Source organism: Frateuria defendens, from assembly GCF_001182895.1.
GTDB classification, from domain to species: domain Bacteria; phylum Pseudomonadota; class Gammaproteobacteria; order Xanthomonadales; family Rhodanobacteraceae; genus Frateuria_B; species Frateuria_B defendens.
Genome location: NZ_LFQR01000042.1, coordinates 1 through 57,671 on the forward strand (window position 1 = coordinate 1; position 57,671 = coordinate 57,671).

At 66.8% G+C, this 57,671-nt stretch carries 47 protein-coding genes and 1 tRNA gene (1 of these 48 running past the window's edge); 24 read left to right on the top strand and 24 right to left on the bottom strand.

Translation table 11 applies throughout. The features are described from left to right. Nucleotides 1-334, top strand: a 334-nt coding sequence (locus ACH65_RS20765) for a hypothetical protein (protein ID WP_237561459.1), incomplete at its 5' end; no start/stop codon positions are given. Here ACH65_RS20765 and ACH65_RS06280 read toward each other — a convergent pair. The 9 genes from ACH65_RS06280 to grxD form a co-directional block, all read right to left on the bottom strand. Further along, nucleotides 298-1,401 (bottom strand): site-specific integrase, encoded by a 1,104-nt coding sequence (locus ACH65_RS06280; RefSeq protein WP_049621735.1) that lies wholly within the window; start codon nucleotides 1,399-1,401, stop codon nucleotides 298-300. The two genes, ACH65_RS20765 and ACH65_RS06280, sit on opposite strands and share 37 nt — an antisense overlap. A gap of 133 nt (nucleotides 1,402-1,534) precedes the next feature. Continuing rightward, nucleotides 1,535-1,611, bottom strand: a tRNA-Asn gene (locus ACH65_RS06285). Between the two features lie 39 nt (nucleotides 1,612-1,650). Then, on the bottom strand, nucleotides 1,651-3,060 hold the full coding sequence (gene ppnN / locus ACH65_RS06290) for a nucleotide 5'-monophosphate nucleosidase PpnN (RefSeq protein WP_049621736.1): 1,410 nt from the start codon (nucleotides 3,058-3,060) through the stop codon (nucleotides 1,651-1,653). A gap of 168 nt (nucleotides 3,061-3,228) precedes the next feature. Further along, a complete protein-coding gene (locus ACH65_RS06295) occupies nucleotides 3,229-6,495 on the bottom strand; it encodes a TonB-dependent receptor (RefSeq protein ID WP_049621737.1) in 3,267 nt (1,088 codons plus the stop codon). 357 nt (nucleotides 6,496-6,852) lie between these two features. Then, a complete protein-coding gene (locus ACH65_RS06300) occupies nucleotides 6,853-9,300 on the bottom strand; it encodes a TonB-dependent receptor (RefSeq protein WP_049621738.1) in 2,448 nt (815 codons plus the stop codon). 503 nt (nucleotides 9,301-9,803) lie between these two features. Beyond that, nucleotides 9,804-11,519 (bottom strand): bifunctional ornithine lipid synthase OlsF, encoded by a 1,716-nt coding sequence (gene olsF / locus ACH65_RS06305; protein ID WP_049621739.1) that lies wholly within the window; start codon nucleotides 11,517-11,519, stop codon nucleotides 9,804-9,806. Nucleotides 11,520-11,609: 90 nt separating this feature from the next. Beyond that, the gene (locus ACH65_RS06310) at nucleotides 11,610-12,206 is read right to left on the bottom strand and encodes a YhgN family NAAT transporter (protein ID WP_049621852.1); all 597 of its coding nucleotides are present in this window, start codon (nucleotides 12,204-12,206) and stop codon (nucleotides 11,610-11,612) included. Between the two features lie 57 nt (nucleotides 12,207-12,263). Then, nucleotides 12,264-13,031 (bottom strand): SDR family NAD(P)-dependent oxidoreductase, encoded by a 768-nt coding sequence (locus tag ACH65_RS06315; protein WP_049621740.1) that lies wholly within the window; start codon nucleotides 13,029-13,031, stop codon nucleotides 12,264-12,266. After that, the gene (gene grxD / locus ACH65_RS06320; RefSeq protein WP_049621741.1) at nucleotides 13,028-13,354 is read right to left on the bottom strand and encodes a Grx4 family monothiol glutaredoxin; all 327 of its coding nucleotides are present in this window, start codon (nucleotides 13,352-13,354) and stop codon (nucleotides 13,028-13,030) included. The genes ACH65_RS06315 and grxD overlap by 4 nt, the downstream gene beginning before the upstream one ends. 122 nt (nucleotides 13,355-13,476) lie before the next feature. Here grxD and sodB point away from each other — a divergent pair, with 122 nt between their 5' ends. Next, a complete protein-coding gene (gene sodB, locus ACH65_RS06325) occupies nucleotides 13,477-14,055 on the top strand; it encodes a superoxide dismutase [Fe] (protein ID WP_049621742.1) in 579 nt (192 codons plus the stop codon). An 88-nt stretch (nucleotides 14,056-14,143) separates the two neighbouring features. On the opposite strand, the gene ACH65_RS06330 is transcribed toward sodB, so the two are convergent. Then, nucleotides 14,144-15,301 carry a 5-(carboxyamino)imidazole ribonucleotide synthase gene (locus ACH65_RS06330; protein ID WP_082190172.1) on the bottom strand — a complete coding sequence of 386 codons (1,158 nt, stop codon included), beginning with the start codon at nucleotides 15,299-15,301 and terminating at the stop codon, nucleotides 14,144-14,146. After that, the gene (gene purE, locus ACH65_RS06335) at nucleotides 15,298-15,801 is read right to left on the bottom strand and encodes a 5-(carboxyamino)imidazole ribonucleotide mutase (protein WP_049621743.1); all 504 of its coding nucleotides are present in this window, start codon (nucleotides 15,799-15,801) and stop codon (nucleotides 15,298-15,300) included. The genes ACH65_RS06330 and purE overlap by 4 nt, the downstream gene beginning before the upstream one ends. A gap of 64 nt (nucleotides 15,802-15,865) precedes the next feature. Here purE and ACH65_RS06340 point away from each other — a divergent pair, with 64 nt between their 5' ends. From ACH65_RS06340 to ACH65_RS06355, 4 genes are all read left to right on the top strand, one after another. Then, nucleotides 15,866-16,135, top strand: coding sequence for a Trm112 family protein (locus ACH65_RS06340; RefSeq protein WP_049621744.1), 270 nt, complete (start codon nucleotides 15,866-15,868; stop codon nucleotides 16,133-16,135). Nucleotides 16,136-16,310: 175 nt separating this feature from the next. Then, complete coding sequence (locus ACH65_RS06345; protein WP_049621854.1) at nucleotides 16,311-18,581, top strand: DUF1631 domain-containing protein; 2,271 nt, start codon at nucleotides 16,311-16,313, stop codon at nucleotides 18,579-18,581. After that, nucleotides 18,578-19,438, top strand: a complete 861-nt coding sequence (gene nadC / locus ACH65_RS06350; protein ID WP_049621745.1) for a carboxylating nicotinate-nucleotide diphosphorylase — start codon at nucleotides 18,578-18,580, stop codon at nucleotides 19,436-19,438. Before ACH65_RS06345 ends, nadC begins: the two co-directional genes overlap by 4 nt. A 179-nt stretch (nucleotides 19,439-19,617) precedes the next feature. Continuing rightward, nucleotides 19,618-20,037 carry a DUF3301 domain-containing protein gene (locus ACH65_RS06355; RefSeq protein ID WP_049621746.1) on the top strand — a complete coding sequence of 140 codons (420 nt, stop codon included), beginning with the start codon at nucleotides 19,618-19,620 and terminating at the stop codon, nucleotides 20,035-20,037. 168 nt (nucleotides 20,038-20,205) lie between these two features. On the opposite strand, the gene ACH65_RS06360 is transcribed toward ACH65_RS06355, so the two are convergent. From ACH65_RS06360 to petA, 5 genes are all read right to left on the bottom strand, one after another. After that, nucleotides 20,206-20,628, bottom strand: a complete 423-nt coding sequence (locus ACH65_RS06360) for a ClpXP protease specificity-enhancing factor (protein WP_049621747.1) — start codon at nucleotides 20,626-20,628, stop codon at nucleotides 20,206-20,208. A 26-nt stretch (nucleotides 20,629-20,654) separates the two neighbouring features. After that, nucleotides 20,655-21,278, bottom strand: a complete 624-nt coding sequence (locus tag ACH65_RS06365; RefSeq protein WP_049621748.1) for a glutathione S-transferase N-terminal domain-containing protein — start codon at nucleotides 21,276-21,278, stop codon at nucleotides 20,655-20,657. Nucleotides 21,279-21,351: 73 nt separating this feature from the next. Then, on the bottom strand, nucleotides 21,352-22,083 hold the full coding sequence (locus ACH65_RS06370) for a cytochrome c1 (RefSeq protein WP_049621749.1): 732 nt from the start codon (nucleotides 22,081-22,083) through the stop codon (nucleotides 21,352-21,354). After that, complete coding sequence (locus tag ACH65_RS06375; RefSeq protein ID WP_049621750.1) at nucleotides 22,076-23,377, bottom strand: cytochrome b; 1,302 nt, start codon at nucleotides 23,375-23,377, stop codon at nucleotides 22,076-22,078. The genes ACH65_RS06370 and ACH65_RS06375 overlap by 8 nt, the downstream gene beginning before the upstream one ends. Then, the gene (petA, locus tag ACH65_RS06380) at nucleotides 23,377-23,982 is read right to left on the bottom strand and encodes a ubiquinol-cytochrome c reductase iron-sulfur subunit (protein WP_049621751.1); all 606 of its coding nucleotides are present in this window, start codon (nucleotides 23,980-23,982) and stop codon (nucleotides 23,377-23,379) included. The genes ACH65_RS06375 and petA overlap by 1 nt, the downstream gene beginning before the upstream one ends. A 214-nt stretch (nucleotides 23,983-24,196) precedes the next feature. Between petA and ACH65_RS06385 the strand changes: the two genes are divergently transcribed. Further along, a complete protein-coding gene (locus ACH65_RS06385) occupies nucleotides 24,197-25,378 on the top strand; it encodes a S1C family serine protease (RefSeq protein ID WP_049621752.1) in 1,182 nt (393 codons plus the stop codon). 16 nt (nucleotides 25,379-25,394) lie between these two features. On the opposite strand, the gene ACH65_RS06390 is transcribed toward ACH65_RS06385, so the two are convergent. Then, nucleotides 25,395-26,423 (bottom strand): lytic transglycosylase domain-containing protein, encoded by a 1,029-nt coding sequence (locus ACH65_RS06390; RefSeq protein ID WP_237561460.1) that lies wholly within the window; start codon nucleotides 26,421-26,423, stop codon nucleotides 25,395-25,397. Between the two features lie 354 nt (nucleotides 26,424-26,777). Between ACH65_RS06390 and miaB the strand changes: the two genes are divergently transcribed. From miaB to ACH65_RS06435, 9 genes are all read left to right on the top strand, one after another. Next, nucleotides 26,778-28,121, top strand: a complete 1,344-nt coding sequence (miaB, locus tag ACH65_RS06395) for a tRNA (N6-isopentenyl adenosine(37)-C2)-methylthiotransferase MiaB (protein ID WP_082190174.1) — start codon at nucleotides 26,778-26,780, stop codon at nucleotides 28,119-28,121. Nucleotides 28,122-28,141: 20 nt separating this feature from the next. After that, nucleotides 28,142-29,155: a PhoH family protein gene (locus ACH65_RS06400; protein ID WP_049621754.1), complete on the top strand. Its 1,014-nt coding sequence runs from the start codon at nucleotides 28,142-28,144 to the stop codon at nucleotides 29,153-29,155. A gap of 44 nt (nucleotides 29,156-29,199) precedes the next feature. Then, nucleotides 29,200-29,694 (top strand): rRNA maturation RNase YbeY, encoded by a 495-nt coding sequence (gene ybeY, locus ACH65_RS06405; RefSeq protein ID WP_049621755.1) that lies wholly within the window; start codon nucleotides 29,200-29,202, stop codon nucleotides 29,692-29,694. A 469-nt stretch (nucleotides 29,695-30,163) separates the two neighbouring features. Beyond that, nucleotides 30,164-31,429, top strand: coding sequence for an HlyD family secretion protein (locus ACH65_RS06410; RefSeq protein WP_049621756.1), 1,266 nt, complete (start codon nucleotides 30,164-30,166; stop codon nucleotides 31,427-31,429). Between the two features lie 22 nt (nucleotides 31,430-31,451). Next, the gene (locus tag ACH65_RS06415) at nucleotides 31,452-32,726 is read left to right on the top strand and encodes a hypothetical protein (protein WP_153242502.1); all 1,275 of its coding nucleotides are present in this window, start codon (nucleotides 31,452-31,454) and stop codon (nucleotides 32,724-32,726) included. Further along, nucleotides 32,723-34,696 carry a glycosyltransferase gene (locus ACH65_RS06420; protein ID WP_049621757.1) on the top strand — a complete coding sequence of 658 codons (1,974 nt, stop codon included), beginning with the start codon at nucleotides 32,723-32,725 and terminating at the stop codon, nucleotides 34,694-34,696. The genes ACH65_RS06415 and ACH65_RS06420 overlap by 4 nt, the downstream gene beginning before the upstream one ends. A 15-nt stretch (nucleotides 34,697-34,711) precedes the next feature. After that, complete coding sequence (locus ACH65_RS06425; RefSeq protein ID WP_049621758.1) at nucleotides 34,712-36,208, top strand: efflux transporter outer membrane subunit; 1,497 nt, start codon at nucleotides 34,712-34,714, stop codon at nucleotides 36,206-36,208. A gap of 56 nt (nucleotides 36,209-36,264) precedes the next feature. Continuing rightward, the gene (locus tag ACH65_RS06430; RefSeq protein WP_049621857.1) at nucleotides 36,265-37,113 is read left to right on the top strand and encodes a CorC family transporter; all 849 of its coding nucleotides are present in this window, start codon (nucleotides 36,265-36,267) and stop codon (nucleotides 37,111-37,113) included. A gap of 67 nt (nucleotides 37,114-37,180) precedes the next feature. Further along, a complete protein-coding gene (locus ACH65_RS06435) occupies nucleotides 37,181-38,440 on the top strand; it encodes a lipoprotein N-acyltransferase Lnb domain-containing protein (RefSeq protein ID WP_049621759.1) in 1,260 nt (419 codons plus the stop codon). Here ACH65_RS06435 and ACH65_RS06440 read toward each other — a convergent pair. Next, nucleotides 38,437-40,440 carry an acyltransferase family protein gene (locus tag ACH65_RS06440; protein WP_049621760.1) on the bottom strand — a complete coding sequence of 668 codons (2,004 nt, stop codon included), beginning with the start codon at nucleotides 40,438-40,440 and terminating at the stop codon, nucleotides 38,437-38,439. The genes ACH65_RS06435 and ACH65_RS06440 overlap by 4 nt on opposite strands. 116 nt (nucleotides 40,441-40,556) lie before the next feature. Between ACH65_RS06440 and ACH65_RS06445 the strand changes: the two genes are divergently transcribed. Continuing rightward, a complete protein-coding gene (locus ACH65_RS06445; RefSeq protein WP_049621761.1) occupies nucleotides 40,557-41,573 on the top strand; it encodes a magnesium and cobalt transport protein CorA in 1,017 nt (338 codons plus the stop codon). A 390-nt stretch (nucleotides 41,574-41,963) separates the two neighbouring features. Next, nucleotides 41,964-42,266 carry an REP-associated tyrosine transposase gene (locus tag ACH65_RS18840; protein WP_336884798.1) on the top strand — a complete coding sequence of 101 codons (303 nt, stop codon included), beginning with the start codon at nucleotides 41,964-41,966 and terminating at the stop codon, nucleotides 42,264-42,266. Nucleotides 42,267-42,446: 180 nt separating this feature from the next. On the opposite strand, the gene ACH65_RS06455 is transcribed toward ACH65_RS18840, so the two are convergent. Then, complete coding sequence (locus ACH65_RS06455; protein WP_049621763.1) at nucleotides 42,447-44,540, bottom strand: dipeptidyl-peptidase 5; 2,094 nt, start codon at nucleotides 44,538-44,540, stop codon at nucleotides 42,447-42,449. 407 nt (nucleotides 44,541-44,947) lie between these two features. On the opposite strand from ACH65_RS06455, the gene ACH65_RS06460 reads away from it, so the two are divergent. From ACH65_RS06460 to ACH65_RS06470, 3 genes are all read left to right on the top strand, one after another. After that, the gene (locus tag ACH65_RS06460; protein WP_049621764.1) at nucleotides 44,948-45,391 is read left to right on the top strand and encodes a pilin; all 444 of its coding nucleotides are present in this window, start codon (nucleotides 44,948-44,950) and stop codon (nucleotides 45,389-45,391) included. After that, the gene (locus ACH65_RS06465; RefSeq protein ID WP_153242504.1) at nucleotides 45,334-47,415 is read left to right on the top strand and encodes a hypothetical protein; all 2,082 of its coding nucleotides are present in this window, start codon (nucleotides 45,334-45,336) and stop codon (nucleotides 47,413-47,415) included. The genes ACH65_RS06460 and ACH65_RS06465 overlap by 58 nt, the downstream gene beginning before the upstream one ends. 69 nt (nucleotides 47,416-47,484) lie before the next feature. Next, nucleotides 47,485-49,476: a hypothetical protein gene (locus ACH65_RS06470; RefSeq protein ID WP_237561461.1), complete on the top strand. Its 1,992-nt coding sequence runs from the start codon at nucleotides 47,485-47,487 to the stop codon at nucleotides 49,474-49,476. Between the two features lie 79 nt (nucleotides 49,477-49,555). Here the strand turns inward: ACH65_RS06470 and ACH65_RS18845 are convergent, their stop codons facing one another. After that, nucleotides 49,556-50,656, bottom strand: a complete 1,101-nt coding sequence (locus tag ACH65_RS18845) for a glycosyltransferase family 4 protein (RefSeq protein WP_082190175.1) — start codon at nucleotides 50,654-50,656, stop codon at nucleotides 49,556-49,558. A 270-nt stretch (nucleotides 50,657-50,926) separates the two neighbouring features. Between ACH65_RS18845 and ACH65_RS18850 the strand changes: the two genes are divergently transcribed. From ACH65_RS18850 to ACH65_RS06480, 3 genes are read left to right on the top strand one after another with little or no spacing between them, the layout of a single operon-like run. After that, nucleotides 50,927-51,397 (top strand): helix-turn-helix domain-containing protein, encoded by a 471-nt coding sequence (locus ACH65_RS18850; protein ID WP_202594154.1) that lies wholly within the window; start codon nucleotides 50,927-50,929, stop codon nucleotides 51,395-51,397. Nucleotide 51,398: 1 nt separating this feature from the next. After that, nucleotides 51,399-52,298, top strand: coding sequence for an FkbM family methyltransferase (locus ACH65_RS06475; protein ID WP_161805594.1), 900 nt, complete (start codon nucleotides 51,399-51,401; stop codon nucleotides 52,296-52,298). Continuing rightward, entirely contained in the window at nucleotides 52,295-53,410 is a 1,116-nt protein-coding gene (locus tag ACH65_RS06480) for a glycosyltransferase (protein ID WP_161805595.1), read from the top strand. The genes ACH65_RS06475 and ACH65_RS06480 overlap by 4 nt, the downstream gene beginning before the upstream one ends. Nucleotides 53,411-53,440: 30 nt before the next feature. Here ACH65_RS06480 and ACH65_RS06485 read toward each other — a convergent pair whose 3' ends face one another. The 4 genes from ACH65_RS06485 to ACH65_RS06500 form a co-directional block, all read right to left on the bottom strand. Next, on the bottom strand, nucleotides 53,441-54,721 hold the full coding sequence (locus ACH65_RS06485) for an oligosaccharide flippase family protein (protein ID WP_064504826.1): 1,281 nt from the start codon (nucleotides 54,719-54,721) through the stop codon (nucleotides 53,441-53,443). 117 nt (nucleotides 54,722-54,838) lie between these two features. Beyond that, complete coding sequence (locus ACH65_RS06490) at nucleotides 54,839-56,068, bottom strand: glycosyltransferase (RefSeq protein ID WP_049621769.1); 1,230 nt, start codon at nucleotides 56,066-56,068, stop codon at nucleotides 54,839-54,841. Beyond that, a complete protein-coding gene (locus ACH65_RS06495; RefSeq protein WP_049621770.1) occupies nucleotides 56,061-56,915 on the bottom strand; it encodes a glycosyltransferase family 2 protein in 855 nt (284 codons plus the stop codon). Before ACH65_RS06495 ends, ACH65_RS06490 begins: the two co-directional genes overlap by 8 nt. A gap of 252 nt (nucleotides 56,916-57,167) precedes the next feature. Then, nucleotides 57,168-57,671, bottom strand: partial view of a DegT/DnrJ/EryC1/StrS family aminotransferase gene (locus ACH65_RS06500; protein WP_049621771.1) — the end only. 669 nt of this gene lie beyond the right edge of the window; the window shows 504 of its 1,173 coding nt (coding positions 670-1,173); its start codon lies off the right edge, out of view — the gene reads right to left on this strand; its stop codon occupies nucleotides 57,168-57,170.

Here is a 57,671-nt window from a genome sequence, read left to right on the forward strand (position 1 = left end):
GACTCGTGGGGAATCAGGAGTATTCTTCGGTAGTCATCTCTCGCGTGCCATTGATTACGCGGCGAGAAGACTGTGTTGCGGAAAGAAGCTACGTCAACAGCCGAAAAAACATAACACAACGAAAATTAGCGACCGCAAAAACCAAGGTTATATATGCTGGTTTTTGTCAAGCTTAGAAAGCCATGAATTACAACAAATTTGTCCAAACTTAATGCCACGTAACCACAACAGCACTGGCAGTGCTGTTGTGGTTACAGCGGAACGGCGCACAGGTAGTTTTACGCCACCAAACGTCACTCATGTTGTCGTAAATCGCTCACGCCTTACCACCTGATCCAGCTTTCCGACGAGGTCTTCGGCGCGCAGGTGCGTATAGCGCTTGAGCATCTGCATCGACTTGTGGCCACTGATTGCCGACACCTCCTGGTCGCTCAGGCCTGCCTCCACCAAGCGGCTGACCGCCTCATGGCGCAGGTCGTGGAAGTGCAAGTCGGCAAGGCCCAAGTCCTTCTTGATGCCGTTCCACACCTTCTTGTAGTTGTACGGGTGGCGTTGCCCATCGCGCCCCGGTTCGCCGAAGAACAACAGGCTGCAGTCGCGCGGCCGCAGCGAGTAGGCAAGAACCTCCTGGAAGACCTTCGTCGCAGCTCGGGTCAGCGGTACCGTGCGCGCGGAATCGTTCTTGGTGTCCGACAGCCGGACGATGCGGCGCTTGATGTCCACCTGGGCGCGATGCAGCCCAAGAATCTCGCCGGAACGCATGCCAGTCTCCACAGCGATGCGCACGATCCACTCCAGCATCGGGTTTGAGTGGGCGTCCACGGCAGCCATCAACGCGTGCTCCTCGGCCTCGCTCAAGCGCCTGTTGCGCCCTTCGGCCGGCTTGGGCTTGCGCACGAGCGCGACCGGGTTCTGCGCCAGGCCAAGCCGCCATTCCCGGATGGCCGTCGTGAACAGGTGGCCAAGCAAGGCAAGTTCAAGGCGTACGGTCGAAGCGGACAGTAGGCGGGGAGGCGCGCCCTTGGACTTGGCTGCCGGCTGCAGCGGCGTCACCAGCCGTTCGTCTCGATAGCGCGCAACCAGATCGGGCGTGATGGCCGCGAGGGAATACTTGCCGAAGAAGGCGCGTAGCGGCTTCGCCCGCTCTATCTCGGTCTGCTGGGTGGCTGGCTTCTTGGTCGGCGTGACTTCGGATAGGTAGCGCTCCAGCGCGACGGCCAGCGTCAGGCGCTCCGACGCGCCACGCTCGATGTACACGCCACGCACCATCTCGTCCTCGGTGCGGCGTGCCCAGTCCTTGGCGTCGCGCTGGGTGCGGAAAGTCTTGGCCGTGGTCGGCCATCCCTGCTTGCGGATGACGGCCTTCCACGTGTCCGAAGGTGTTCGCACAATCGTTGCCATGAGGTGCTCCAGTATCGGCGGTGTACCGAAACTGTACCTTTGGGCAAATCACAGAGTCGAATGCTGACGCGCTGAAATTTCTGCCGTCGCCAGAAAAGCAAAGGCCAGCAATGATTTGCTGGCCTTTGAAAGATGGCGCCCGATGTTGGACTCGAACCAACGACCCCCTGATTAACAGTCAAGTGCTCTAACCAGCTGAGCTAATCGGGCGGGGTGAGTTGCGTAGTTTGCTGAGTACGCCGCGGGCTGTCAAGCGGCCGAAACCTCGGTCCGCACGCGATAGCACGGCACGTAGGCCGTCCCGCCGGGCAGCTTCATGCGGTGCTGCACGACGAAGGCCTGCAGCAGGTCGTCGAGGGCGCGCATGATCTCGGGGTCGCCGTCGATGTCGAAGGGGCCGTGCTGCTCGATCGCGCGCACGCCCTCCTCCTTCACGTTGCCCGCCACGATGCCCGAGAAGGCGCGGCGCAGGTCCGCGGCGAGTTCGTGCCGCGGCCGGCCGGGGTGGATCGCCAGCGCGCTCATCGCGGCGTGGGTCGGGCGGAACGGCAGCTGGAAGGCGAACGGGATGTTCAAGGCCCAGTTGAAGAAGAACGCATCCTTGGTATCCAGGCGATGGTTGCGCACCTTCTCCACGCCGCGGACCATCGCCCGCGCCACCGCGGCCGGGTCCTCGATGATGATCTGGTAGTACTGCGCCACTTCCTCGCCCAGCGTGAGCCGCAGGAACCGGTCGATCTGCTCGAAATAGGCGGCCGACTGGCTGGGGCCGGTGAAGACCAGCGGGAACGGCACGCCCTCGTTGTCCGGATGCAGCAGGATGCCGAGCAGGTAGAGGATCTCCTCCGCCGTGCCCACGCCGCCCGGGAACACCACGATGCCGTGGCCGGTGCGCACGAAGGCCTCCAGGCGCTTCTCGATGTCCGGCATGATCACCAGCTGGTTGACGATCGGATTCGGCGACTCGGCCGCGATGATGCCCGGCTCGGTGATGCCGATGTAGCGGTTGTGCGGGTGGCGCTGCTTGGCATGGGCGATGGTCGCGCCCTTCATCGGGCCCTTCATCGCGCCCGGGCCGCAGCCGGTGCAGATGTCCATGCCGCGCAGGCCGAGCTGGTAGCCGACCTGCTTGGTGTATTCGTATTCGTCGCGCGAGATCGAGTGGCCACCCCAGCAGACGATCAGGTTGGGGTCGACCTGTGGCTTCAAGATGCGCGCGTTGCGCAGGATCTCGAACACGGCATGGGTGATGCCCACCGAGTCGGCCAGGTCGAAGCTGCCCTGCTCGAGCTGGGTGGCCACGTAGACGATGTCGCGCACCACCGCCACCAGCAGCTCGTTGATGCCGCGGATGATCTGCCCGTCCACGAAGGCCTGCGCGGGCGCGTGGGTCAGCTCGATCTTGATGCCGCGGTCCTGCTGCAGCACCTGGATGTCGAAATCCGGGTACAGCTCGAACATCGAGCGCGGGTCGTCGTTGATGCTGCCCGAGGTCAGCACCGCCAGCGCGCAGCGGCGCAGCAGGCCGTGCAGACCCGAGCCGCTGGCATCGCGCAGGCGCACCACCTCGTTGCGGGAAAGAATGTCCAGCCCGCCGGCGGGCGAGATGCGCGCGCTGGCGGTGCGGCCGCCGGCCTGTCCGGCGCCATGCTTGTTCATCGGGTCTCCTTGGACCGCCTCGCGCGGCCCGGGTCGTTCGTCATCGAATCAGTCGCCTAGCTTCCCGCGCCCTGCCCGAGGCGGTCAAGCACGCCCGCGCCGGGCCAAGAAAAAACCGGCGCCCTCGCGGACGCCGGTCGATTTCCTTCGCGAGCTGCCCGCAGGGGCTCAGAAGGTGTAGCGCAGGGTGAGCATCGCCGACCAGCGCGACACCACGTTGGTCTTGATGTCGCGGCCCGCGTCGTAGACCACCTTGGTGCCCGGCTGGTAGTTGCCGGCGGCATCGGTCGGCAGGCCGTAGATGTACTTGCCGGTCACCGGGTTCACGCCCTGGTAGGTCGCCAGGTTGCGGGTGTACGGGAACGGCACGTAGCTCTGCTGCCCCCAGTTCTTGTCCAGCATGTTGAGGAAGTTGTAGATGTCCAGGCGGATCTCGCCCTTGTTGCCCTTGAAGATGCCGGGCACTTCCTGGCTGAAGCTGAGGTCGAGCTGGTTGGTCCAGGCCGATTTGCCCTTGTTGCGCTTGGCCACCTGGCCCTGGTGGTGCTTCAGGTAGTCGTCGTGCTGGATGTAGTCGTAGAACTGGTCGATGGCCGTCTGCGACACGCCGCGCTGGAACTCGACGTCACCCGGGCGAGGGATGTAGACCAGGTCGCGGCTGTAGCTGTCGCCGTTGGCGTCGTTGCCGAACACCCAGCTGTACGGCTGGCCGGTCTGGCCGTTGTAGAACGCGCTGACAGTGGTGGCGTAGTTGCCGAAGAAGGCATGCGACCAGGCGATCGAGGCGTTCACGCGGCGCGTGGTGGCGTAGTTCGCCGTGCTCGACACGTTCTCGTTCGGGTTCACCCACACGCTGTTGCTGAAGTTGGACGTGGCCTGGCTCGAGGTGCCGGGGTTCACTTCCTTCGCGTTGGCGAAGGTCACGCCCAGGCTGGCCGCCCACTCGTCGGCGAAGGGCTTCTTCAGCGACAGGGTCAGCGCGTTCGAGCTGCCCTTCTTGGTGTTGGTCAGCAGTGTGGAGTTGACCGAGAAGCGTGGATCGGCATTGTTGCGCGGGTTGTTGCCGGTGACGCCGCCGAACGGGTTGCGGTAATAGCTGTAGCGGCCGTCGGGCAGCACGCCGGTCGGCGCGCCGATGTTGAGGTTCTGGTACCAGATCGCGTTGCGCACCTGGATGTGCTCGTATTCCACCGACCCGACGATGCCGAGCCACGGCAACTCGCGGTCGAAGGCCAGGCTCGACTTCCACACCGACGGCAGCTGGAAGTCGGGATCGATGGTGTCCACCGCCATCTGGGTAGTGCGCGGCGGCGGCACGTTCTGGCCGAACGGGTCGGGGCTGAAGGCCGGAAAGTTGGTGCCCGCACCGACCGGCGCATTGTTGAGGTTGCGCACCTGGTAGGTCGCCACCGTCAGGCCGTTGTTCTGGTACGGGTTGGTCATCCACACCGTCGGCGGGTTGGACTGGAACAGGCCCACGCCGCCGCGCAGCTGCATCGCGCGCTCGCTGTTGAAGGTGTAGTTGAACGACAGGCGCGGCTCGACCAGCGAGCTGCCGTTGACCGTGCTGTCGTTGCGGAAGCCGTAGGCCTGGTTGAAGGTCGCGTTGTAGACCGGCTTGTCGTTGGTGGAATAGCGGTTCACGCGGAAGCCGTACTGCAGCGAGAGCTGGTCGGTGACCTGCCAGGTGTCCTGCAGGAAGGCGCTGTAGCGGCGCAGCTTCCACTGGGCCGCCACGTCGTCCAGCGCGTAGCCGTTGCCCGGGCGGTACAGGTCGTACTGGTTGTAGACGCCCCGGGCGAAGTTGTCGATGCCCCAGAACGTGTAGGCGCCGAACTGCGTGCGGCCGAACAGGTTGTAGATCTTGTCCTGCTGGAAGTCGATGCCGCCCTTCACGGTGTGGTCGCCCAGGTACAGCGTGGCGGCCGAGAACAGGCTCCAGGTCTTGGTGGCGATCGCGTTGTAGTCGCTGAACTGGTCTTCGCCCAGGTCCACGAACGGGCCCGCGCCGTTGAGGCGGCCGGTGTTGTCTCGGCCCAGGTTGATGAACACCTGCGGCTGCTGCCACGGCACCGTGCGCACCTGCGAGAAGTCCTTGTAGCCGATCTTCGTCTCGGTGGAGAGCACGTCGTTCCAGTCGTCGAAGAACTGCAGCGAGTAGTTCTTGGTGTCGCTGTTCTTGGTGTACCAGTAGCTGGTCAGGCCGATGGCGTTGTTGCTGTTGCCCTGCACGACCGGCTGGGTTTCCTTCGTGCGCTGGTAGCTGAAGGTGGCGCGGTGGTTATCGGTGATGTTCCAGTCGAGCTTGGCCAGGTAGCGCTTGCTCTCCAGGTCCACGCCGCCGCCGCTGAAGTCGCCCGGATGCAGGCCGAGGTTGTTGGCCGCGGTGATGATCCGCTGCAGGTCGCTGGGCGAGATCTTGTTGCTGGTCGAGGCGCCGGTCAGCGACGAGTCGAGGCCGTTGGCCGAGTCGTTGCCCAGGCCAATGGTCTTCTCCTTCTCGTAGCTGACGAAGAAGAACAGCTTGTCCTTGACGATCGGACCGCCGACGGTGGCGCCGCCGGTCCAGTCGCGGGCATAGCCGCGGTACTCGCGGTTGCGGTCCAACCAGCCGGCGTCGCCGACCATCTTGCCGGCGTTGCGGTAGGCGTAATAGACCGAGCCGTGGAACTCGTTGGTGCCGCTCTTGGTGACCGCGTTGACGTCGGCGCCGACGGTGTCGGAGGTGGTGTCGAAGTTGGCGGTGGAGATGTTGTACTCGGCGATGGTGTCCACCGAGACAGGCGAGCCGATGTACGGCATGCCGTTGGAGTTCAGGCCGAAGGGATCGCCCACGCCCACGCCGTCCACGCTGATCTTGTTGTAGCGGCTGTTCTGGCCCATGGCGGAGATCGAGCCGTCGCCGCGATCGGTGATCACGATGCGCGGGTCGAGGCGCACGATGTCCTGGATCGAGCGGCCCGGCGACGGCGCCAGGCGCAGATCGCGGCCGGAGACGTTGGTGGCCAGGCCCTTGTTGTCGGAATTGAAGGTCTGCAGCTGGGCATTGCCGGTCACGGTGATGCTGCCCAGGTTGGTCGCCGCCTGCTGGGCAGCCGCGCCCATGGTGAGGTTGACCGCGGTGTCGGCGGCGAGCTGCAGGTAGACCTCGTGCTGCACGGCCTGGGTTTCACCGGCCTTGGTGGCGGTGACGTCGAACGGGCCGCCCACGCGCAGGCCCTGCGCGGAATAGCGGCCGCTGGCGTCGGTGGTGGTGATCTTGGTGGTGCCCGAGGGCTCATGCACGATCTGCACGGTGGCGCCGGCCACCGGCTTGCCGGCGGCGTCCAGCACGCGGCCGCTGATCGACGAGGAAGTGTCCTGTGCCAGCGCAGGCGTGGCCAACAGCGTGGCGATGGCCAGCGGCAGCAGTTTCGCGTGAATACGGTTCTTCATTGAACATCCACCCCTCAAGTTCGGAAATAAAAACGGCAACGAGCACCCGGCACCGGGCTCGACCAGGAACGCATGCAACTGATTCCCCTTGGTTTAGTGCGGGACGGAGGGCTTGGCCCTCGCAAATTGTCCGCGCAGCTTAGCGGCAGCTTATTACAAATTCGTAACTATTGGCGACAAGGTGTCGCAACTTTTTGCTGCGTCGCAGCTCACGGTCCGGGGAGGCCGTGCCGGGACATATCCGCGCGGCCGGACCCCTACCCGGCGGGATGCAGCCGGCCAAAAAAAGACCCCCGGCGACGGGCGCCGGGGGTCTCCCTGCCCGGGCGGGCAGGCGGTTGCGGGCTGGCTAGGTGCTTAGAAGAACGAAGCGCCGAAGGTGACCATGTAGGTGCGGTCCTGCAGCACCTGGTAGTACGGCGAGGCCGCGTACAGCTGGCTGCCGTTCGAGTCGTAGGTGGCGCCGCCCTCGGGCGACAGGAAGGTGCCCGTGCTGCCCACGAAGGTGAAGGCCTTGCGGTTGAGCAGGTTGGAGACGTTGAACTTCACGTAGGGCTTGGTCAGCGCGCCGAAGTCGTGGAACTTCCAGCCCGTGTTGAGGTTGAGCGTGGTGTAGCCGCCCACCTTCTCGGTGTTCGACCAGTCGCCCCACACCGGGCCGCGGTACTTGGCGTTCAAGCTCGCCCACAGCGGCCCGTGGTTGTACTGCACGCTGACGAAGCCCAGGTTGCGCGGCGTGTTGAACAGCGTCTTGCCGCGGGTGTTGTAGATGCCCGGCACCGTCACCTTCTTGCCGTTGACGATCTGCGTGCCTTCGCCCGCGACCTCCAGATTGGTCTGCAGGCGTGCCTGGACGTAGTTGTAGTTGGCGTAGACCTTCCAGTCGTCGGAGATCTGGTAGGCGCCCTCCAGGCTCACGCCGCGCATGTGCACCTTGGGCACCGCCTGGTACACGGTCAGGCCGGTGGCCTGGTCATAGCCGGACACCTGCTTGTTGTTGAAGTTGGAGCCATACACGTCCACGTTGGCCGACAGGCGCTCGCCGTAGAAGCGCCAGCCCAGGTCGGCGGTGATCGCGGACTCGGGCTTGGTCGCCGACTGGTTGCCGGCGCCGAGGATGCTGGTGTTGAGCGAGCCGTTGATCGGCGCGCGGAAGGTCTTGCCGCCGCCGAAGTAGAACTGGTTCTTCTCGTCCAGCTGGAACTTCACGCCCACCGTCGGCGTGACCTTGTGGTAGGTGGCCGAGACCTGGCTGCCGTACTGGCCGATCGAGCTCGGCGCCTCGATGATGTAGCCGCTGCGCTTCACCCACAGATAGGCCAGGCTTGCGGTGAAGGTCCACTTGTCGGTCGGCGTCCAGGTATCGGTGACGAAGCCCTTGCGCGTGTCGGTGGTGGTGTACTGGTCGTAGGACTTCTGGGTGCCGCCGTTGGGGTAGCGGATCACGTAGTCGCTGCCCCAGTTGTCGGCCGGCACGCTGCTGGAGGGGTCGATCGGCGAGTACGCCTGGCCCTGCTGCTGGCGGGGCTTCTCGTACCACACGCCGTATTCGAGGCTGTTGTTGTCGGTCAGGTCCTGGTTGAACTTGACCACCACGCCCGGGCGGTAAGTGTAGGAGTAGCTCAGCGCATAGACCGGCGCACAGCCGGACCGGGTACAGCCGACCACGCCGTCGCCGTTCAGATCCTGGTCCAGGTACTTGAACCTGTACTGGTCGGCCGGGTTGGCCGACTCGGTGAAAGTGGTGGTCGAACCGCCGCCGCCGCTGCCGTACTGGAAGTACGGCACCACCGACAGGTGCAGGCTGTCGCTCAGCGTGAACTCGCCGTCCAGGCTGGCCAGGTAGCTCTTGAACGGGTTGGTGTGCAGCTTCCAGTAGCTGGTGTTGATCGCGCCGGTCGCGGTGTGCGGGTTCGACGAGTAGCTCTGGAAGTAGTCGCGCGCCGCATCGGCCTTGCCCAGGCCGTAGTAGGAATTCTTGAACTCGCGGTTGTACTGGATGGAGGCCGAGATCGAGTTGCGGTCGTCGATGGTCCACACCGACTTGGCGTCGGCCTTGCTGATCTTCATGTGGCCCTGGCCTCGCCAGAAGTTGGCCTCGTTGTTCGAGTAGGAGAGCCAGGAGCGCACCGGCCCGGTGTCGCCGGTGTTCAGGCGCACGAAGGTTCGGTGGTAGCTGTTGCTGCCGAACGACTGCGTGGCATCCACGCCGGCCTTGTGCGACGGATCGATGGTGACCCAGGCGATGGAGCCGCCGGCCGCGCCCATCACCGGCATCGAGGAGTCGGGGTAGCCCTGGGTGACGGTGATGTCGCCCATGTTCTCGGTGTCGCCGTACTCCGAGGAATAGACCCTGTAGTTGCCGCTATCGTTGATCGGCGCGCCGTTGACCGTGGCGCCGATCTCGTCGCTGGTGTAGCCGCGGATGCTGTAGCTGCCGTCGTTCAGGCCGGTGACGTCGTCGGTCGCCGCGTTGACGCCCGGGATGCTCTCGATCGCCTGCACGAAGGTGGCGCCGGGCGCGCCCTGCTGGATCGCCTCGCGGGTCACCGTCGACACCGCCTTGGGCGCGTCCTGCACGGTCATGTAGCCGCCGCCGCGGTTGAGCGTATCGGCGCTCACGCTCATGCCCTGCAGCTGCTGCGCGCGGCGGGTGTCGTTGGAGCTGGTGGTGTTGGAGGTGCTGGACACGCTGGCACGGGGTGCCGCCTTCTGCGTCGCCCCCTGGTCGGCGGATTGCGCCACCGCTGCGCCACTGCCGCACAGCGCCAGAATGATCATGGCCGGCAAATAACTACGTTTCATTGGCATCCCCGTAAATTCTTGTCGTAAGAGATTTCGCTTTTCCCAAGCAAATACATGCCTTGCCGGCGAATTCGCCAGCGAAGGCATGTGCTGTCTTTTCCCCTGTGCGCGTTACGCGGTCGCCGGGGCGGCGAAGTTCGCTATCGATGCATGACCCGACGGTCACTCTAAACGCGACTTCATGACAAATCTAGCGCAAATTTCACATTCATTCCGCAGTGCGGAAAGTCACGGTTTGCGTTTCTGCCCGGCCTGGCAGGCCGGGATATGCATGTTCTTGCCGCACTGCCGAATGCCATCGAGAGGTGCCGCGCGGCAGGAAATCGCTGCACGGCGAGCGGCGCTGCGGCCGCCCAGGCGGTGCGCGCGGCCGCAGCGATCGCGCCATGCTGCGAGAGGGATCACGGATGACAACCCCACCGCCCACGAAGGCAAGGGCCGCACGCCGACCTTCATCGGGCAAAACGCAATGGGAGGCAGGCGGACACCCGCCTGCCCGAAACCTAGGCGGGCTTGCCGAGGTAGCGCGCCCGCTTGGCCGGCTTGAGCATGCCCAGGTCCAGCATCACCAGGCCGTCGACGCAGCCGGAAAAGCCGGGGTCCTCGCCGAAGTCGAGGAACTGCACGCCCTCGGGCTGCACCAGGTCCACGTACTGGCGATAGAGCACCGGCAGGCTCACGCCGAGCGCGTCGAGGTGATGCTTGAGCTTGCCCAGGCCCGCGGCCGGGTCGAGCCCGTCGAGCGACTGGCGCACCAGCTCCAGCACGTCGGCGGACACCACGAACGGCTGGCGCGCGGCGGCGAGGCCGGGGGCACCGAAATAATGCTGGTGGGCCGCGGCGATCCACTCCCGCGCCTCGCGCGGCAGGCTCACCGACATGCTGACCGGGCCGAACAGGTAGCGGATCTCCGGATGCCGCTGCAGGTACAGGCCGATGCCCTGCCACAGCTGGTCCAGCGCCCGCGAGCGCCAGTACGCCGGCGCGATGAAGCTGCGCCCCAGCTCCAGCCCCTGCGCCAGCCGCGATTCCAGCGCCGGCGAGTAGCTGAAGAGGCTGGAGGTGTAGAGCCCCGCCATGCCGCGCTCGGCGATCAGCCGTCCGCCATGGCCGAAGCGGTAGGCACCGACGATGCGCTGCGGCTGCGGGTCCCACAGCAGCAGGTGCTCGTAATGCGGATCGTAGGCGTCCAGGTCGCGGCGCGTGTTGGTGCCCTCGCCCACCTTGCGGAAGGTGAGCTCGCGCAGGCGCCCGATCTCGCGCAGCACCGGGCCGTCGGCCGCGCCCTTGTACAGGATGGCCTGCTTGCCGTCGTTGAGGTCCGCGAGCTTCTCGCCCCGCCCCAGCAGTTCCGCGGCGACGAGTTCGGGCGGCTCGGGATGGGCCAGCGGCGTCTGCCCGCCGAAGATCAGGCCGCGCCGGCGACCGACGCGGTAGACGTGCCGGCGCATCAGCTTCGCCGCCTGCTCGGCGGAGCCGCCGCTGCGCTGAGCCAGCTCTTCCGCGCCGATCAGCGCGCCCACCGAGAAGCCGATCCGCCGCGTCGCCGGCGTCGCCGCCTCGCGTGGCAGCATGGCCGTGCTGAGCGGCTTGGCCAGCATCGACAGGCCGTAGAACATCGCCGAGTTGCGCGCCGCGATATGCACCGGCAGCACCGGCACCTTGCCGCGCAGCGCGAGCCGGGCGAAGCCGTCGGACCAGCCCCCGTCGCGTACCCCGCCGGGCCGCATGCGCGAGACCTCGCCCGCCGGGAAGACCACCAGCGCCTCGCCGTTGTCCAGCGCGCGGTAGAGGTTGCGCATGCGCGAGGCCGCGCCCTTGCCGAACACGTCCACCGGCAGTAGCAGGCGGCGCAGCGGCTCGAGGGCGTTCAGCCAGTCGTTGCCGAGGATGCGCACGTCCGGGCGCACGGAACCGACCAGATCCATCAGCGCCAGCGCATCGACGATGCCGAGCGGATGGTTGGCCACCACCAGCAGCGGCCCCTCGACCGGGATGTTCTCGCGCTCGGACTCGCTCACGCGATAACTGACGCCGAGCACGTCGAGTCCATGCCGCACGAACTCGAGGCCGTCGTAACGGCTGGCCAGGCCGAAGGCGCGGTTGAAGCCCGCCTCGTCCGCCAGACGCCCCAGCATGCCGGCCATCTGCCGGCGGATCACCGGGTGTTGCGCCAGCCACGGCAGGCGCTCGACAAGTGTCTGTTCGACACTAAGCATGACCGCTTTCTCCTGATGCTCCGTCCATGCTGGTGGGCAATTATGACAGCCGGGTGATGACTGCGGCAGATTCTTGCGACGGCCGCCCGGTCAGGGCGACGCCTTCAGGAAGGCTTCCACGCCGCCCATGAACATCTGCACCGACAGCGCGATCAGCAGCATGCCCATCACGCGCTCCAGCGCGGTCAGCACGCTCTCGCCCAGCCAGCGGAAGAGATAGGTGGAGCTGAGCAGGATCACCGAGGTGGCCAGCCACGCCAGCAGCAGCGCCAGCGCCCAGTCCGCGGTGCGGCCGGGCGAACTGTTGGTCAGCAGCAACAGCGCGGCCATCGCCGAGGGGCCGGCCACGCCGGGGATCGCCATCGGCACGATGAAGGGCTCGCCGCCCTCGGCCTTGCCGAAGATGCCGCCCTCGACCGGGGGGAACACCATGCGGATGCCGATCAGAAACAGCACGATGCCGCCGGCGATGCTGATCGACTCCTGCTTGAGCTGCAGCAGGTGCAGGATGTGCTGGCCGCCGATCAGGAACACCAGCAGCACGCCCAGCGCGATCACCAGCTCGCGCACCATCACCAGGCGGCGGCGGCTGGGCGGCACGTCCTTGAGCAGGCTGAGGAAGAGCGGGATGTTGCCGAGCGGGTCCATGATCAGGAACAGCAGGATTCCCGCCGACAGCGTGGTCATCTGCGTTTCCATCAGGCGCGTTCCGTGGTGGCGTTGGGAATGGGCGGCATCATCGGCTCAAGCCGCCCGCAAATCGAGGGCCGCGCCGCGCGCCGCCGCGCCCGCGGCCGAGAGCAGGTAGAGCGCGGCCGCAGCCGCCTCGTCGGGCAACGGCTGCAACAGCGTGTCTTCGCCGAAATAGGCTTCGCGCCGCAGGGCAGTGCGCATCGGCGCCGGCAGCAGCGCGTGCACGCGCACCGGGCCGCGCTCGGTCTCCTGATGCAGGGTTTCCGCCAGGCGTTCGAGCGCGGCCTTGGAGACCCCGTAGGCGCCCCAGTGCGCCCGCGCGAGCAGGGCCGGATCGTCGAGCACGAACACCACCGCGCCGCCCTCGCCCTGCTGCAACAGCGGCAGGCAGGCCTGGGTGAGCGCGAACGGCGCCGACACGTTGACGTGCAGGGTGCGCAGCCAGTCGTCCGGCTTGTGCATGGCGAGCGGCGTCAGGCCGGTGAAGCAGGCCGCCGCGTGCACGATGCCGTCGAGCCGGCCAAGCTCGCGCTGCAACCCGTCGGCCAGCGCCGCGTAGTCGGTCGGCGTCGCCTGTTCCAGGTCGAGCGGATGGATCACCGGCTCGGGCAGGCCCTCCGCGCGCATCGCGTCGTAGAGCTGCTCCAGCTGCCGCGTGCGGCGGCCGGCCAGCACCACCGTGGCGCCGGCCCGCGCCGCAGCCAGCGCCACCGCGCGCCCGAGACCGCCGTAGGCGCCGGTGACCAGGACCACGCGACCGGCCAGCAGCCCGGCCGCCGGTGACCAGCCCGGCGGCAGTCGGACGAGGGGAAGGCTCATCCGTGCGCCTGGCTCGCCACGTCGGCGACCATGCGCGCCAGCTCGCCGGCCGAGTTCAGATCCTCGATCACGTCGCAGCCGCCGATCAACTCGCCCTGGATGAAAAGCTGCGGGAAGGTCGGCCAGTTGGAGAAGTGCGGCAGCGCGGCCCGCACCTCCGGATCGGCCAGCACGTTCACCGCGTGGTAGTCCGCGCCGGCCTCCTCGAGCGCCTGCACCGCGCGACTGGAGAAGCCGCACATCGGATACTTCGGCGTGCCCTTCATGAAGAGCACGACGGGATGCTCGACCAGCACCGCCTTGATTCGCTCGTTGACGTCCATAACTTGGAATTCATCACTACAATGCAGCCGGGACGCAATAGTGTATCAGCGCCCCCGGCCCGCCCCGCGCGGCGCGGCGCCGGGCACCCGGTTTTCCTCAGCCAACGCCCAGGAGTCACCACATGGCGATCGAACTCCCCCCCTTGCCGTACGAGAAGAATGCGCTCGAACCGCACATCTCCGCCGAAACGCTGGAGTACCACTACGGCAAGCACCATCAGGCCTACGTCACCAATCTCAACAACCTGATCAAGGGCACCGAGCTTGAGAACGCCTCCCTGGAGGACATCATCAAGGCCTCTTCCGGCGGCGTCTTCAACAACGCCGCGCAGGTGTGGAACCACACCTTCTACTGGAACTCGCTGAGCCCCAAGGGCGGCGGCGCCCCCACCGGCAAGCTGGCCGACGCGATCGACAAGGCCTTCGGCTCGTTCGAGAAGTTCAAGGAGGAGTTCACCAAGTCCGCGGTGGGCAACTTCGGTTCCGGCTGGACCTGGCTGGTGCAGCGCCCCGACGGTTCGCTGGGCATCGTCAACACCTCCAACGCCGCCACGCCGATCACCGGCAGCGACAAGCCGCTGTTCACCACCGACGTGTGGGAGCACGCCTACTACATCGACTACCGCAACGCCCGCCCGAAATACATCGAGGCGTTCTGGAACCTGGTGAACTGGGAATTCGCGGCCGGCAACCTGGCCTGATCCTCCCCGCCTCGCCGACAAAAAACCCCGGATCGCTCCGGGGTTTTTTCATGGCGGCTGTCCGCCACGCGCCGTTCGCGCAGGCCACTCAGCCGCGCAGCACATCCAGCGCCGGCTGCGCCTGCGGCAACCGACCCAGCGCGAGCGCGACCTCCTCCACCCGCGCGGCCAGCTGGCCTGCCCCGTCGGCGCAGACGGTGGCATGCCCCACCTTGCGCCCCGCGCGCGGCGCCTTGCCGTAGTCGTGCCAGTGTGCGTCCGCCACGCGCAGCAGCGGCACCGGGTCCGGCAGTTCGCCGATCCAGTTGAACATGGCCGACGCGCCGCGCGCCGCCGTGTCGCCGAGCGGCAGGCCGAGCACGGCCCGCACGTGGTTCTCGAACTGGCTGGCGACCGCCCCCTCGATGGTCCAGTGGCCGGAGTTGTGCACGCGCGGCGCCATCTCGTTGCCGAGCAGGCGCCCGTCCTTGACGAACAGCTCCAGCGCGAACACGCCCACGTAGTCGAGCCGCTCGGCCAGGGTACGGGCATGGGCGGCGGCCTGCTCCTGCAGGCCGTCGATGTCCGGCGCCGGCGCGAGGCTCAGGCTCAGCACGCCGTCGACGTGCCAGTTGCGGGTCAGCGGCCAGGTGCGCAGCTCGCCGCCCTGGCCGCGCACGGCCAGCACCGACAGCTCGCGCTCGAACGGCACGAAGGCCTCCAGGATCAGGCCGTGTTCGGCCGCCGCCGCGCCCAGCGCGTCCCAGGCGGCGTCGGCGTCGGCCGGCGTGCGCAGGCGGAACTGACCCTTGCCGTCGTAGCCCAGGCGGCGGGTCTTCAAAATCGCCGGCGCGCCGATCGCGCCGAGGGCGAAATCCAGCGCCTCGCGCGTCGCCACCGGCATGAAGGCCGGCGTGTCGAGGCCGCAGTCGCGGAACAGGGTCTTCTCGCTCAGCCGATCCTGCGCCACCGCCAGCGCCTGCGGGTTGGGCGCCGCCGGCACGCGCTCGGCCAGCCACTGCGCGGTGGCCGCGGGCACGTTCTCGAAGTCGAAGGTGACCGCATCGACCTCGCGCGCGAAGGCCTCCAGCGCGGCGTGGTCGTCCCACGCGGCGACGCGCAGCGGCGCAACCTGGCCGGCGCAGGCGTCGGCCGCGACGTCGAAGGCCACGGTCTTCACGCCCAGTGGCGCGGCAGCCAGGGCCAGCATGCGCGCCAGCTGGCCGCCGCCCAGCACGCCCAGCACGGGCTGGCGACGAGCGCTCACGCGCGCGGGTCCGGCTGGTCGAGCACGCTCTGCGTCTGGCGCGCGCGGTAGGCGTCCAGCGCGGCGGCGACGGCGTCATCGTGCAGCGCCAGCACGGCGGCGGCGAGCAGGCCGGCGTTCACCGCACCGGCGCGGCCGATGGCGAGCGTGCCGACCGGGATGCCGGCCGGCATCTGCGCGATCGACAGCAGCGAGTCCATGCCATTGAGCGCCTTGGACTGCACCGGCACGCCGAACACCGGCAGCCGGGTCTTGGCCGCCAGCATGCCTGGCAGGTGCGCCGCGCCGCCGGCGCCGGCGACGATCACCTGGATGCCGCGCCCCGGCGCCTCCTCCGCGTAGCGGAACAGCAGGTCCGGCGTGCGGTGCGCCGAGACCACCTGCACCTCGTGCGGCACGCCGAGCGTGCCCAGCACCTCGGCGGCATGCGCCATGGTCTCCCAGTCCGAGCGCGAGCCCATCACGATGCCCACGCGAGGCGGATTGGCTGTCGAGGTCATGGTCCGGCCTTCCCAAAAGGGTTATTGTAAAGTCTTTCCGCACTCCGGCACGACCCGTTATCCGATGGACAAGCGCCTGCTCGACATCCTGTGCTGCCCGGTCAGCAAGACCCCGGTCCGCCTGCTCGCCAAGGCCGAGCTCGATGCGCTGAATTCGGCCATCGAACAGAGCCAGGTCGATACCGTGGCCGGCACGCCCGTGCGCCAGCGCGTGGCCGAGGGCCTGATCACGGTGGACCGCAAGCTGATCTACCGGATCGACGACGGCATTCCGGTGATGCTGCCGGAGGAAGGCATCGGCACCGTGCAGTTGCGCGAGTTTCCGGTGAACTGAATGGAGCTCGTCCCGGCGCCGACGGCCGGACCGCCCGATTGCATGGCGACATCAGGGATGATCGACACGGTGTCAGGCATCGCGGACATGACATGAGCGGACTTCTCACTTATCGTCGGGGGCTATACGGTCGATCCGGTCGCGGTATCCCGCGGCCCGCTCCAGGGGGATGGCGGTGAACGAAGCCAGAGAACCATCCAAGGTCGTCAGCCTCAGCCAGCGGCTGGATCCCGCCAGCCCGCGGGTCGGCGAGCTGCTGAACACCGTGCGCACCGTGGCCGCGCAACGCCTGCAGCAGTCGCTCGGCAACCTGTTCGAGCACGTCGACGACGCCCTCTTCGACCTCGCCGAGAAGGCCGAGAACAACGCCGCGCAGATGCACTACTTCGACGGCATGCGCGAAGTGCGCAAGCGCCGCCCGGCGGTCGAGCGCAGCTACCTGGCCCAGGTTTCCCGCGAGCTGTCCCACCTGGCCGGCCCGCAGCGGCCCAATCCGGCCCAGGCCGCACCGGCCGGCGGCATCGAGCTGTCGCTGGTGGCCGACAACGAACTGGAAGAGTCGCTGGCGATCACCAGCATGGTAAGCAAGAACGAGAGCCGGCTGGCGCGCGAGCTGTTCGCGGTGAACCAGCGGCTGTCGGTGATCTGCGGCGGCATCAAGATCGACGAGACCGGCAACCCGCTCGGCCCCGCCGCGCTGGCGCAGGCCTTCCGCCAGGCGCTGCGCGAGTTGAGCGCCGACATGCGCGTGAAGCTCATCATCTACAAGCTGTTCGACCGCTACGTGCTGGCCACGCTCGACGAGCTGTATCAGGCCGTCAACGCCGAGCTGATCCGGGCCGGCGTGCTGCCGCAGCTGCGCCACGAGGTCGCGCGCGGCCCCGGGCAGGCGGCGCGCGCCGTCGCCGACGTGGCCGCCGCGCTCGACGCCGGCCAGGCCAGCGGCGACGAGGTCGCCTTCTCCGACGACCTGCTGCAGACGCTGCGCCAGCTGTTCCATGCCCGCCGCGGCCAGCCCATCGACGGCGGCGCCGCCATGCCGATGGGCACCTCGCCGGTTGCCGCGCCCACCGCCCACGAGCTGCTTGGCGCCCTCAGCGTGCTGCAGAGCCAGCTTGTCGGCAGCGGCCCGCTGCCGGTGCAGAACCAGCCGGTCGACGTCGCCGGGCTCGGCGAGCAGGTGGCGCAACTCAAGAACCAGCTGATGCGCCAGCTCGGTGCCCTGCGCGGCGAGCGCCCCGGCCAGGTCGCCAGCGTCGACGAGGACACCATCGACCTGGTCGGCATGCTGTTCGAGTTCATCCTGACCGACCGCAACCTGCCCGCCGAGATGCAGGCCATGCTGGCGCGGCTGCAGATTCCCTACCTCAAGGCGGCGATCCTCGACCGGCGCCTGTTCGCCCACCGCCAGCACCCGGCGCGCCGCCTGCTGGACGGCCTCGCCGACATGGCCAAGAGCTGGTCGGCGGAGGCCGACCGCGACCACCGCGTGCACGACAAGGTGAAGTCCATCGTCGACCAGCTGCTGCACGACTTCGACGACGATCTCGGCATCTTCGAGCGGCTCAACAATGACCTGCAGGCCTTCCAGGAGCAGAGCCACAAGCGCGCCGAGCTGGCCGAGCAGCGCGTGGCCGAATCCACCCGCGGCCGCGAGCGCCTGGAGCAGGCGCGCCGCCGCGCCGCGCGCGAGATCGTCGACCGCATCGGCGAGCAGACGCTGCCGCCGCTGATCCACGGCGTGCTGGCCCGCGCCTGGGCCAACTACATGGTGCTGACGATCCTGCGCCAGGGCGAGGACTCGGCCGAGTACGCCGGCGCGCTGCGCTTCGTCAACGAGTTCATCGCCAGCGCCCAGCCGGCGCGCGACGCGGAAAGCCGCCGCACGCTGCGCCAGATGCTGCCCGGCATCGAGCGCGCGCTGCGCCGCGGCCTGACCCAGGTGGCCTTCCAGGACCACGACATCGACCGCCTGCTCGGCCAGCTCTACGTCTACTACCGCCAGCAGCTCGGCGATCCGGTGGAGGCGACGCCCTCCGTCGAAGACGCCGCGCCGCTGATTCCCGAAAGCATCCAGCCGATCGTCGAGCGGGACGCCCCGGTGCGCGAATCCGACCAGCAGGAAACGCTGGCGGTGCCGCCGCCGGACATCCCCGAACTCGAGGTGGTGCTGGCGCTCAAGCCCGGCACCTGGCTGGAATTCACCCCCACCGGCGGCCACAGCGAGCGCGCCAAGCTGTCGTGGATCAGTCCGATGAGCGGGCGCTACCTGTTCGTCAACCGGCGCGGCCTCAAGGTCGCCGACTACGCGCCGCAGGAGCTGGCCGCCTCGCTCGCGGCCGGCAGCGCGTGCGTGCTCGCCTCCGAGCCGCTGTTCGATCGCGCCATGCACGCCATCGTGGGCCGCCTGAGCCAGGCCGCGCCGTCCCCTCCGGACAACGCATGACCGCTGGTGCTGGACTGAATCCGCCCGATCCCGCCCTGATCGACGCCGACGTCGAGCGCGCCTTCGCCGAGGACCTCGGCAGCGGCGACGTCACCGCCGACCTGCTCCCCGCGGACGCCACCGCCGAGGCTACCCTCACCTGCCGCGAGCCGGCGGTGATCGCCGGCATCCCGTGGTTCGAGGCCTGCTTCCGCAAGCTCGACCCCGCCGTGGCGATCCACTGGCAGCAGGTGCACGACGGCAGCCGCGTGGCCGCCGGCGCCGTGATCTGCCGGCTGCGCGGGCGTGCCCGAGCCCTGGTCAGCGCGGAACGCAGCGCGCTCAACTTCCTGCAGCTGCTCTCCGCCACCGCCACCGCGGCCGCCGCCTACGCCGACGCGATGGCCGGCACCGGCGTGCACGTGCTCGACACCCGCAAGACCCTGCCCGGCCTGCGCCTGGCGCAGAAGTACGCGGTGCGCTGCGGCGGCGGGTACAACCACCGCATCGGCCTGTACGACGCGATCCTGGTCAAGGAAAACCACATCGCCGCCGCCGGCGGCATCGCCGCCGCGGTGGCGGCCGCGCGGCAGCGCCATCCGCAGCTGCTGCTCGAAGTGGAGGTGGAGAACCTCGACGAACTGCGGCAGGCGCTGGATGCCGGCGTCGACCGCATCATGCTGGACAACTTCACCCTGCCGCTGATGCGCGAGGCGGTCGCGATCACCGCCGGCCGCGTGCCACTGGAGGTTTCCGGCAACGTCGACCTGGCCGGCATCGGCGAGCTGGCGCGCACCGGCGTGGACTTCATCTCGGTCGGTGCGCTGACCAAGCACGTGCGCGCGATCGACCTGTCGTTGCGGCTGCAGCTCGACTGAGCACCCGTTGGCGCCACCTTGCCATCCGCAGGCGAGGCGCACGACAACGAAGCGCGCGGCAACGAAGAACGGGGGCTCGCCTCTCCACCGCGGCGGGCCCTGCCCACGCTCGCGGCTCCCCATTCCCGCCCTGCCGCCTCGCGCTTGCGGCCCGTCGCAGCCGCCTACACACTGCGGACATGAACCGACCGATCGACCTGTTCCTGTTGCTGGCGCTGGCCGTCATCGGCGCGCTGTGGCTGAGCCTCAGCCGCGCCCGCGAGCGCGCGCTGGCCGAAGCGCGCCGGCAATGCCGCCGGCACGGCCTGCAATTGCTGGACGAGACCATCGGCCTGCGCGGCCTGCGCCTGCGCCGCCTCGACGGCCGCCTGACGCTGGAACGCTGCTACGGCTTCGAGGTCAGCCTCAACGGCGACGATCGCCAGGCCGGGCGCCTGTGGATGGTCGGCGAGCGGACCAGCGGACTGAGCCTGCCCACGCTCGACGACAAGGTCCTGCCGGCACCGTCGGAAGAACAACGGCCGGCCGCCGCCGCACCCGCGCCACTGCCGAGCAACGTGATTCCGCTGCGCCGGCCGCCGCGCGACCGGCTGCACTAGGAGCCGGCCCGGACGCTCCGGATCGCCCTCCTGCCACATGCAGGCGAAGGAACCCAGGCAGAAGGACGGCTACTGGTATTCGGCCCGGCCCGGGCCGTTCACCGGCCCAGTCCGCGCCAAAGCCGCCGAGGCCACGCAGCAAGGCGCAGCAGGCCCGCGACAGCAACGCTACTTCACCACCCGCAGGTGCGGCGCGCCACGCTGCGGCCGCGGGCCGTCCTCGTCCTTGCCCTCGGGCGGCGACGGCGGCGGCGTATCGTCCGACGGCGGCGGCGCGTCGCCCTCCTCGGCGGGGAACATCATGCCCTGGCCGTTCTCCTGCGCGTACAGCGCGAGCACGGCGCGGATGGGAATGTGGATGGCATGGCTGACGCCCGAGAAGCGCGCCTGGAAACCGATCCGCTCGTTGCCGAGGTCGAGGTTGGCCACCGCCCGCATGGCGATGTTGAGCACCACCTGGCCGTTCTTGATCACGTGCGGCGGCACCCGCACGCCCTCGGCGGTGGCGTCCACCAGCAGGTAGGGCGTGAGTCCGTTGTCGCTGATCCAATCGTAGATCGCCCGCAGCAGGTACGGACGGTTGGAGGTCATCGGAATCGGGTTGTCACTACTCATCATTACGACCGCATAGCCTTCTCTTCGGCAGTCAAGCTGCGCACATAGCCCTGACTATGGAACAGCCGCTCGCCATAGTCGAGAATGGGCTTGCCCTCGCGCCCCAGCTCGATGCCCAGCCACGGCAGCCGCCACACCACCGGCGCCACCAGGCAATCGGCCAGGCTCATCTCGGGGTTGAGGAAGAATTTCGACGCCTTGAACAGCGGCAGCGAGGCCAGCAGCTGCTCGCGCAGCCGCCGGCGCGCCGCCTCCGCCGGGCGGCCGCCGGCGCGGATCGTCTCCACCTCGGGCAGCCAGTCGTACTCGATGCGCACCGCGGCCAGCCGCAGGCGGGCGCGCGAGATCGGGTCGATCGGCATCAGCGGCGGATGCGGGTAGCGCTCGTCGAGGTACTCGCACACCACCGCGGTGTCGTACAGCGTAAGGTCGCGGTCGACCAGGGTCGGCACGGTGCCGTAGGGGTTGAGGTCGATGAGGTCCTCGGGCGGATCGCCCGGCTCGACCGTCACCCGGTCGTAGGCAACGCCCTTGGCGGCCAGCACCAGCCGCACCCGGTGGCTCTGGATGTCGTCGGCCCCGGTGTACAGGGTCAGTACGGTACGCGAACGCGCGCTTTGGACCATGCACGACTCCCCATCGGCTTGCTAGGACAAGGCCGCGGTGGATCCGCCGCGCGGCACGGCCGGAAGCCACGCCCTAGTGGACGTCCTTCCAGTATTCCCGCTTGAGCGCGTAGGCCAGCAAGGTGAACCCGACCAGGAACAGCAGCACCCAGATGCCGTAGCGGTGACGTTGCAGCGCGGCCGGCTCCGAGACGTATTCCAGGAAGGCGGTGAGGTCGCGCGCGGCGCGCTGGTATTCGGCCAGCGAAAGCTTGCCCGGCTGCGCCATCGACAGCCGGTCGATCTCCTCGCTGCCCGGCTGGCGCACCGCCACCTGCACGCCCTGCAGCTCCCACAGCGGGAACGGCATGGAGGCGTTCGGGAAGATGCGGTTGTTCCAGCCCACGGGGCGGGTCGGGTCGAGGTAGAAGCCGTTGAGGTAGGCATAGACCCAGTCGGCGGTCTTGGCCCGCACCTCCAGCGAGAGATCGGGCGGCGCCTTGCCGAACCACTGCTGGGCGAGGTCCGCCGGCATGTGCGACACCACCGGGTCCTGGAACTTGGCGCCGGTGAAGTTGAGGTTGTCCATCACCTCCTGCTCGCCGAGGCCGAGATCCTCCGCGATGCGCGAGTAGCGCGCGTACTTGATGGAGTGGCAACCCACGCAGTAGTTGAAGAACAGCCGCGCGCCCCGCTGCAGCGAGGCGCGGTCGCCGACGTTGGTGCCCGCCGGCGGCAGCGCGCCTTCCTCGGCGGCCCGCAGCGTTCGGCTGCCGGCCAGCAGGCCGAACGCCAGCACGATCGAGAGAAGGGCTCGCTTAGTCATGCGTCGTCACCCGTTCCGGTACCGGCTTGGTGGTCTCCCAGCCCAGGCGGGTGTACAGGCCCAGGAACAGGAAGTAGCCGAAGTAGAGCAACGCCATCAGGCGGCCGAAGAGGTTCTCCCACACCGTCACGTCGGCATGCGGGAACCAGGCCGGGATCGCCTCCGCGGTCACGCCCATGCCGACCAGGGCCAGGCCGAAGAAGGACAGCACGAACAGGCCGAGCGCCACCTTGAAGCCGGTGCCGCGATAGCGGATCGAGCGCACCTTGCCGGCGTCGATCCACGGCATCAGGAACAAGAGCGCGATGGCCCCGAACATGCCGATCACGCCCCAGATCGCCGTGCCGAAGAAGGACGGGACCATGCGCAAAATCGCGTAGAACGGGGTGAAGTACCACACCGGCTTGATGTGCAGGGGCGTGGCCAGGTTGTTGGCCGGGACGAAGTTGTCGTGCTCCAGGAACCAACCGCCGAAGGTCGGCTCGAAGAACACGATGAAGGCCGCCACGATCAGGAAGAAGCCGACGCCCGAGAGGTCCTTCACCGTGTAGTACGGGTGGAACGGGATGCCGTCCGCCGGCTTGTCCGCGCCCCAGCGGCTACCCTTGGGGCCGTGCTTGACGTCGACGCCGTCCGGGTTGTTCGAGCCCACCTCGTGCAGCGCGGCCAGGTGCAGCACGACCAGCAGCAGCAGCACCAGCGGCAGCGCGATCACGTGCAGGGCGAAGAAGCGGTTGAGGGTGGCGTCGGCCGGCAGGTAGTCGCCCATGATCCACTCGACCAGGCTGCCGCCGATGACGGGGATGGTGCCGAACAGCGAGATGATCACCTTGGCGCCCCAGAACGACATGTTGCCCCACGGCAGCACGTAGCCCATGAAGGCCTCGGCCATCAGCACCAGGAAGATCAGCATGCCGAGGATCCACACCAGCTCGCGCGGCTTCTGGTACGAGCCGTACATCAGGCCGCGGAACATGTGCAGGAACACCACCACGAAGAACAGCGAGGCGCCGGTGGAGTGCATGTAGCGGATCAGCCAGCCCCACTCCACGTCGCGCATGATGTACTCGACCGAGTCGAAGGCTTCCGCCGCGCTCGTCTTGTAGTTCATGGTGAGGAAGATGCCGGTGAGTATCTGGTTGACCAGCACCAGCAGGGCGAGCGAGCCGAAGTAGTACCAGAGGTTGAAGTTCTTCGGCGCGTAGTACTCGGTGACGTGCTTGCGGTAGACCGGCGCCAGGCCCGGCGCCCGCTCGGTGAACCATGCGCCGAGGCGCGAGAACACGGTAGCCATCAGCCGGCCTCCTTCGGATCCACGCCGATCTGGATGGTGTGGTCGTCCACGAAGTGGTACTTGGGAACCTCCAGGTTCTTCGGCGCCGGCACGCCGGCGAACACGCGCCCGGCCATGTCGTAGCGGGACTTGTGGCAGGGGCAGTAGAAGCCGCCCCTCCAGTCCGGGTCGAAGGGCTCGGCGCCGACCTTGGGCACGAAGTCCGGCACGCAACCCAGGTGCGTGCAGATGCCGATCACCACCAGCCACTCGGGCTTGATCGAGCGGGTCTCGTTCTGCGCGTACGCCGGCTGCTGGCCGGCGGACACGCGGTCGGACTTGGGGTCGGCCAGCCGGCCGTCCACGCCCGGCAGGGCGTCGAGCTGGGCCTTGCTGCGATTGACGATGAACACCGGCAGGCTGCGCCACGCCACGGTGAGCTTCTGCCCCGGCTCGATCTTGCTGATGTCCACGGTGACCGGGGCACCGGCGGCCCTGGCTCGCGCGCTGGGCTCCCACGACTTGATGAAAGGCACAGCTGCCGCGACGACTCCCACTCCGCCGACCACGCTGGTGGTCACTGTAAGGAAGCGGCGTCGGCCGTGATCGACGACTTCATTCACCATCAGGCTCTCCGGTACTTGCAACGCCATTGAGACGGGAATAATTCGAATCGGTGGGAGAAATCGCTTTTCCGGCCCTGCAAAAATTGCGTTAGTGTAGCCTCAGGACCAGGCCCGTACAATCGAGTACGCAAGGGCTGAGCCTTCGCATCCACCCACCCTGCGGGCTTGCTTCCGGACGCATCGCCCGCGCCTGGCCACGAAGATTTCCGTATCTATGAAAGACGCCGCCGGCATGCTCGCCTTCGTCGCCCGCTTCGTGGTCGTCGGCCTGGCGGTGGCCTTCGTGATAGGGCTCATCTGGCCCGCCAGCGGCGACCGCCTGCGCGAACGCTTCGGCCTCAAGCCGACCGTGCAACAGGTCGCCGCGCCGGCGCCCGCGCCCGCGCCGCACGCCACCACCTCCTATGCCGATGCGGTGGCGAAGGCCGCCCCCTCGGTGGTGAACATCTACGCCAACCGCATGGTGACCGAGCAGGCGGTGCGCATGTACTCCGACCCGCTGATGCAGCGCCTGTTCGGCGGCGTACCCACCGGCCCGGCCTACAAGCGCCCGCAGCAGGTGCTCGGCTCCGGCGTGATCGTGAGTGCGGAGGGCTACGTGCTCACCAACAACCACGTGATCGCCAACGCCGACGACATCCAGGTGCTGCTCTACGACGGCCGCGTCGCCAAGGCCACCCTGGTCGGCGCCGACGAGGAGACCGACCTCGCCGTGCTCAAGATCGAGGGCGGCAGCCTGCCGGTGATCCACATCGCCGCGCTGCCGCCGCGCGCCGGCGACGTGGTGCTGGCGATCGGCAACCCGCTCGGCCTCAACCAGACCGTGACTATGGGCATCGTCAGCGCCATCGGCCGCCAGCTCGACAGCAGCAGCCCGGAGGACTTCATCCAGACCGACGCGGCGATCAACCTGGGCAACTCCGGCGGCGCGCTGGTCAACCCGGCCGGCGAGTTGGTGGGCATCAACACCCTGCTGATCGGCAAGGCCGCCAACGCCGAGGGCATCGGCTTCGCCATCCCCGTGGCCAGTGCCAAGAAGGTGCTGGACCAGCTGATCGCCACCGGCCACGTGGTGCGCGGCTGGCTGGGCGCGGACTACGCCTTCGTGCCGATCGCCGCCGACAGCGGCCTGCCCGCCGCCGCGCGCGGGGCCCAGGTCACCGACGTCTACCCCGGCGGCCCGGCCGCGCAGGCGGGTTTGCAGGCACACGACATCCTGCTGCGCATCGGCGACCACGACATCCGCGATCCCGCCGACCTGCGCCGCTACGAGGCGGACCTCAAGCCGGGCAGCACGGTGCAGGTGTCGGGGCTGCGCAACGGCAGCCCGTTCCGGCTGGAGTCGAAGGTGACGCAGCGGCCACTGCTGTCGCCCGCCTCCGCGGCGGCCGGCTGACCCGGCGGACAAGCCGCTACGGCGCCCCGACCGCACCATGCACCGCGGCGGCAGCGACGGCGGCGCGCACCGCCTCGCGGTAGCGCCGGTGCAGCACGCCCACGCGCTCCACGTACACCTGCGTCTCGGCATAGGGCGGCACGCCACGGTAGCGCTGCACCGCCGCCGGCCCCGCGTTGTAGGCCGCCGTGGCCAGCCGCTCGTCGCCGTTGAAGTTCTTGAGCAGCAGGGCGAGGTAGCGCGCGCCGCCACGGATGTTCTGGTCAGGGTCGAAGGCATCGGGCACGCCCATGTCGCTGGCGGTGGCCGGCATCAGCTGCATCAGGCCCTGGGCGCCCTTGAGCGACAGCGCGCGCGGGTTGAAGGCGCTTTCGGCGTGGATCACCGCGCGCAGGAAGGATTCGTCCACGCCGAACTCCGTGCTCGCCGCGTGAATCGCCTCGGCGAAGGAAGCGAAGTCCAGCCGCGTGCGGTTCCAGTCGATCGGCGAATGCAGGTTGCAGGCCATGCAGGTGGCGATGTAGCTGAAGAGCATGGTCACCGTCCTGCCGCGCTGCCCGGCCGGCTGCACGTTGGTGTATTCCACGCTGCCGTCGGCGTGCACCACGCGGTAGACCGCGCCGCGCAGCACGCGGTCGGCGCCGCCCGGCGCCGCGGGCGCCGCCGGCTCGATGGCGGCGGTCGATTCGTGGTAGCTCCATTGCCCCGGCGGCGCGGCGGGCAGCGGCGGCGCCAGCGCGTCGAGGCGGCGGGCGGTGGTTTCCACCGAAGCCTGCACGTCGGCGAACAGGCGCTGGCCTGATGCCGGCGGCAAGGGGCGCGCCGTCGTCTCCACCGAGCCTACCACCCGATCCAGCGACGCTGCCGCGGGGCGCGGCAGGAACGTGGCGCGATGGATCGGCGCACCATCGGGCACGCTCAGTCGCCGGCAATCGCTGTAGCCGGCCTTGCTGCTGCTGAACACGACCTCCCCGCCCGCGCCGGTGCAGCGGTACAGCGACGCGGCGTGGCCGGCGCGCGCCCACAGCACGGCGCCGAGCGCCACGCAACCGAACGCGATCCAGCGGAGGATCGGGCGGCGCGGGAAGGCCCCAGGCGGCGGGCCGACGCTTTCCCCTTGGCGTGCGGCGGCGGACATGGCGCGCAGTGTGCCGCCATGCCGCCGGCCGACTCAAGCGGAGGGCGCGGGTTTCGTGCGCCACGCCCGGCCGGCTCGCGCCGCGACCGCCGCAGCGGGGCCCCGCGATCCGCCATCGCCCGACGCCCCGGCCCTGTGGCCGATGCAAGTCCCTGATCTTCCAAGGCGCTTCACTGGCGACCCGGCGCAGGCGCGAGTAAACTGCAAGGTTCGGCTACGACAGCCCTTAACTTTCGGCGAACCCACGGTAATCCCACGCGCATGAGCGGCAAGCTTTTCATCAAGACCCACGGCTGCCAGATGAACGAGTACGACTCGACCAAGATGGCCGACGTGCTCAAGGCGTCCCACGGCCTTGAACTGACCCAGGACGAGTCCGAGGCGGACGTGATCCTGATCAACACCTGCTCGATCCGCGAGAAGGCGCAGGAGAAGGTGTTCAGCCAGCTCGGCCGCTGGAAGGAGCACAAGCAGGGCGGCAAGCAGGTAGTGATCGGCGTGGGCGGCTGCGTGGCCTCGCAGGAGGGCGAGGCGATCATCAAGCGCGCGCCGTTCGTGGACATCGTGTTCGGCCCGCAGACCCTGCACCGCCTGCCCGAGCTGATCGAGGCCAAGCGCGCCAGCGGCAAGGCCCAGGTGGACGTCTCCTTCCCCGAGATCGAAAAGTTCGACCAGCTGCCCGAGCCCCGCGCGGAAGGCCCCACCGCCTTCGTCTCGATCATGGAAGGCTGCTCCAAGTACTGCAGCTACTGTGTGGTGCCCTACACCCGCGGCACCGAGATCAGCCGCCCGTTCGACGACGTGCTGGTGGAGGTGGCCCAGCTCGCCGACCAGGGCGTGCGCGAGGTGACCCTGCTCGGCCAGAACGTCAACGCCTACCGCGGCCCCACCCACGACGGCGGCGAGGCGGACCTCGCCGTGCTGATCCACGCCATCGCGCAGATCGAAGGCATCGGCCGCATTCGCTTCACCACCTCGCATCCGCTGGAGTTCTCCGACTCGCTGATCGAGGCCTACGCCAGCTGCCCCAAGCTTGCCAACTTCCTGCACCTGCCGGTGCAGGCCGGCTCCGACCGCATCCTGGCCGCCATGAAGCGCGGCTACACCACGCTCGAGTTCAAGCAGAAGATCCGCAAGCTGCGCGCCGTGCGCCCGGACATCTGCATCAGCTCCGACTTCATCGTCGGCTTCCCCGGCGAGACCGAGGCGGACTTCGAGAAGACCATGCAGCTGATCGAGGACGTGGGCTTCGACCAGAGCTTCTCCTTCATCTTCTCCGCCCGCCCCGGCACGCCGGCGGCCAGCCTCGAGGACGACACCTCGGCGGAAGCCAAGCACGCGCGCCTGGCGCGCCTGCAGGCCAGGCTCAACGACAACGCCCGCGCCATCAACGAGGCGATGGTCGGCACCGTGCAGCGCGTGCTGGTGGAGAAGCCCAGCAAGAAGAACGCGAACGAGCTCACCGGCCGCACCGAGAACATGCGCTTCGTGAACTTTCCCGCCCCCTCCCGCCTGATCGGCCAGTTCGTCGACGTGGTGATCACCGAGGCCATGAGCAACTCGCTGCGTGGCCGCATCCATCTCGCCGACGAGGCCGCCGCCTGAATACCGCCCCTAACGCACCGATGAACGACGGCCTCAACCAGCGCGACTTCACGCTCGACCCGGAAGACAACGCCCGCCTCGCCAACCTGTGCGGGCCGTTCGACGAGCACCTGCGCCAGGTGGAACTGCGCCTGGGCGTGGAGATCAACCATCGCGGCAACCTGTTCCAGGTGATCGGCGAGGACGCCGCCACACGCGCCGCCGAGAAGGTGCTGCGCGCGCTCTACCAGGCCACCGAAGAGGAACCCTTGAACGGCGCCATGATCAACCTGCAGCTGGGCGAGTCCGGCATCGACGCCATCGCCGAGGAACTGGCCGAGGGCGCGCAGGAGGTGGTGATCAAGGTCAAGCGCGGCGTGATCAAGGGCCGCGGCCCCAACCAGGCGCGCTACCTGCACGCCATCACCACCCACGACATCAACTTCGGCGTGGGCCCGGCCGGCACCGGCAAGACCTACCTCGCGGTGGCGAGCGCGGTGGAGGCGCTGGAAGCCAACCGCGTGCAGCGCCTGCTGCTGGTGCGCCCGGCGGTGGAGGCCGGCGAGAAGCTCGGCTTCCTGCCCGGCGACCTCTCGCAGAAGGTGGACCCGTACCTGCGCCCGTTGTACGACGCCCTGTACGAGATGCTCGGCTTCGAGAAGGTGGCCAAGCTGATCGAGCGCAACGTGATCGAGATCGCGCCGCTCGCGTACATGCGCGGGCGCACCTTGAACGACTCCTACGTGATTCTCGACGAGGCGCAGAACACCACCGTCGAGCAGATGAAGATGTTCCTGACCCGCATCGGCTTCGGCTCGGTGGCGGTGATCACCGGCGACGTCAGCCAGATCGACCTGCCCCGCCACGTGCGCTCGGGCCTGCGCCACGCGGTGGAAGTGCTGCGCGGCGTGGACGGCATCAGCTTCACCTTCTTCACCTCCCGCGACGTGGTGCGCCACCCGCTGGTGGCGAAGATCGTGCGCGCCTACGAGGCGTTCGAGGACGCCGGGAATCGGGAGTCGGAAGCCGGGCATAGCGAAAAGCGATCCGGCTGACTCCGCACGCCAACGCATTCCCCGCACGCATCCCAGGCTTCGCCATGCCGATTCCCGATTCTCGATTCCCGATTCCCGCCGTGCACCTCAGCTACGGCCTGCCCCGCGCGGGCCTGCCCGCCGCGGCCAGCTTCCGCCGGTGGGCGGAGGCCGCGCTGCGCGGCGCGAAGCGGCGCAGGCCGGCGGAACTGTCGATCCGCCTCGTCGACGCCGAAGAAGGGCGCGAGCTCAACCGCGCCTACCGCGGCAAGGACTACGCCACCAACGTGCTCTCCTTTCCCGCCGAGCTGCCGCCCGGTGTGAAGCTGCCGCTGATCGGCGACCTCGCCATCTGCGCCCCGGTGGTGGCCCGCGAGGCCGCCGAGCAGGGCAAGCCCGCCCGCCACCACTGGGCACACCTCACCGTGCACGGCGTGCTGCACCTGCTCGGCTATGACCACATCGTGGAGGCCGAGGCCGAGGCGATGGAGGCGCTGGAGACGCGCATCCTCGCCGGGCTGGGCATTGCGGACCCCTATACGCTGCCCCAGGACGTCTAGACGTCCGGACGCCCCTTTGCGCCGCGGGCCGACGCGAGCCCTCGCCGGCCCCCCCCTGCCGCGGCGCCCCAAGCCCGCCGCACTGCCGCGGATGGCCCGCCTCCTGCGCCCCCGTGCGATCAAGCGCTTATCCCGCCTTGCTTGCTGCAAAGTGTCAACGCGGCGTAGGGGCTGCGTGAAATTCATTCATTTTCCAAACCAAAATCTAACCGCGCGCCGCGGCTGACACGATTCAAGACAGCCGACATTCATCGCCAGCCGTCTATTCCTTCCCCGTCCGGTCGTTGACGCATCGCATCAACTGGAACCGTCTCCACCGACCACCCCCGCGGCACGTAAGCCCACCCGTGCGCACCGGACGCCGCAACTCCATCGCTCATCTTCCGTAGAAGAAGATGCGGTCCCCTGCCCCGCGACAGCGAGGCGGCGAAGGCGTCCGCGCGACGTCATACGACAGAGGCGAAAGACCGTGAAAACCGAGCTGCTCCCCACCGAACGCCTGGCTCCGGCCCCGCCCCCCGTCGAGGTCAAGCGGGACAAGAAGTCCGCGCTGGCACACCTGCCCCGCCTGGCCGGCTACGCGCTGGCGGCCTTCGTCGCCTGGCTGCTGTTCTCCACCCTGTTCCGGCCCTGGGTTTCCACCAGCGCGACCCGCGCCATCCTCGACGCGCCGGCGATCCTGATCACCACGCCGATCAGCGGCACCGTCACCGCCGTCGAAGCGCAGAACGGGCAGCCCATTACGCCCGGCCAGACCGTCGCCGTGGTGAAGAACACCACCGTGGCGCGCGACACGCTCACCACCCTGCTCACCCGCCGGCTCGAACTGCAGAGCCGCGCGGATGATCTTGCCCAGCGCATCCAGGCCGACCAGCGCACGCTCGATTATGCGAATGGCCAGTACCGGCAGTACCACGACGCCAGCCTGACCCAGCTGCGCAGCGCCAGCGCCTCGCTGCAGGCCCAGCAGGACGCCGCCGAATCGAAGGTCTCCGAACTGCGCACCAAGTACTGGCGCGCCGTGGGCCTGCAGCGCGACGGCGCGGTCAGTGCGGCCAGCGTGTCGTCGGCGCGCGCGCAGATGGAGGCGGCGGAGAACGAGGCCGACGCGCTCAGGCAGAGCGCGCGCAGCGCGAGCGCCGGCATCGCCGCCGCGCAGCGCGGCGTGTACGTGTCCTCCGGCCAGGAGAGCGGCAACCTGCTGCCCCAGCTGGCCCAGCGCCGCGAAGACCTGCAGAACAGCATCAAGAACGAACAGGCCCAGGCGCAGGCCATGAGCAGCCAGCTGGCCGATCTCAACCAGCTGATCGGGCAGGAGCAGAACCGCGTGCAGTCCCTTTCCGACTACACCATCAAGGCCTTCGCCCCCGGCACCGCGCAGGAGATCGTCGCGCCCGTCGGCACCCAGGTCACCGCCGGCGCCACCCTGGTGCGCGCCACCGATTGCAGCAAGGCCGGCGTGGTGGCGGTGTTCCCTGCCCGCATGGCCCCGCGCCTCAACCAGGGCACGGCCTTGCAGGTGCAGATCACCCAGCTCTCCAACCCGCTCTACGCCCATGTCACCCAGCTGCTGCCGACCGCGCCGGAGACCACCCAGAACGGCTACAGCGCGCCCTTCCCCTATGCCGAGGACGGCTCGGTCTACGCGCTCGCGCAGTGGGACCCGGGCACGCCCACGGACCTCAGCGAGCGGCTCTGCACGCCCGGCCGCAGCGTGATGGCGAGCCTGCGCTGACGCCCCGAAGGAGCATTCCCCCATGCACATGCGATGGCATTCCGCGGCACTCGCCCTCACCCTGGCCATCACCATGAGCGGCCCGGCCCCGGCCGCCACGGCCAGCCCCCTGCAACAGCAGCTGGCCGCCGGCACCTGCTCCGCCCTCGAGGCCGCCGCCGCGGCCGTACCCGGCGACGGACCGATGCTGCTGCCGAGCTATCCCAGCCTCGGGCAGGGCAGCGGCCAGATGCGCGCCCTGCAGAACGTGGCCTTCGTCTACGACAACGCGCTGGCCGGCATCGCCCTCGCCGCCTGCGGCCAGCCGGCGCAGGCCCGGCGCATCGCCGACGCGCTCGTGCTCGCCGCCGCGCACGACCCGGGCTTCAAGGACGGCCGGCTGCGCAACGCCTACCGCGCCGGCGCGGCGGAGAGCGGCAAGGTCGAGTTGCCCGGCTACTGGGATCCGCGGGGCAACTTCTGGAACCAGGACGCCTACCAGGTCGGTACCGCCACCGGCAACGTCGCCTGGGCGGCGCTGCTGCTGCTCACCGTCTACGACGGCAGCCACGACCGGCGCTACCTGGACGCCGCCGTGGCGCAGCTGCACTGGATCCAGGCGCACACCCTGGGCGGCGCCGCGCCGCCGGCCTACGAGGGCGGCTTCTACGGCTACGACAACGCCCAGCGCGCGCAGCACTGGAAGGCCACCGAACACAATATAGACGTCTATGCAGCCGCAACCTGGGCCGCCCGCTACACCAGCGATACAACCCTGCCGCAGCAAGCGCAGCTGGCCGGCGGCTTCGTGCGGGCCATGTGGGACGAGGGCCAGCACCGCTTCTTCATCGGCACGCTGGACGACGGCAAGACCTATTCGCGCGAGAAGTCCGGCCTGGACGCCCAGGTCTGGCCGCTGCTCGCCTTCAGCCCCCTGCCCGCCGGCTGGAACCAGGTCTGGCAATGGGTGGACGCCCAGCACAAGAGCGGCGCCGGCTACGGCTTCCGCCGCGAGCCCGACGGCGTGTGGACCGAAGGCAGCGCCCAGGCCGCCACCGCCATGCAGGCCAGCGGCCGGCCGGTGCCCGACGCGCTGTGGCAGCTGCTGGCCGCCCAGCGCAGCGGCGACGGCATGCTCTACGCCACGCCGCAGGCGCGCATCGTCACCGACCTGGCGATCGGCCCGGACTCGACCTACGCGGATTTCTTCTACTACCACCTGCCGCACCTGGGCGCGACCGCCTGGACCGCGCTCGCCGCCAAGGCCTGGAACCCCTTCACCGGCCGCCCCCTGCACGCCGCGGAGCGCACGCCATGAACCTCCCCGTCGACCAGGCCACCCTGCTCCAGGTGCTGGGACTGAGCCTGCTGCTGGGCCTCGTGATGGCGCGCTTCGGCAACGCGGAGCGCCCGCTGCACCGCCTGCTGTTCGGCGCCTTCGCCGGCGCGCTGCTGCTGCGCTACGCGATCTGGCGCACCGGCGAGACCCTGCCCGACCCCAGCCACGGCTTCGCCAGCGTGTGGGCCTACGTGTTCTACGCCTTCGAGATGATCTCCATCCTCTACACCCTGGCGGCGATCGTGGTGATGGTGCGCCGGCGCGACGCGCGCCCCGCCGCCGACGCCGGCGAGGCGCGGCTGCGCGCGGCGGGGCGGGACGTGCCGGCGGTGGACGTGTTCATCGCCACCTACAACGAAGACCTGGCGGTGCTGGAGAAGACCATCGTGGCCGCCAAGGCCATCGACTACCCGCACGTCAACGTGTGGGTGCTCGACGACACCCGCCGCGATTGGCTGCGCGACTACTGCGCGCGGCTGGGCGTGCACTACGCACGCCGCCCCGACAACAGCCACGCCAAGGCGGGCAACCTCAACAACGGCCTCAAGCTCTCCGCGCAGTCCACCAACGCGCCCTACATCCTGGTGCTGGACGCGGACTTCGCGCCGCAGAAGGACATCCTCTACCGCGTGCTCGGCCTGTTCGCCGAGCCGAAGGTGGCGCTGGTGCAGACGCCGCAGTTCTACTACAACGCCGATCCCATCCAGCACAACCTGGGCGCCACCGACAGCTGGGTGGACGAGCAGCGCGTGTTCTTCGACGTGTTCCAGCCCTCGCGCGACGCCTGGAACTCGGCCTTCTGCGTGGGCACCTCGTTCGTGATCGCACGCGCGGCGATCACCGAGGCCGGCGGCTTCCCCACCGGCAGCGTGTGCGAGGACATCCACACCACCTACCTCCTGCGCAAGCACGGCTACCTCACCCGCTGGCTCAACGAGCGCCTCTCGGTGGGGCTCTCCGCCGAGGGCCTGATCGAATACATCAACCAGCGCGGTCGCTGGTGCCTGGGCACCATGCAGGTGGCCTGGCTCAAGGACGGCCCGCTGCGCGGCCCCGGCTATGGCCTGATGGACCGCCTGCACTACGTGCACGGCATGCTGCACTGGATCAGCAAGCCGTTCCTGCTGATGATGCTGGTGGCGCCGGTGCTGTACTGGTATTTCGGCATCGCCGCGTTCTACACCACGCCGGGCGAGTTCCTGTTCTACGGCCTGCCGGCGCTGATCGGCTTCTGGTTCTACGGCCCCTGGATCACCGACCGGCGCACCCTGCCGGTGTTCACCGAGGTGACCCAGCTGGTGGCCGCCTACGCGGTGACGATGACCATCGCCGCCGCCTGCATCCGGCCGTTCGGACGTCCGTTCAAGGTCACCGCCAAGGGCCTGGACCGCAGCAAGGTGGTGGTGCACTGGAAGCTCGCCGGCTTCTTCATCGCGCTGATGCTGTGCCTGCAGGTCGGCGCGGTGAACACCGTGCTCACCGCCGACATGAGCGCCGGCACCGTGTTCAACCTGGCCTGGACGCTGATCGCCCTGGTGCTGGACCTGGCCGCCATCATGGCCTGCGTGGACCTGCCGCGGCTCAAGCAGGAGGAACGCTTCCCCTTCGACGAGCCCGCGCGCTGGCGCCTGGGCACGCGCCAGGCCAGCAGCCGCTTCATCGACATCTCGCTGAGCGGCGCGGCGCTGGAACGCGGCGCCTCGATGCCCGCGCCGGGCACCGCGCTGGAGGTGCACGTGCCCGGCGTGGGCTGGGTGCCGGCCGAGGTCGCGCGCCTCAGCGAGCGCCGGCTGTGCGTGCGCTTCCGCGCCGACGAGGCCACCCGGCACCGGCTGATCGAGCGGATCTTCTGCAACGCCCCGCACAACATCGCCGTCAAGGCCAAGCCGCTGCGCGCGCTCGGCCAGTTCATGCGCCTGGCCGGCCTCGCCGTGCGCCCGACGCGCTGACACAGGAGATTACGCATGAAGCCCCTGCTCTTGCCCGCCGCCCTCGCCGCCTGCCTGCTGGCCGGCTGCACCATGGAGCCCGCCTACCAGCGCCCGAACCTGCCGGTGCCCGACCGCTACCCCGCGCACGGCACGGCCACGGAAGCGCCGGTGCAGGCGGCCGACCTCGGCTGGCGCGATTTCTTCAGGGATCCGGCGCTGCAAAGCCTGGTCGCCATCGCCTTGGAGAACAACCGCGACCTGCGCGTGGCCGCCGCCAAGATGGCCGAGGCGCGCGCCAACTACGGCGCCACGCGCGCCAGCCTGTTCCCGGAGATCGGCCTGCAGGGCTACGCCGGGCGCCAGCGCCTGCCCGCGATGGCGCAGCAGCCGGCCAACGGCCTGCTCGGCCCGATCCAGAACGACCGCAACAAGGCCTCCACCTTCAACACCTACCAGGTGCAGGCCGGCATGACCAGCTACGAGCTGGACTTCTTCGGCCGCCAGCGCGCGGCCGCGCACGCCTCCGGCAAGCTGGCCGAGGCCAGCGCCGCCGACTACCAGGCCGCACGCATCGCGCTGATCGGCGAGGTGGCCAACGCCTACCTCGCGCTCAACGCCGACCGCGCCCTGCTGCAGCTGGCCCAGCAGACCCTCGCCACGCAGCAGCAGCATGCCGGGGTGATGCAGAAGGCCTTCGCCGACGGCGGCGTGTCCGAATTCGACATGCGCCGCTCGCAGACCCAGGTGAACGCCGCCCAGGTGGACGTGGAGGACATCCAGCTGCGCCTCGCCAAGGACATCAACGCCATGGCGGTGCTGATCGGCCAGCCATTGCCGGCCGGCTACGCCAGCCCCAGCGCCTGGCAGGCGCCGCTGCTCACCGAGGTGCCCGCGGGCCTGCCTTCCTCGCTGCTGGACCGGCGTCCCGACATCGTCGCCGCCGAGGACCGCCTGCGCGCGGCCAACGCCGACATCGGCCGCGCCCGCGCCGCGTTCTTCCCCAACATCGCCCTCACCGCCGTGCTCGGCACGCTGAGCGGCAACCTCTCCAGCCTGTTCAGCGCGGGCTCGGCGGCCTGGAACGGCGCCGCCTCCGCCTCCGTGCCGCTGCTGGACTTCGGCCGGCGCAAGAACGGCCTTGCCGCCAGCAAGGCGCGCCACAGCGGCGCCGAGGCGGCCTACGAAGGCGCCGTGCAGCAGGCTTTCCGCGAAGTGGCGGACGCGCTCGCCACGCGCGACCACATCGTGCCCGAGATCAAGGCGCAGCAGGCGCTGGTGGACGAATCGCAGCACGTCTACGCGATCTCGCAGGTGCGCTTCAAGGACGGCCTGGACGACTACATCGCCACCCAGGACGCGCAGCGCTCGCTCTACGCCGCGCAGCAGAAAATGGTGAGCCTGGAACTCGACCAGGCGGTCAACCAGGTCAACCTCTACAAGGCGCTGGGCGGCGGCTGGAGCGAAGGCCGCGCCAGGGCCGTCGGCGCGGTGCCGGGCGCCCCTGCGGCGCCCCTGGCGGCCGCGCGCTAGGGCCGTCGGCACGATGTTGTAGACTGTAGGCTTTGGCGCTACTGCACCCGCAGCACATGAACGAGGACCCTGGAAGTACCAACGGCCCGGCCCACCGATCCTGGTGGGACAGACTGGGCCATCTGTTTTCCGGCGAACCGCGCAACCGCGACGAACTGATCGAGGAACTGCGCGCCGCCCAGGCCAACGGCCTGCTTTCGAACGACACCCTGACCATGGTCGAGGGTGCGATCAAGGTCACCGAGCTCAATGTCGACGACGTGATGGTGCCTCGGGCGCAGATCGTGATGATCGCCGCCGACGCGACGCTGGAGGAAATCCTCGCCGCGGTGGTGGAATCGGGCCACTCGCGCTTCCCGGTGCACGGCGAGGACAAGGACGAGATCCTCGGCATCCTGCTCGCCAAGGACCTGCTGAAATTCTTCGGCGACGGCAAGCACTTCGACGTGCAGGGCGTGCTGCGCCCGGCCGTGCTGATCCCCGAGTCGATGCGCCTCAACGTGCTGCTGGCCGAGTTCCGCCGCTCGCGCAACCACATGGCGCTGGTGGTGGACGAATACGGCGGCGTGGCTGGCCTCATCACCATCGAGGACGTGCTCGAGCAGATAGTCGGCGAGATCGACGACGAGCACGACGACGAGGACGAGCCCAGCCTGATCCACGAGCAGGCGCAGGACGAATGGCTGGTGAGCGCGCTCGCGCCCATCGCCGACTTCAACGAGGTCGCCGGCGCCAGCTTCTCCGACGAGGAGTTCGACACCATCGGCGGCATGGCCACCTCCGAGCTTGGCCACCTGCCGGAAGTGGGCGAGGAGATCGGCATCGGCGATTTCCTGTTCCGCGTCACCGAGGCGGACGACCGCCGCGTGCAGCAGTTCCGCGTAGTCCGCCGGCCGGCCGACTGAACTTGCGCATGCCCGCCCTGCATCGCCCTGCAGGAGCGCGCCTTGCGCGCGACAAGCCTACGCAGCCATGACGCCGATACACCGCGGTCGCGCGCAAGGCGCGCTCCTACATGCCTTCGCCTTCGCACTGCTCGCGCTCGGCGCGCTGTGCGGCACGAGTGCCCACGCCGGCATCGCCGACGCGCCCGGCGAAAACCTCGAGGTCGCCCTGGTCAGCTACGGGCCCGGCGACATCTACTGGGAGCGCTTCGGCCACGACGCCATCGAACTGCGCGACCGCGCGAGCGGCGAGGCGGTGAACTTCAACTACGGCGTGTTCGACTTCGACGAGCGCGGCTTCCTGCTCAACTTCGCCCGCGGCCGCATGCACTACCTGATGGACGCCGCGCCGAGCGAACTCGACGAGAACTACTACCGCGACACCGGCCGCTCGATTACCCGCCAGCCGCTCGCGCTCTCGCCCGCGCAGGCCACGGCGCTGCGCGACTTCCTGCTGTGGAACCTGCGCCCCGAGAACGCCCGCTACGACTACGACTACTACGTCGACAACTGCACCACCCGCGTGCGCGACGCGCTGGACAAGGCGCTCGGCGGCGTGCTCAAGACGCAGCTGTCCGAACGCCCCGGCGGCCTCACCTACCGCCAGCAGACCGATCGCCTGATGGGCGCGCAGCCGTGGCTGATGCTGCTGCTCGACCTCGGCCTCGGCCCCTACGCCGACCGGCCGCTGGACGCCTGGCAAGAAAGCTTCCTGCCGATGGTGCTGCAGCGCGAGCTGCGCCACGTCGCGCTGCGCGACACCGCCGGCACCGCGCATCCGCTGGTGACGTCCGAGCAATTGCTGTCGCCCAACCGCCTGGACGCCCCACCCGAACTGCCGCCCGACCTGCGCCTGCCGCTGGCCGCGGCGGGGCTGGCCTTCGCCGCGCTGCTGGTGGCCGCCCGCCGCTATCGGCCCACGCTGTTCGCCGCGCTCGGCACGCTCTATCTGCTGCTCGCCGGCCTGGTCGGCCTGCTGCTGCTGGCCCTGTGGACCCTGACCACCCACCACTCGGCCTGGGCCAACGCCAACGCCCTGCTGTTCAGCCCGCTGGCCTTCCTCCTGCTGCGCGCCCCCTGGCGCGCCCGCAAGGGCCTGCCCGCCACGCGCACCACCGACGCCGTCCTGGCCCTGCAACTGCTCGCCGCCCTCACCGCCCTGTCGCTCCACCTCCTCCCCGGCACCGTGCAGCAGAACCAACCCTGGCTGCTGTTCGCCCTGCCGTGCTGGGTGGCGTTGGCGTGGGGGTTGCGCCGTGCCGGCGACTCGCCACGGCAAGCCGGCTAGTGCGCCATCGCCCCCGAGCCGGCGCCAGCCTCGGCGCTCATGCCGAGGCGATCCCTCAGCACGCCGCCGAGCGAGGCGGCATACGTTGCCGTCAGATGCTGCCCATCGCGAAACACCACTACGCCCTGTCTTTGCGCATCGCATAGACCGGACGGGCAGATGACGTCGTTCAGATCGAGCATGGCGACATTGCCGAAGCGACGGCTGGCCCGGGTCAGCCACGCATAGACGAGCTCGTCGTGCGCATCCCGGGACGAGGCACTGCAATCGCCCGTGCCCAGCCAGGCCGGACGACCGACATGGCTGGCAAGGCAGTTCGGCCCATCGAAAGGCAGTCGCGGCGTGCCGCGCAGCACGTAGATGCGCCCCGCGCTCCCGCTGATCGCCGAGAGCACGCGCGCCGTGCCTTCGACCCACTGCGGCTCGGTAAAGCCGTTCGTCGCGACGGTGCCCAGCAACACCACGTCGGGCCTGATCCGGGCAACTTCCGCCAGCGCATGCGAACGCCACGCGGCGCATTCGGTGTACTCGCGGCCGATCCGCGCGTAGAAGAAAGGCTCGTCCACCATCGGGCAGGACGACTTGGTGAGTACCAGCACGCGCCAGTCGGGCTTGTCGAAAACCTTGGCCACGGCCGGAAACCACTGTCCCGCAATGCTGTCGCCCATCAGCACCACGCTATGGCGCGCCGCAGACGATCCAAACGCGCAGATGCGCACCCGGTCGCTGCGATACCAGTCGTCGCAGCCCAGGCCATAGATGGCCGGCGCATCGGCATGGGCCTGCAGGTAGCGCTGCTGCGCCGGGGCCTGCGCCTGCGCGTCCGTCCGGTTGTACCAGCGGATGCAAAGCACGTTGGCCAAGATCATCACGCACAGCGCGGCGAGCAGCGAGCGCCTCCACTGCACGGTCCATTGCCGCTGCCTGCGGATGGGCGACTCGATCCATCGATAGGACGCCGCGGCGAGCAGCAGCGAAAGACCAACCCACAACAGCCGATACGCGGGCGCATCCGTACCGACCAGGGCCCGCCCAAGCAGGAGCACCGGCCAATGCCACAGGTACCAGGCATAGGAAATGCGCCCGATGGCCTGCAACGGCCGCCACGACAAGGCTTTCGAAACACCGGCCGCCGGATCGACCGTGCCCGCGGCGATGAGGAGCGCCGCGCCCAGGCTCGGAACCAGCGCCGCCATGCCCGGATAAGGCATCGCCGCGTTGAACAACACCCCCGCGGCAACGATCGCCCCCAAGCCGACCCAGCCAAGCACGGGCCATGCGGCAGCCGAACCGGCCCGCGACGCGGCGTCTTCGGCATCGCTGCACTTGCGAAGCTGCCACTGCAGGCTGACCAGGGCTCCGGCGGCAAACTGCCAGGCCCGCGAAGGCATCATGTAGAACGCGAGCTGCGGCGCCGAATAGGTGAGCCAGACACCGGCGAACAGGCTGGCCGCCATGACGGCGAGCATGCCAGCCACCAGCCTCGTGCGTGCCCGCTCGAATTCACCGCGCCGCAACAGCCACCAGACCAAGGCGGGCCACAGCAGATAGAACTGTTCCTCGACACCCAGGGACCAGGTGTGGAGAAAGAGGTTGGTGTCCGCGCCCGCCGCGAAGTAATCGAGCCGGGCCAGCGCGAAATGGATATTGCTGACCCATAGCGCCGCCGTGGCCGCCGCCGTCGCCTGGCTGCGCTGCTCGGCCGGTGCAAGCAGAAACGCCGCCAGCACACCGGCAACCAGCAGCATCACGAGCAATCCGGGCAACAGCCGCCGCAGGCGCCTGACGTAGAACCCTGCGAAATCCAGCCGTCCCGTCTGCGCGACCTCTCCCGCGAGCAGGCTGGTGATCAAAAAGCCCGAGAGCACGAAGAACACATCCACGCCCACGAAGCCGCCGGCGAGCCACGGCACGCCGGCATGCGCGGCGACGACGAGCAGAATCGCCACGGCGCGGAGCCCCTCGATGTCACGGCGATAACCCAATCCATAGTCACTCATCAGCAATCCGCTCCCCTGGCGCCATGTGCGCGTCCGACATGGTAGCGCCGCCGATGTTCCGACGCCGCAGCCAGGAAAGCCGGCCGCGATTGCCCCGTCCGCCCCATGGCGGCATCATGCCCCGCATGTCGCCTTCCCCCGCCTACGCAGACACCACGCCCGTCCCCGTCGTCAACTGCGTCGCCTACAGCCAGGACGGTAGCCGCATCGGCGAGATCACGCTGGATGCGATCAGCGACGTGCTGCAGGAGGAAGGCACGTTCGTATGGGTGGGACTGCATGAGCCGAACGAGATGCTGCTGCTGAAGCTGCAGGAGGAGTTCGACCTGCACGACCTCGCCATCGAGGACGCCCACAACGCCCACCAGCGCACCAAGATCGAGACCTACGGCGACTCGCTGTTCCTGGTGGTGCAGACGGCGCAGCTGATCGGCGGCAACCTGGCGTTCGGCGAGACGCAGATTTTCCTCGGCGAGCGCTACCTGGTCACCGTGCGCCACGGCGCATCGCTGTCCTACATCCCGGTGCGGCGCACCTGCGAGCAGAGCCCCGAGCTGCTGGCCTATGGCCCGAGCTACGGGCTCTACGGTGTGCTCGACTTCATCGTCGACAACATGCTGCCGATCGTGCGCGACTTCCGCCAGGAGCTGGAGACGCTGGAGCAGGACATCTTTGCCGAGACCTTCAAGCGCGAGACCGTCAAGCGCCTCTACCGCATGCAGCGCGACCTGATGACCTTGCGCCTGGGCGTGGCGCCGCTGCAGGACGTCACCAGCCAGCTGGTGCGGCTGCATCCTCATCTGATTCCCGACGACCTGCGCGCCTATTTCCGCGACGTGTACGACCACGTGTTCCGCGTGAACGAGTCCATCGGCACCATGCGCGAGATGCTGACCGCGGCGATCGGCGTGAACCTCTCGCTGGTCACCTACGGCCAGAACGAGGTGATGAAGAAACTCGCCGGCTGGGCCGCCATGCTCGCCGCGCCCACCCTGATCACCAGCTGGTACGGCATGAACTTCCACCACATGCCGGAGCTGGACAAGCCGTGGGCCTACCCCGCCATGATCGTGCTGGTGATCGGCGTGGTGGCCGGGATCTACTACGGGTTGAAGCGGAATCGGTGGCTGTAGCGCCACTGCCGCACAAGCGACACCTCACTTGTAGGAGCGCGCCTCGCGCGCGACCAGCCTTGCAAACGTGAGGTTGAGGCCGAGCCGGTCGCGCGCGAGGCGCGCTCCTACATGAGGGGCCGGCGAAGGCGGCACCTGGATTGCGCCGATGCCTCCTGAAATTAACGGAACCACCTACTTCACCGATCCGACTCGGCTGTCCCCCTCCCCGTGCAAGATCAGGCACGTTGGCCGCATGCCCTTTTTATCCGGCCACCGAGCACTCCGAAAGGGCCGCCGCTCCCTGCCCGGCCAAACCTATTTGCTCACCACCGTCACCGCCGCGCGACATCCCTGGTTCGGCGAGCACGAAACGGCCCGCCTTGCCTGCCGCTGCATGGTGAACCCGACATGCTGGGCGACGCACGCCTGCTGTGCTGGGTGCTGATGCCCGATCACTGGCATGGCCTGGTCGAACTCGGTGAGCACGATGGGCTGACGCTGGCCATGGCCCGCTTCAAATCGCTGGTGAGCCGGAACGTCCACGCCGCAATCGGCATGCGACACGTATGGGCGCGCGGCTTTCATGACCGTGCACTGCGCCATGATGAAAGCGTACTTACCGCAGCGCGCTATATCGTGACCAATCCGGTTCGCGCCGGGCTGGTCAGTCGTGTCGGCGACTACCCTTACTGGAACTGTGCCTGGCTATGACGGCGGCCAACGCATCACGGTGACGGTGTGGCGGGTCGCGCGCGAGGCGCGCTCCTACAAAACGCCTGGCCATACCGGTAGGAGCGCACCTTGTGCGCGACCGGCCCATCACGGAAACCGCGGCGCGGGTCGCGCGCGAGACGCGCTCCTACAAGGGATGCACGGTATCCGAGGCGAGCCTTACGGCTCGGACGTCCACTGCTTCAACCACGCATTCACCGTCTCGTGCCACTGCACGCTGTTCTGCGGCTTGAGCACCCAATGGTTCTCGTCGGGGAAGTGCAGCAGCTTGCTCGGGATGCCGCGGCGCTGCAGCGCGGTGAAGGCGCCCAGGCCCTGGGTATCGGGAATGCGGAAGTCCTTGCCGCTGTGCACGATCAGCATCGGCACGCGCCAGTCCGCCACGTGGTTGATCGGATTGAAGCGCTCGTAGTTCTCCGGGTGCTCGAACTGCGGGCCGCCGTTCTCCTTCTCCTCGAACCACAGCTCCTCGGTGGCGTAGTACATGTTGCGCGCATCGAACACGCCGTCGTGGTCCACCAGGCACTTCCACGGCTGGTTCCACACGCCGGCCATCCAATACACCATGTAGCCACCGTAGCTCGCGCCCAGCGCGCAGGCGCGGTTGCCGTCGAGGAACTTGTACTGGTCGAGCGCCGCCTGCCAGCCGAGCTTCAAATCCTCCAGCGGCTTGCCGCCCCAGTCGCCCGAGATCGCATCGGTGAAAGCCTGGCCATAGCCGGTGGAGCCGTGGAAGTTGACGGTGACCACCGCGAAGCCCTGCCCCGCGTAGGTCTGTGGATTCCAGCGGTAGCTCCAGCCGTTCTCCATCGCGCCCTGCGGGCCGCCATGGATGATGAAGGCCACCGGATAGCGGCGGCTGCGCCGGTAGCCGACCGGCTTGACCACGTAGCCCTGCACGCGCTCGCCGTTCCAACCCTTGAAGGTGAAGAACTCGAAGTCGCCGACCTGCGTGCCCTTCAGCCGCGCCGTGTTGAAGTGGGTGACCTGCTTGAGCCCGCGGCCGCTCGCCCCGGCTTCGTAGAGATCGGCCGGCCGCTTCAGGTCGTCCCGCGCCAGCAGCAGGCGCTTGCCCGCGATCGCATAGCCGCCCACGGAACCTTCACCCACCAGTTTGCTGACTTTGCCGTCGGCCGCATCGATGGCGAACAACGGGTGCTGTCCTTCGTCGTCGGCGGTGGCGTACAGCGTCTTGCCGTCGGCCGCGATCGACAGGCTGCCGGCCGAACGGTCCCACTGCGGGTCCACCTCCCGCTTCTGACCGGTCGCCAAGTCCAACGCCATGATCGCGAAGCGGTCCGCCTCGAAGCCCGGCTCCTTCATGGCGAGGTAGTACAGCGTCGTGCCGTCCGGCGAAGGCACCGGGTAAGCGTCCCAGGCCAGGTTGCCGGCAGTGAGGTTCTGCGGCATGGCCGAGCCGTCCGCCGGCACGCGGTAGACGTCGAAATTGGTCGACCACGGCTCGGTGGTGCCGGCGATGCGCGCATCGAAGTACACCGTCTGCCCGTCCGGCGAGAAGGCGAATTCGCTGTCGTCGCCGAACGGCTTGCTCGGCACGTCGCCGTCGATGCCGCGGCTCAGCAGGGTGGGCTCGACGGGCAGTTGCCCTTCCGCATCGAACCGGGCGATGTAGAGCTGGCTGCGCCGGCTGTCGGCCCAGGTATCCCAGTGGCGCACGAACAACTTGTCGTAGACGGTGCCGCTGGCCTTGGTCTTCTCGCGGCCGTCGAGCCGCTCCTTGGTGCAGGCCAGGTCCGCGCAGTCGGTGAACACCGCATAGGAGAGCAGCACGCTCTTGCCGTCTGGCGAGAGCTTGTAGCCGTCCACGTCCAGCGGGCCATGGCTCACCTGCACCGGCACGCCCGAGGCCGTCAGCTCCAGGCCCGCCTTGCCGCCCTGCAGGTCCACGCGCCAGAGCTGGCTCACGCCGTCGGCCGCGGCCACATAGAACAAGGAGTGCCCGTCCGCCGACCAGCGCGCGGCACTCCCCTTCTCCACCACCCTCACCGGTTGGCCACCCTTGGCGAGGTCCAACACGTAGACCGCATTGACGCCCTTGTTCGCCGCATAGTCCGTGCTGCGCACGGCGAAGGCCGCATAGCGGCCGCCCGGGGAGAGCTGGGGGTCGCTAACGCGGTCGAGCATGACCAGGTCGCGGATGCCGAAGGGGTGCGGCGTGCGGTTTTCGGTTTCGGCGGCCACGGCGGTGCCGGCCGCCAGCGCGAAGGCCAGCACGGCGAACAGGGGTTTCATGAGGGTTCTCCCTTGGGATTCTGCAGGCTTGGCGACGTTACGGCGCGGCATCGGGCGAGGCAAGCAGGCTCGCGGATACCGGCTTAAACAACAATAAGAACTGACAAAAAACGTCAGTCCATGACGCCAATCGTCACTACGCCGCGTCACTACGCGATAGGATCGACACTATCCGTAAAGGATCCAGCACCAGCGCTTGTCCCTCTTTACGCCCCCATGCACAATCCCGGAGCCCGCCAGGCGCGGGTAGCTGCACTCGGTCGCCGTGGCACGCAACATGCTGCGCAAACCGCGAGCTTCCTGGTTGTTCCAAACCGCTGTATGGGGAACCGATCCTACCTAGGGGGATTCGGACCGGGGCTCAGGGGGCATCACTTAGGTTAGCTAACCAAAGAAGAGGAACCACCATGAAGAACGTCCAGAAGGGTTTCACCCTGATCGAATTGATGATCGTGGTTGCGATCATTGCGATCCTGGCGGCTATCGCTATTCCGCAGTATCAGAACTACACCAAGCGCGCCAAGATCTCCGAAGGCCTGGTGCTGGCCGATGCGGCCAAGCTTTCGGTGGCTGAAACCTATCAGTCCAAGGGCACCTGGCCCTCCAGCAATACCGCAGCGGGCTATCAGACTGGTGCCAGCACTTACGTCCAGTCGGTCGGCGTGAGCGGCAGTGGTGTCATTACCATCACGTATCAGCATTTCAACGATACCAGCATCGACGGCGTGGCCCTGACTATGACCCCGAGCAACACCGGCGGCTCTATCCAGTGGTCCTGCAGCAATTCCCAATCTTGGGGCACCGCGAGTTCCATTCCGGCCAAGTATTTGCCGGCCAGCTGCCACCAGTAATCGCCTCGCGCGATACTAGAAAAAGCCCCTTCAAGGGGCTTTTTCTTTATGAAAAGGCCCAGCAACCAATTTTTTCACTGAACCTCAGGCCCTCGATGAGTTGGTCCCGCCCCCTCACCGTACTAGCCCTTGCCGCAATCGTCACGCTCACTGTAACGATTTACGCCCCCGGGCTCCATGGCCCTTACCTGCTGGATGACATCAGTAATCTCGAGCCCATTAAGCGCTGGCTGGATGGCGAACTAGGTTGGCGCGGCGTGGTATTCGACAATCGCTCCGGCATGCTCGGGCGCATACTCAGCATGGCGAGCTTCATGCTCGACGCCTGGCGCACCGGCTCGATGGATTCCTTCACCTTCAAGCCCACCAACCTGCTAATCCATCTGCTGTGCGGGTTGGTCTTGTGGGCTCTGTTACGGCGGGTACTTCCCCGCGATCCGAATACCTCCACGTCAGCCGCCTGGCTCTCTCTCTTGCTGACAGCTGCCTGGCTCTGGGCACCACTGCAGGCCAGCACCGTGCTCTACGTCGTGCAGCGCATGGCCCAGCTGGCAGCTCTATTCATGCTGCTCGCCCTGTGGCTCTACATGACGGCACGCCAGCAGATCGAAAAAGGCCGAGGGAGCGGCCAAATCTTGCTATGGATAGGCGTACCGGCGTGCACAATTCTCGCCGCCCTGGCCAAGGAAAACGGAGTTCTGGCATTGCCAATGGCTCTAGTGCTGGAACTCAGCCTGTTCGCGCCAAGCGAAGGAATGCGGCGCCCACGAAGCGTGCAAGCATTCTTTACTGTCACGGTCATACTGCCCGCCGTGATAGCTGCCTCATGGCTGGCGTGCCATCCAGGCTTTATTACCGGCAGCTATGTATTGAGAAATTTCACGCTGACCGAGCGGCTGTTGACCGAGCCGCGCATTCTATGGAGTTATGTGCAGACCCAGTTGCTCCCCGTCGGGCCGCGCATGGGCATCTACCACGATAATTACCCTGTATCCGTAGATTTTCTGCACCCCTGGACCACGCTGCCAGCCTTGCTTGCATGGCTCCTGCTGGTGGGAATGGCTTGGCGGTGGCGCCGCCAATCGCCATTGTTCACCGCCGGCGTGGGATTATTCTTGGTCGGTCAAGCAATGGAATCCAGCTTCATCGCGCTGGAGCTCTATTTCGAACATCGTAACTACCTGCCATCGGTTGGCATACTGCTAGCGGCCACCGGATTAGTGGCTAGGCTGGCACACAAATACCCTGCCACCAAAGAAGGAACCTTGCGGCGCGCGGCATATGCCTTGATGCTGACCGTGCCACTAGCTTATGCATTCGCCACCTGGGTGCAGGCCGGCTCCTGGTCTTCAGGACGACTGTTCTATGCCATGCAGGAAACCTACAACCCCACCTCGCCCCGTTTGCAGTCGGCCTTGACCGCACAGGCCATGTCGGCCGGCAATCTTGATGATGCGTTGGGCCATATAGCAATTGGTGAGCGCTACGGCCCAGCATCCGAAGCCATGACCGCAACCATCTGGCGGTTCCTGGCGTATTGCGAGACGCATCATCCCTCGCCCAACGAGCTGTACGTGCAATTCGAGGAGCGCACCCATGGCGTAATCACCAATTTCGCCATGATCGGCTGGGAGTTGCTGGCTCAGCGCGTAGAAAGGGGTTGCCCGAGTATAGACCTGAAACGGCTGACAGCCGATGCCGGCACTTGGCTAGCCCACAACCCGCTGCCAGCTACGTCGCAAAACGCTTGGCGGACGCGTTACAACCTGGCACGCATGATGGCTGCCGATGGCCGCATTGCCGAAGCGGCCAGCACCAATCGCCAAGCCTGGATCGACAGCGGGTACAACAATGGTATCGGCGTGTTCCAATTCCAGTTGGATGCTACGCTCGGCGACGTCGGCGCTTGCCGGGAAGTACTTGCTCATCTAGACCGAGCCGCAGGTGGTGCCGACTATCGTCTCAACGCAGCGGTGGCCACCTTCCGTGAAGCCCTGGACCATGGCCAGATCCGCCCTCCTTGATCCCCTATGGTCCGGCACGGAAGTCCGCCACAGCACTACAAACACGCGCCCACCTGCCCGAGAGCCGGTTTGACCACATCAAATACGCCACGCTGCCACCACCTTGCTCCATCGGCCTGGCTAGGCATTGCCATTGCGTTCACCATCTTGATCTATTGGCCCGGCATCTACGGAAGCTGGCTGTTCGACGACTACCCCAACATCGTCGACAACAAAGGGGTGCAACCCTCTGACTCCAGTCTACCGTCGCTGGTGCAAGCCACGCTCTCGTCGCCCGCCAGCGAATTCAAGCGCCCGCTAGCGTCACTCAGCTTTGCCGCCAACTACTTGTTCACTGGGCTCGATCCGTTCTGGATGAAGCTAACGAACCTGGCCATCCATCTTCTTAACGGCGTAATGCTGTTCCTGCTAACGCGAATGCTGATGCGTTCACTTATCGCACCAACTGGTGATCGCACAGCTACATGGCCAGCGGCATTGGTCACCGGGGCGTGGATGGTGTTGCCGATCAACCTCACCTCGGTACTGTACGTGGTGCAGCGCATGGAGTCGTTGGCCAACTTGTTCGTGCTTGCTGGCCTGCTGGGCTACGTAACGGCCAGGCAACGCATGCTAGCTGGGCGCAGCGGCTTTGCGCTGACGGTCATCAGCCTCATCGTACCGACGATGCTCGGTGTACTGTCCAAGGAAACAGCAGTCATGCTGCCGCTCTATGCGCTGATTGTCGAATGGGTGCTGTTTCGCTTCGCATCCGCCAAGACTGCCGACGGTGCATTACCTGTGACGTCGGACGACAGCGCTCTAGCCGCCACCGATCGCCACAGCAGGAAAGACCCGCGCATCGTCTTACTTTATGTGCTTCTGCTGGCCCTACCACTCACCGTCGGCCTGGGCTGGCTGTTGCCCCTGGTCCTAAAGCCGGAGAGTTGGGCTACGCGCGATTTCACCTTGCAGACCAGGCTGCTTAGCGAAGCGCGGATCGTCGTCGACTACATACTATGGACAGTGTTGCCGACACCCCATGCGTTGTCCTTCTATCATGACGATTTCAGCATATCGAGCGGACTGCTCACCCCTATCAGCACGCTGATCAGCTTGCTGCTCATCGCGGGCTTCCTGGCCTTGGCCATCGTCCTGCGCTATCGCCAGCCACTGGCCAGCCTTGGCATGCTTTGGTTCCTCGGCGCCCAATTGCTTACCGGCACCATCCTGCCGCTGGAATTGGTCTACGAGCACCGCAACTATTTCGCCAGCTACGGCCTGTTGCTGGCACTACTGCCCTCTCTTGCTGGAAGGCAAGAGGTGAAACGGCATGACTGGCTTCTTCTTGCTCGCTACACGATTCTCGGGGGACTTGCACTGCTCTGGATATGCGTGACGGCCCTGACTGCCCAAGCCTGGGGCGATCCACTGCGCTTGGCCGAGGAGCTTGCGGCCAGGGCGCCGGATTCACCTCGCGCCCAATATGAACTGGGGCGTACCTACATCATCTATTCCCACTACGACCCCACGTCGCCGTTCACCCAGCGGGCTTACGCTCCATTGGAGCGAGCAGCGGCCTTGCCGCAGTCGTCTATCCTCCCGCAGCAGGCGCTGATATTCATGAATTCGCGCATGCGCCTTCCACTGAAAGACGAATGGTGGAGCAGCATGATCGAAAAACTGAAAACCAAACGGCCCGGAGTGCAGGACGAGAGTTCTCTTGCGGCACTGACCCAATGCGCAAGGGAAGACCACTGCGACCTACCCAAGAGTCGCATGGTGGCATCGTTCACCGCCGCACTCGCCCATCCGGCACCCAGCGCACGCCTACTAGCCACATATGGCGACTATGCCTGGAACGTGCTCGATAACCATGAGCTAGGGATACGCATGACCAGAGAGGCCGTTCAGGCCAGCCCCTACGAACCCGCTTACCAAATAACCTTGATCCGCATGCTGGCGGCACAGCAGCGTTATGGAGAGGCCCGCACGGCGATCACGCGACTACAAGCTTTGAATGTGGGCGGCCGTCTGGACAGCAGCATTGCCAACCTCCGCGACCAGTTGCCCCAGCCGTAAATGCGTCCGGCCTTGTCCTGATGCCACATCAATCCACTGCATCCAGGCTTTGCAAGCTCCGAACTCATGGGTCAGCAACTCAGCGACGATGCGAGGCGATCGCTCTCTGCAACAACTCATCAAGATCACCCGCTAGCGCCGACCAACTCGATGCCAACGATGCCGGCACCTTAACCGGCGAATCGAGTTGACCCAACAAACGCTGCGCAAGCTCTTCGCTATCCCCCGGCCGATAGAGTGTTGCCGGATAGGGGCCCAAAAGCACGGCTACATCGCCGACTGCAGCGGCAACCACGGGAAGCTCCGAGGCAAGCATCTCAACCAACTTTTGCGGATGACAGGCGCGACCGAACGCACTATCGCGATTGCAGACAACACCGACATCCAATGCCGAATACAGCCAAGGTATCCGCGAGTTCGGCAACACGCCAAGGTCTATGACCCCGTCACCAAGAGCTCGCCCGGCTTTGCGGTCGCGCGGACCAGCTACCACTAGACGTACATCGGACCGATACTCGCGCAGGCGGTTATACGCCCGAAATAGGTCGTCGATTCCACGAGAGGAGTCGAGAGCTCCGGCCGTACCAATCAAACGGATATCCTGCGGCAGGCCAAGCCACTCCCGAGCCACTCTCCGCACCAGCCGTTGACCGAATGCTTCCGGCACGCCATTGCCAATGATCTTGACGGGAGGCACGCCCTCCATCCGTGACGGCAACATCGCCGCAAGCGAATGGCTAACGACGCTGAGGGCATCCACCCGTGCACAGGCCTGGCGGAACGCCCGCCGCAGCCCGGGAAACGCAGTCAAACCGAACGACTCATAGTCGTCGTAGAGGTCGGTTACAACTGGAAGCCTCCACTTCCGCCCTGAACGGGCGGCGATTATGGCGTGAAGCGCATCCGAGCTATCCCAGATCACCTCGGGCCGAACGACCGCGACGATGTCCTCCAACCGTCGGCGATAGGCCAGCGGGGAAGGCCACATGTCTTCCGACCACCAGCGAACTCCTCCGTCGACACGGAACGACGCTCCGCGCCGCCGGTACGACCAGGCCAGTCCTACGACATCGTGGCCACGCGCCGCCAACCCGGTAGGCAGCTCGAACATTCGGCCATAACGGTCGTCCAGCAGGTCCTTCCCCGTGTACTGCCGCTTGGTTAGAACAAGTATGCGCATCCCTCATCCTGCCGGCGATGACCTCGTGCGGCGTTGCTCGATCACCGCATATCTTCAAAGGAAGATCCATGCGAGCATACGCGCGTCGCTGGTATTTGACGACGCGTGGAACACCGCTGCTCGCAATGGCTCCTTCTGAAGCACAAACCAAATAGAGCCGCGAAAACATTTCTGTTTTAATCAGGCCAAGTTAGTGTGGCGTCTCAGAAATAACATGAACTATGTAGCGACTTGGCTGTCGAAGTGTTTTCCGTATAGGAGACTATCTCGATGGCTCGCACAAGACGCCCCGTTACGAAGCTGCAGATCACCGATGCCGAGCACTCGGAACTGAAGGCGCGCCTGCGCGTCCGCAAGGCGCCGGAGGACGAGAAACTACGCATGCGGATCGTGTTGGGCTGTGCAGCAGGCAAGTCGGGAAAAGTGATCGCTGAGCGCTTGCAGACCACGATCCAGACGGTATCCAAGTGGAGGCGGCGCTACGAGGCTTACCGACTGGCCGGGCTGACCGATGCTCCGCGTGCAGGACGTCCGCGTAGCGTGGACGATGAGCAGGTCCAGCAGATTGTGGACAAGGTCCGCCAGAGCACTCCCACCGACGCCACGCATTGGAGCGTGCGCCAGATGAGCCGGCAGATCCGAAACCTTTCGTCTGGCACAAGAGCGCCGACACCATCTTGGCATCCGTCGCTCGCGCCGCGGCCAAACTTACTTAATATTATTTATGAGACACTACACTAGCGTGACCAATCCCAAATTGATGCTCACTCTGCGAAAAGCTGCCAAGCGGCTATCACTGGGCGGCCGCGTCTTGCTGGCGCAGCGCCTGCTCCGCCGTTGTTTTCGCAATGCGAAGGGCATTGCGCATATCGACGACTTCGATGGCGACCTGACGATCGATTTGCGGCTATCGGAGCATATGCAGAGGCGCATGTTCTGGATGGGCTATTACAATCGCGAAATTGTCGCCCTGCTCAAGGGAATCCTGCACCCGGGAATGGTGATGATCGACGTGGGGGCGAATATCGGTGAAATTACGCTGGTCGCCGCGAAGCTTGCCGGGTCGACTGGACGAGTCATCGCTTTTGAGCCAGTGAGCGATATCGCGGCCTCACTCGAGCAAAGCGTCGCGCGCAACCGACTTAAGCAAGTGACGGTCGCGAGACTTGGACTATCCGATACGAACGGCACCGCCCCCCTCTACGCCTCGTGTGGACAAGGGAGAGCCGACGATGAAAATTACGGACTGGGCACCCTCTATGGAGGCTCCGAAACGGACAACCCTCTTCAGACGATCCAGCTGACCACCCTAGACGCGTATCTACATGAACACGCCATTTCTCGGCTGGACATAGTCAAGATCGATATCGAAGGTGCAGAGCTTCCCTGCCTGAAAGGCGCGGGGCACACGCTCAGCCGATACAAGCCGCTTCTCATCATCGAAATCCAGGAGCAGACATCGGTGATTGCCGGCTACCGGCAATCCGACATTCTCGACTACCTGGAAACGTTTGGCTACGCGTTTCATGCCATAGGCCGCAATGGACGCCTGACCCCACTGGATGCCCGTCACCTGTCCGCCTACCAGAACGTGCTATGCACCCCAGCCGGGAACAATTCGCCACCCGGCGCCATGGCATGAAAGTCTGGCTTTTGCTCAGCCGCTTGGGGCATGGGGGCCTTGAGCGAGTTCAGCTGAACATCGCAAAGGCCATGCACGCACGCGGAGTGGACGTCTCCATCGTTGCCGGACAGATCCTCGCCGATGTGCGCCACGAGCTTCCCCCAGCATTGCCTGTCATCGAACTCGCGAAACCCGGCCTGCCACGCTTCTTCGTAGGACTGCTGCGCGCTCTTTATCGCGACCGACCAGCCGTAGTATTCACCACGTCCAATGACGTTGCCTGCCTGCTGCTACTGCTGCGGCTGACTCTGTTCCAAAAGATGCGCGTGATCGTGACGCAGCATTTGTCACTCTCCGGCCCACGGCAAATTGCCCGTGGCCGGAAGCGAATCAAGCTTGAGTTGATCCGGACGGCCATGCGCCTGCTGCTGCCAGGCGCCAATGGCCTGGTCGCCGTTTCGCGAGGAGTCGCCGAGGATATGCGGCGGGAGCTCTCGCTGAAAAACGCCGAAATCACGATCATCCACAACCCCATCGTGACACCCGACTTCGACGCGCACATGCAGGAAACATCCGCATGGCCCTGGTCGAACCGCGATGCACCCACGATCATCTTTGTCGGAAGGCTCTCGACAGAAAAACGACTGGACCTGCTGCTCGATAGTTTCCTCGCCCTCATCCGCACCATGCCGGCAAGACTGCTTATCGTCGGCGAAGGATCGGCACGACAAGAGATCGAGCGTCGGATCCGGATCGACGGCCTTCAGGACTGCTGCAAATTGACGGGCTTTGTCCATAATGCACTTCCCCTAATGCATGCGGCGGACGTCCTGGCGCTTCCCTCCGACTACGAGGGCTTCGGCAACGTACTGGTAGAGGCAATGGCCTGCGGAACCCAGGTCGTTTCAACGGATTGCCCGCATGGGCCGGCAGAAATTCTGAACGACGGCGAGTTTGGGCAGCTGATCCCGATGAACGACCCGGCCGCATTTGAAGCGGCTCTCCGCAACAGCCTCGAACATCGCTTTCACGTCGCCCCGGCCGCGTTGAAGGCACGCGCAAGCACATTCGGACAGGAGGCGGCCGTGAGCCGCTATATCGCGCTCCTGCACCGCGCTACAGCGCGCTAGGGCTCCAGCACGATCAGCGAGTGCTCGCCCTCAGGCGGGCAGCCGACGACCGAAGCGAAGAGCCGTACCCCATATCACCAAGACCAGGAGCGCTTCGGTCACGAGAAGCATGGCTACGGCACCAATCAGGCCCCATGCCGGAATGAGAAAATGAGCAAGCAGCGCCATGACGCCAAGCGCACAGATATCAACCGCAGCGCGCGACATCTTCTTCCCCTCGGCAACCAGCAACTGGCTTCCCAGCTGCCGCATGCCGTAGATGGGAATAAACAAGCACATCCATTTGAGCGCGGGCACTGCGTCAGCGAACTGCTCGCCCAGTAGCCATGGCAGCTCTCCAGCCCCCAGCCACAAGACGCCGCCGACCACCACACCATACAAGAGCGTTGCCGTGCTCATATACGCCACGAGACGCGGGTAACTACTGTGCCCAGCCCCTGCACGGAAAAGACGCGGCATCGCCGTCATCACCATCGCATCAATAGGCATAGCCAGGACGGAGGCGAATCGATAGGCGGAAGCATACAGACCGGCCATCGCACTACCTCCGATGCGGAGCACCAGGGACTTGTCCAAAGACGCCATCGCTCCTCCCGTGAACCACACTGCGGAAAAAGCGAGTCCTTCGGCGAAGTCCGATTTGTCAACGGACAGCGGTGCGCGAACCGGCCGTAGAATGCGATGGACACTGACAAATGAAACCAAGCTGCCTATAGCCGAGGCGGCGAGGTGATACCAAAGATAATGGCTCAGATCATGCGTGGTTGCCGCGTAGGAAAAAAGCATCACGGCCAAAAGCCGCAATGCTGCGCTTATCGCCGGTAGTGCGGCAGCCCACCCCATGCGCTCATGCGCAGAGAATGCGAACGCGGATGCTCCGACCAGCGGAAACAAAAAGACCTCCGAGGTCGCAATCAACGCGATGACCTGCGCACTCACCGTCCCAAACACAAGCAATGACAAGGGGACGAACATGCAGGCAAACAGGAATCCGCTGGCTACGGTGACCGCCATCGTCTGGCGCCAACGATGACTGAACTCCGCAGGCGAGATCACCACCCGCTGATACATGAGAAATCCGATGCCCAACCCGGCAAAACCCGCCAATGTCGTAGCCAATCCGGCAGTACCGGAAAATACGCCGTAGCCCTGTGCCCCGAGCGCGCGGGCTGCGAAAATTACCCATATGGCAAGCATCAGCAAACGGACGGCTTGCCATGCCATCACTATCAATGAACTTTGGGCCAGTTTGCCACCCGCCCCCCACAGTCTAGACTTCTCTTTCAACACAAGATTTTTTCGCCTCGGCATACGTGTACCATCGCCTCAGATGACAAAGGGATGGACGAGCACGAACCCATTCGTCCCCCTGTAGGAGCCAAGTCACGGCATCGTGGACTGTAGGTTCTGATGGGGGCACGCCTGGATCTATAAGTCGGCGCGAAGGCATGCTTTCAGCATTCTGGCGTAGTCACGACTCACCGCATGCCAATCGAAGCGTTGCATCAGCGGCTCCCTGCAGGCTTCGACACCACGACGATAAATTTCACTCCGAATGAAGATGTCGGTAACGGCCCGAGCCAAGGCATCGCTATCTCCTGGCAACACTCTGACGTAAGCGGTTGTATCCAGCATCACATCGCGAGTCGCTGGCAAATCCGATGCCACGATCGGGCAGCCACACCCCAAGGCTTCCACGACAACCAGCCCCAACCCTTCCTGGTCACCAGACGACGCCTGCACGAAAGGGGCGACAAAGACGCTGGCCCGACGGTATAGCGTGGGCAAGTCCGCTTGCGGAACTGCTCCGATAAAGCTGACGCTTGCCTCCAACCCTAGCTTACGGACCTGTTGGCGAAGGACTGACTCCTCTGGCCCAAAGCCCGCAACGGTCAGGCCGGCCATTGGGAAGGCAGCCAGAATGGCTGGCATCGCATCAATCAGGTGACGCAGCCCCTTTTTCTCGACCAACCGACCAACGAAAAGGAGCTCATGCGAGGCACGCTCGACCGATTCATCGGGCGTGAAGCGCTCAGCCAGATCCACCCCCATGGACCGGACGGTGACCTTGCCTGCGTCCGCACCAAGACGCGCCAGCTCGTCCCTCATTGCTTGGCTGACCACGGTGACAGCTTCCGCGCGCCTCACGACATGCCGCTTGAGCGCCCTCAGCCAAGGCCCTCGCAATGCAAACAAATCGGCCCCATGCGATGTCACAAGATACGGCAAGGCCCGCCGCGAAAGCACCTGTAGCCACGTAGCCACCAGTCCCTGCGGAAGCAACCAGTGGACATGGATCAGGTCCACTTGGCGGATGCGAAGTACCCGCCACGCCCGCCACGCCTGTGCCAGGACAAAAGTGGGCACCAGCAACAGCTTCCAGCGATGCCGCCGCAAATTTGCAACTATGCCGCCATCGTTGACCAGCGTTTCGAAACAACGCGGCGCATAGCGATAACGAATCACCTCGACCCCATCCAGAATTTCGTGGGATGCCGCCCCTGGCGCACTCGGCACTACGGCAATGACATCAAAATCTTCGGCGAGGCGCTTGGTCAGCTCGTGCGTGAATCCGGGTTCGTAATCCCCCCTCCAGCGAGGGTAAGTAGAGGCAAGCACGAGGAGTACTGGCCGCTTGCGCATCGGGCTGTCAGTCATCGCGGCGATATGTCAATGCCGTGACCTGTTCCGATACCAGCCCGATTAGGAACACGATCACCGCTGCGCTCCACATCAGGGTGCTCATATTGGTGAGGCGACCGCCGTGGGTGAAAGTCCAGGCGTAATTGGCACAACCGAGCAGAAAGAACACGGCACTCGTCGGCGCAAACAGTTTCAACGGCGAATACAACGTCGCGATCTTGAAGATAATCAGCAGAAACCTCAGCCCGTCGCGCAGCGGCCGGATGTGGCTCTTGCCCACCCGCTGCGCCGCCTTGATCGGCACGTAGGCCAGCGGGTAGGCGCTGCGGAAGAAGGCCATGGTGCTGGTGGTGGGGTAGGAGAAGCCGTTGGGCAGCAGGTAGAGAAACTCGCGGAACTTCTCCGCGCGCACGGCGCGGAAGCCGGAGGTGAGGTCGGCGACCTCGTGGCCGGTCATGCGGCTGGCGAGCCAGTTGTAGAGGGTGTTGGCGAGGCCGCGGCCGACGCCGGCCTGGCTGTCCCAGTCGCGCGCGCCCACGGCCATGTCGTAGCCCTCATCCAGCTTGGCGAGCAGCCGGGCGATGTCGGCCGGGTCGTGCTGGCCGTCGCCGTCCATGAAGACCAGCACCTCGCCGCTGGCGGCGCGGGCGCCGCGCTTGATGGCGGCGCCGTTGCCCATCGAGTAGGGCGAGGACAGGCAGGCGACGCCGCTGGCGGCGCAGAGGCTGCGGGTGTCGTCGGTGGAGCCGTCGTCGACCACGATGATCTCCGCGTCGGGCTGCGTGGCGCGCAGACGTGGCAACAGGTCTTTCAACGCGGCCGCCTCGTTCTTGGCGGGCAGGACGATGCTGAGGCGGCTCAATGGACGGCTTCCCGATGGTTTGCGGAATCATAACGCGGCGGTTGGGGTGCCACGATACGTGGCGTTGCAGAGATGCATGTTGCGCGAGGTGAATGCGGCTTCGCTGTGGATGAGGAATAAGCTCGACTGGCAATAGCGGCGTTCCCGCGAGCACCCGCCCCGCAGCACCCCAACCCTCTCCTCGCTCCTCAAAGCCGGCGCCATCCATGGCGCCTCCCCGCGTGCCCCGGCGGGGAGAGGGAGCTAAGGAGTTCAGGCTGGCCGGATCAGCGCGCGCACGGCGTCGATCACCCGCGCCTGATCCCTGTCGCCCAAGGCCGGCGACAACGGCAGGCTGACGGTCTGCCGCCCCAGCCGCATGGCGTGGGGCCACTGTTCGGGCCGCCAGCCGAAGCGCTGCTGGTAGTAGGGGTGCTCGGGGATCGAGAGGTAATGCACGCCGGTGCCGATGCGCGCGGCGTTCATGGCGTCGAGGAAGCCGTCGCGGTCGATGCCGCAGGCGGCCTCGTCGATCATCGCGGTGTAGAGGTGGTGGCCGTGCCGGGTGTCGGCCTCCGGCGGCGCGGGCAGGCCGAGCGGCAGGCCGGCGAAGGCCTCGTCGTAGCGCTGCCACAGCGCGCGGCGGCGCAGCCAGTTGCGCCCCACCTTGGCCAATTGGTGCAGGCCCAGCGCCGCCTGCAGGTCCATCATGTTGTACTTGAAGCCGCACTCGACCACCTGGTAGTGGCGGTAGCCCTTGTCGCCGAAGCGGTGCCA

What these genes read in the sequence shown, in the direction of transcription:
- ACH65_RS06400 (WP_049621754.1), top strand. Translation starts at nt 28,142, where the DNA reads ATGAACGACGGCCTCAACCAGCGCGACTTCACGCTCGACCCGGAAGAC.
- ACH65_RS18845 (WP_082190175.1), bottom strand. Translation starts at nt 50,656, where the DNA reads ATGCGCATACTTGTTCTAACCAAGCGGCAGTACACGGGGAAGGACCTG.
- ppnN (WP_049621736.1), bottom strand. Translation starts at nt 3,060, where the DNA reads ATGAACAAGCATGGCGCCGGACAGGCCGGCGGCCGCACCGCCAGCGCG.
- ACH65_RS06430 (WP_049621857.1), top strand. Translation starts at nt 36,265, where the DNA reads ATGAACGAGGACCCTGGAAGTACCAACGGCCCGGCCCACCGATCCTGG.
- ACH65_RS06355 (WP_049621746.1), top strand. Translation starts at nt 19,618, where the DNA reads ATGAACCGACCGATCGACCTGTTCCTGTTGCTGGCGCTGGCCGTCATC.
- purE (WP_049621743.1), bottom strand. Translation starts at nt 15,801, where the DNA reads ATGACCTCGACAGCCAATCCGCCTCGCGTGGGCATCGTGATGGGCTCG.
- ACH65_RS06360 (WP_049621747.1), bottom strand. Translation starts at nt 20,628, where the DNA reads ATGACCTCCAACCGTCCGTACCTGCTGCGGGCGATCTACGATTGGATC.
- ACH65_RS06440 (WP_049621760.1), bottom strand. Translation starts at nt 40,440, where the DNA reads ATGAGTGACTATGGATTGGGTTATCGCCGTGACATCGAGGGGCTCCGC.
- ACH65_RS06370 (WP_049621749.1), bottom strand. Translation starts at nt 22,083, where the DNA reads ATGACTAAGCGAGCCCTTCTCTCGATCGTGCTGGCGTTCGGCCTGCTG.
- ACH65_RS06490 (WP_049621769.1), bottom strand. Translation starts at nt 56,068, where the DNA reads ATGACTGACAGCCCGATGCGCAAGCGGCCAGTACTCCTCGTGCTTGCC.
- ACH65_RS06375 (WP_049621750.1), bottom strand. Translation starts at nt 23,377, where the DNA reads ATGGCTACCGTGTTCTCGCGCCTCGGCGCATGGTTCACCGAGCGGGCG.
- ACH65_RS06455 (WP_049621763.1), bottom strand. Translation starts at nt 44,540, where the DNA reads ATGAAACCCCTGTTCGCCGTGCTGGCCTTCGCGCTGGCGGCCGGCACC.
- ACH65_RS06445 (WP_049621761.1), top strand. Translation starts at nt 40,557, where the DNA reads ATGCCCCGCATGTCGCCTTCCCCCGCCTACGCAGACACCACGCCCGTC.
- ACH65_RS06460 (WP_049621764.1), top strand. Translation starts at nt 44,948, where the DNA reads ATGAAGAACGTCCAGAAGGGTTTCACCCTGATCGAATTGATGATCGTG.
- ACH65_RS06300 (WP_049621738.1), bottom strand. Translation starts at nt 9,300, where the DNA reads ATGAAACGTAGTTATTTGCCGGCCATGATCATTCTGGCGCTGTGCGGC.
- ACH65_RS06365 (WP_049621748.1), bottom strand. Translation starts at nt 21,278, where the DNA reads ATGGTCCAAAGCGCGCGTTCGCGTACCGTACTGACCCTGTACACCGGG.
- ACH65_RS06385 (WP_049621752.1), top strand. Translation starts at nt 24,197, where the DNA reads ATGAAAGACGCCGCCGGCATGCTCGCCTTCGTCGCCCGCTTCGTGGTC.
- miaB (WP_082190174.1), top strand. Translation starts at nt 26,778, where the DNA reads ATGAGCGGCAAGCTTTTCATCAAGACCCACGGCTGCCAGATGAACGAG.
- grxD (WP_049621741.1), bottom strand. Translation starts at nt 13,354, where the DNA reads ATGGACGTCAACGAGCGAATCAAGGCGGTGCTGGTCGAGCATCCCGTC.
- sodB (WP_049621742.1), top strand. Translation starts at nt 13,477, where the DNA reads ATGGCGATCGAACTCCCCCCCTTGCCGTACGAGAAGAATGCGCTCGAA.
- ACH65_RS06295 (WP_049621737.1), bottom strand. Translation starts at nt 6,495, where the DNA reads ATGAAGAACCGTATTCACGCGAAACTGCTGCCGCTGGCCATCGCCACG.
- ACH65_RS06340 (WP_049621744.1), top strand. Translation starts at nt 15,866, where the DNA reads ATGGACAAGCGCCTGCTCGACATCCTGTGCTGCCCGGTCAGCAAGACC.
- ACH65_RS06435 (WP_049621759.1), top strand. Translation starts at nt 37,181, where the DNA reads ATGACGCCGATACACCGCGGTCGCGCGCAAGGCGCGCTCCTACATGCC.
- ACH65_RS06420 (WP_049621757.1), top strand. Translation starts at nt 32,723, where the DNA reads ATGAACCTCCCCGTCGACCAGGCCACCCTGCTCCAGGTGCTGGGACTG.
- ACH65_RS18850 (WP_202594154.1), top strand. Translation starts at nt 50,927, where the DNA reads ATGGCTCGCACAAGACGCCCCGTTACGAAGCTGCAGATCACCGATGCC.
- ACH65_RS06280 (WP_049621735.1), bottom strand. Translation starts at nt 1,401, where the DNA reads ATGGCAACGATTGTGCGAACACCTTCGGACACGTGGAAGGCCGTCATC.
- ACH65_RS06315 (WP_049621740.1), bottom strand. Translation starts at nt 13,031, where the DNA reads ATGAGCCTTCCCCTCGTCCGACTGCCGCCGGGCTGGTCACCGGCGGCC.
- ACH65_RS06310 (WP_049621852.1), bottom strand. Translation starts at nt 12,206, where the DNA reads ATGACCACGCTGTCGGCGGGAATCCTGCTGTTCCTGATCATGGACCCG.
- ACH65_RS18840 (WP_336884798.1), top strand. Translation starts at nt 41,964, where the DNA reads ATGCTGGGCGACGCACGCCTGCTGTGCTGGGTGCTGATGCCCGATCAC.
- olsF (WP_049621739.1), bottom strand. Translation starts at nt 11,519, where the DNA reads ATGCTTAGTGTCGAACAGACACTTGTCGAGCGCCTGCCGTGGCTGGCG.
- petA (WP_049621751.1), bottom strand. Translation starts at nt 23,982, where the DNA reads ATGGTGAATGAAGTCGTCGATCACGGCCGACGCCGCTTCCTTACAGTG.
- ACH65_RS06425 (WP_049621758.1), top strand. Translation starts at nt 34,712, where the DNA reads ATGAAGCCCCTGCTCTTGCCCGCCGCCCTCGCCGCCTGCCTGCTGGCC.
- ACH65_RS06480 (WP_161805595.1), top strand. Translation starts at nt 52,295, where the DNA reads ATGAAAGTCTGGCTTTTGCTCAGCCGCTTGGGGCATGGGGGCCTTGAG.
- ACH65_RS06485 (WP_064504826.1), bottom strand. Translation starts at nt 54,721, where the DNA reads ATGCCGAGGCGAAAAAATCTTGTGTTGAAAGAGAAGTCTAGACTGTGG.
- ACH65_RS06415 (WP_153242502.1), top strand. Translation starts at nt 31,452, where the DNA reads ATGCACATGCGATGGCATTCCGCGGCACTCGCCCTCACCCTGGCCATC.
- ybeY (WP_049621755.1), top strand. Translation starts at nt 29,200, where the DNA reads ATGCCGATTCCCGATTCTCGATTCCCGATTCCCGCCGTGCACCTCAGC.
- nadC (WP_049621745.1), top strand. Translation starts at nt 18,578, where the DNA reads ATGACCGCTGGTGCTGGACTGAATCCGCCCGATCCCGCCCTGATCGAC.